Below are 56396 nucleotides of genomic sequence, written 5' to 3'. Positions count from 1 at the left end.
GGCACCAGGGTGTCGCGGACCTGTCCGGCCAGGTGGAAGACGCCCCGGACGGGCGGCGACTCCAGTGAGCGGTACTCGGCGAGCCAGTCCGCGAGGGCCCGTTCGTCGGTGATGTCCAGCGGGGCCGGCACGGGCTGGGCGCCGAGCGCCTCCAGCTCGCGCAGGAAGGCCACGTTGCGGCCGGCCGGGCTCTCCGGGTCGAGGCCGCGCCACTGCTCGCGCGGGGGCAGCGGGCTGCGGCCGACCAGGATCAGCCGGCGGGCGCCCCGGCGGACCAGGGTGCGGCAGAGCAGCCGGCCGAGCGCGCCGAACGCCCCGGTCACCAGGTAGCTGCCGTCCGCCCGCAGGCTGGGCGCCAGCGGCCCGGTCAGGCCCTCGGCGGGGCGCAGCCGGTTGGTCAGCCGGCGCCCGGCGCGCAGCGCGATCTCGTCCTCGTCGGCCAGCGCGAACTCGCGCAGCAGCGCGGCCGCCTCCTCGGCGGCCGGACCGGCCGGACCGAGGTCGACCAGCTTGCCGGGGTGACCGGGCAGCTCCTGGTGACGCAGCACCCGGCCGATCCCCCAGGCGGGCGCGCCGAGCGGCTCCACCGGCTCGCCGGGGGCGGTGGCCTGGGCGGCCCGGGTGACGATGTGCAGCCTGCTGTCGGGCAGTTCGGCGGAGATCAGGGCAGCCAGCGTGATCAGGCTGTACGCGCCGGCACCGGTGTGGCCGGCCACGGTGGCGTGGTCGGCTTTCGCCAGCACGGGCCGGTCGAGGTTCCAGAGGTGGACCACGGCGGCCGGGTCCGGTGCCCCGGCGGCCCGCCGGTCGGCCAGCAGCCGGCCGAGGTCCGCGGCGGAGCCGGGCTCGACGGTGGACTCGCCCCCGTCGCCGGACGTCCGGTAGCCGCTGCCCGGGCGGACGAGGTGGCAGCTGCCGCCGCGCTCGGCGATCCGGGCGGCCAGCTCGTCGGCGACACCTCCGGAGTCCGCGAACAGCAGCCAGTGGTCGGGGTGTTCGGCCAGCTGGTCGGGGGTGTCCGAGGCGTCCGACAGCTCCGACCAGGTGGGCTCGACGAGCCAGCCGTCGATGGTGGCGAGGCCGACGGCGGTGGAGGCCTTCTCCACGTCGGCGGCCCGGAAGCCGGTGATTCCACCGAGCGGGGTGCCGCTCTCGTCGTAGACGGCGATGTCCCCGACGATCTCGTCCCCGTCGTCGCGGGTCACGGTGGCGTGCACCCGGAGCGGCTGCTCGCCGACCGCGTCCAGGCGGACCTCGTCGATGGCGAGCGGCAGCTTGATGCTCGTACCCGCCTCGCCCGCCTGGCCCGGCTGGCCCGCCACCAGGAGCTGGGGCGTCAGCAGGGTCTGGAAGAAGGCGTCCATCAGCACCGGGTGCACCTGGTGACCGGCGCCCTGCCCGGCGATCGCCGCCGTCGGCCGGACGACGGCCAGCGCCTCCCCGGGGCCGATCCAGACCTCGTCGATGCCCTGGAAGGCCGGGCCGTAGTGGTACCCGAGGGCGGCCAGTGCGGTGTAGCAGTCGGCGCCGGCCAGGTGGCGGGTGGCCCGCGCGCGGATCCGCTCGGCATCCAGTCGGTGGCCGGGCCGCCGGCGCTGGCCGGGGCGGACGGTGCCGACGGCGTGGACGGTGCGCTCGGGCCCGTCGCCGGTGGCGCCGTCGGCAGGCCCGGCGGTGCCGGTGCTGATGGTGAAGGAGCCGTTCTCCGCGGAGAGGGTGAGCTGCACGGCGCGGCTCTCCTCGTCGGGCAGGAAGAGCGCCTTGCGCAGCTCGATGCCGGCCAGCGCGGCATCGGCGCCGCCGGTCAGCGCGCGCACCGCCTGGACGGCCATCTCCAGATACCCGGCGGCGGGGAACAGCACCCGCCCCTGGATCCGGTGGTCCTCCAGGTAGGGCAGCGCCTCGGCGTCCAGCCGGGCCTCCCAGGCGGGCTCGGCGCCGGCCAGGCGGCGGCCGAGCAGCGGGTGGTCCAGCCGGCCCCGGCGGATCTGCTCCACCGCCCGGGGCTCGACCCAGTGCCGGTCCCGCTTGAACGGGTAGCGCGGCAGCGGCACCGGGCGCCCGGCCGGCTGCAGCACCGACCAGTCGACCTCGACGCCGAGGTTGTGCAGGGCGGCCAACGAGGCGGTGAAGGTGGTCCGCTCGTCCTCCTGGCGCCGGATCGAGGGCAGCGTGCGGATCTCGGGGCGGTCGGCCCCGCCGGGGCGGGCCTCCAGCGTCTCCTGGATCGAGCGGCCCAGCACCGGGTGCGGTCCGATCTCCAGGAAGAGGCTGTACCCGTCGTCCCCCAGCCGCTCCACGGCCTGCTGGAAGCGGACGCTGTCACGGACGTTGCGCCACCAGTAGGCGGCGTCCAGCTCGGTGCCGTACGCGGTGCCCTCCCGGCCGGTGAGGTGGAGCGGCACCTGTGCGGGGCGGGCCTTGAGGTCGGCGAGCGACTCCAGCAACTCGTCCTTGATCAGCTCCATCCGGGCGCTGTGGTACGGCACTTCGACGGTCAGCGGGCGGGCGAAGACCTGCTCGGCGGTGAGCGCGGCGGCCAGCTCGGCGAGCACCGTCCCGTCCCCCGCGAGGGTCAGCGAGCCCGGGCTGTTGATCGCGGCCACCGAGACCGCGTCACCGTACGGGCGGATCCGGCGGACCGCCTCGGCCTCGGTGAGGGCGACGGCGAGCATGCCGCCGGTGCCGGCCAGCTTCTGCTGGAGCCGGCTCCGGTGCACCACCACCTTGACCGCGTCGGCCAGGTCGTAGACACCGGCCTCGTGGAAGGCGGCGACCTCGCCGGTGCTGTGGCCCACCACCGCGTCCGGACGCACGCCGCGGCTGCGCCAGAGCGCGGCGAGGCCGACCTGGACGGCGAAGTTGGCGGGCTGGGCGAGCCAGGTCTCGGCCATCCGGGAGTGCGCCTCGTCGGCGGCCAGCTCATCGGTCAACGACCAGCCGGTGAGCTCGGCGAGGTGCTCGGAGCAGCGCTCGACGGCCTCGCGGTAGACCGGCTCGGTCGCGAACAGCCGGCGGCCCATCCCCCACCACTGCGGACCCATCCCGGTGAAGACCCAGGCCAGCCGACGGTGCCGGGCCTCGCGCCGCCGGCCGGTCAGTACCCGGGGGTGCGGTTCGCCGCGCAGGTAGGCGGTCAGCGCCTCGTCCAACGACTCGCGCGAGTCGTAGACCACGGAGAGCCGGGCGTCGAGGTGCTGGCGGCGGTGGGCCAGGGTGTGGCCGAGGTCGGCCGGGCGGGCGGGGGTGCCGCCGCGGGCTCCGACCAGCTCGCCCTGGATGCCGGCGGCCAGCTCGGGCAGGGCGGCGGCGTCGCGGGCGGTGAGCGGGAGGATGGTGAGCGGGCGGGCGGTGGGACCGCTCGCCGGCGTGGGCGCCTCCTCGGCCGGCGCCGTCCCGGGGGCCGCCTCCAGCAGGACGTGCGCGTTGGTGCCGCCGAAGCCGAAGGAGTTGACCCCGGCCCGGGCCGGGCCCCGGTGGTCGGGCCAGGGAGTGGGCTCGGTCGGGATCTCGAACGGCAGGGCGGCCGGGTCGATCGCCGGGTTGAGCCGCTCCAGATTGATGTGCGGCGGGATGAGCCGGTGCTTCAGCGCCAGCGCCGTCTTGATCAGCCCGGCCAGGCCGGAGGCGGACTCGGTGTGCCCGATGTTGGTCTTGACCGAGCCGACGTAGCACTTGTCACCGGGGCGACGGCCGACCGCCAGCGCCCGCGCCAGCGCGTTCGCCTCGATCGGGTCGCCGACCGGGGTGGAGGTGCCGTGCGCCTCGACGTACTGGAGGCCGCCCGGCGTGATGCCGGCCTCGGCGCAGACCCGCTCGATCAGGGTGACCTGGGCGTCCGGGTTGGGCACGGTGATCCCGTTGGTGCGGCCGTCCTGGTTGACCCCGCTGCCGATGATGACGGCGTGGACCGGGTCGCCGTCGCGCCGGGCGTCGGAGAGCCGCTTGAGCGCGACCACCGCGACGCCCTCGGCCCGGACGTAGCCGTCGGCCGAGGCGTCGAAGGTGCGCGAGCGGCCCTCCGGGGAGAGGAAGCCGCCCTTGGTCTCGGCGATGGTGTACTGCGGCGCGATGTGCAGCAGGGTGCCGCCGGCCAGCGCGAGGTCGGTCTCGCCGCGCAGCAGGCTCTGGGCCGCGAGGTGGACGGCGACCAGCGAGGAGCTGCAGGCGGTGTCCAGGGAGACGCTGGGCCCCCGGAAGTCGAAGCAGTGCGAGATCCGGTTCGACACCATCGTCATCATGGTGCCGGTGGCGGTGTGCGCGGCCAGCGTCTCGAAGGAGAGGTCCGAGAACTGGACGATCTTGTAGTCCAGGGTGAACGCGCCCACGTAGACCCCGACGTCACGCCCCGCCAGCTCACCCGGCTTCTGCCCGCCGTCCTCCAGCGCCTCCCAGGCCACCTCCAGCAGCTTCCGCTGCTGCGGGTCCATGTGGTCGGCCTCGCGGCCGCTGATCCCGAAGAACGCCGGGTCGAACTCGTCGAGGCCGTCGATGTAGCCGCCCCGGCCGCCGACCAACCGGCCGGGCTTGGCCTTGTCCCGACTGCCGAGGGTGCCCACGTCGTAGCGGCTGCGCGGGGTCGGCGTGATGCAGTCCTTGCCGTCGACCAGGTTCTGCCAGAACGACCGGTGGTCGTTGGCGCCGCCCGGGAGCCGGCAGCCGATTCCGATGATCGCGATCTTCTCCGGGTCACCGGCGGGCCCGGCGGGGGCGCAGACACCGTCGGCCGGGGCGGGGGCGGCGGAGGCAGCGGTCACGACGGGGGCAGCGGAGGCGGCGGGGGCGGCGGTCACGACGGGGGCGGCGGGGGCGGCGAAGCGGGCGTCGGAGGCGGTCGCGGGATCAGAGGGGGCGGGGAGAGCGGCGAGGCGTGGGTCCGTCATGGTCGAGTCCTTGTGTCGCTGCGTTCGCGCGCGCGGCACGGGCGTGGGAGCGCCGCACGGGCATGGGGACGGCGGCTGCGGACCGGATCCGGGCAGGCCGGAGACCGGGCCGGCCGAAGGGGACAGGCCGAAGGCCGGGGAGTGCACGGACGGATGGACGGTGGAGCGGGCGGCGGAGCAGGACGGCGGCGATACCGAACGGCGAGCGGCGGCGGCGCGGGACAGCGCCACCGAAACGTGTTCGGGATCGCCGAGGACGGCGGGGGGCGAGCGGTCGGCGAGACGACGGACGGTGCGGACGACAGGAGGAGCGGACAGCGAGGAGGAACGAACGGCTGGACGTCAGGCCTGCGACGGGTCAGGCGGGGGAGTCGTCGACTCGCACCGGTCTTTGCCAAAGCTGGATATGACTGGCGACCACCTCACGCGTCCGCGGGAACTCGGACGGGTGCTGCAACCCCACCGCGACCGGCCGGCGACCCGGCTGCCAGGTGAAACTGCCGAAGGCGTGGTCCCAGATCGAGAGGTCGGACCCGTAGTGCCCGGCCTCCGCCAGATCGACGCTGTGGTGCAAGCGGTGCTGCTCCGGGCCGGCGAAGACGTGGTTGAGCGCACCGATCCGGACATCGACATTGGCGTGCACGAAGTAGCCCTGGGCGACCACGAACAGACCCACCACGAACACCGATTCGGCCGAGAAGCCCGCCAGCGCGAGCGAGAGCTGCACGGCGCCCTGGGTGAGCACCACATCGGCGACGTGGTTGACGCCGTTGTTGGCGACGTTGACCTTGTCGGGCACGTGGTGCACTCCGTGCAGCCGCCAGAGCCGGCGGTTGGTATGACTCCAGCGGTGCATCAGATAGTTGGCCAGCGAGCCCAACAGCAGCGCCGCCGGGATCTCCACCCAGAGCGGCAGCGTCGGATGCGGCGGTGCCGCCCACCCGACAACGGCCGACACCGGCACCTGCGACAGCGCCCCACCGATCATCGTCAGCACGAAGTAGACGCCGTACCAGCCCCACTCGCCACCACTCGGTCGCCATTCAGGTTCATACGGGATCAACCATTCGACAACCGTCAGATAGCCGATCGTTCCGATCAGGAAGAACTGGCTCACCCGACCGAGATCCCAGCGCCAGCGCAGGGCCGCCGTCGCTATCGACACGAGCGTGACCAGCAGGAACGGGTAGGCGACGTGACGCAGCACCGAGCGCAACTGCTCACCCATGGCCACCTCCTCCGCGATCCACCATCGAACGATCACCGAAAGCATTCGTGCTGATACTAACGGTGCACGGAAGGGGATGCGAGGCATTTTTGAAAGGAATCACAAGCGCCAGAATTGGTCGGATAATAGGTAGGCAAACGATTTCCACCGCCGCCCCCACCGGGTTCCGAACGACGCTTTCTCATAGTCGGATCAAAGGACCGACATATGTCATTTATGCATGACCGGCGACGAACGGCCGTCCACCCGTCCACCCGCCCGCCGTCGAACGGGCGAACGGGCGAACGGGCGCGCAGGCCGGGCTAACCGAGCCGCGCCGGCGGATTCCGACCGGCGACGAACGCACTGATCGCCGAGTTCACCGACAGCGAGTGGTCGGTGAGGAAGAAGTGCCCGCCCGAGAAGGTCCGCACCGAACAGCCGCCGGTGGTGTGCTCGGCCCAGGCCTCCGCCTCCGCCGCGGTGACCTGCGGATCCGCGTCCCCGGTCAGCACCAGGACGGGCTGCCCGACGCGATCCCGGCCGGGCCGGCTGCGATACGTCTCGGCGGCCTTGTAGTCGCTGCGGACCGACGGCAGCACCATCTCCAGGATCTCCGGATCCCGCAGCATCAGCGGATCCGTCCAGCTCAACCGCTCCAGATCCCGGATCAACGCCCGGTCGTCCGACCGGTGCACGTCCTGCGCCGGGTCACGCGGCCGCGACGGCGCCCGCCGCCCGGAGACCACCACCCCCCGCAACGCGATCCCGGCCCGCTCCGCCCGGACCGCCACCTCGAACGCCACCGACGCCCCGAGACCGTGCCCGAACAGCGTGAACGGCCGGTCGGCCCACGGCAGCAGCTCCTGCACCACCTGGTCCGCGAGCTCGTGGACATCCTCGACACACGGCTCGCCGGCCCGGTCCTGCCGACCGGGGTACTGCACCGCGAGCACGTCCACCGACGTGGGCATCGCCCGCGCCACCGGCAGGAAGTACCCGGCCGAACCCCCCGCGTGCGGGAAGCAGACCAGCTGTGCCGGCGCGGCGGGCGCCGGCTGGAACCGCCGGATCCAGAGACTGCTCCGCTCCGGCGCCGCTGCGTACCGTGGCATTCCCATCCCCTCACCCTCCCCCAGGGCCACCCGCGACGGCCCACCTGGCTGCCATTCAAGCCCCGCCGCCGCACCGCGACCAGATGCCCACCCCCCTCATGCGCCCCGCCCGCCACCCCCATGACACCCCGTCACCCCGCGCCCGCCCGCTCCCGGAGAACGCAGAAGGCCCGGTCGGATCGATCCGACCGGGCCTCCCCCCACAGAGCCGCCCATGGGCGTCGAACCCACGACCTGCGCATCACGAGCCCGGAAGTGATCACGCCGGCCACCGCCGGCATCGACCGCTCGGTGATGAACCCACAGGTCAGGGCAGGCCGAGGTGATCCACGATCTCGCCGGAACCGCCACGGGGTGCGCCGTCCGCCCACGCGTCGCCCACGCGCGGAACAGCGGGTCACGACCGCGCGGACGCCCACGATGCGGGGCCGCCCGCGCGCGACGGCGGCACCGGCGGCAGGAAAGGCAAAAGCCCCAGGTCACGGCGAGTGAGTCCTGGGGCTTTCACAGAGCCGCCTATGGGATTCGAACCCATGACCTACGCATTACGAGCACATTGGATCATGGGCCGACTAGTCCCAGTCGGCCGGGTTCCGTCCCACTTTTACCTGGTCAGGACACCTGTGCTCGTGACGGTTGGTCCCAGACGGCCCTCCTGGTCCCAAACGGCTATGGATACTCCCGGGCAAGTTGCGGGCAAGTTGCTCCGGAGGAATCCCGTGCCCTCTAGCTTAGCCGAGGCGCTCTGGCGTCACCACCGAGAGTGAACGTGACCGCAGCTTGCCCGACGCCGGGACGCTCTCGCTGCCCTGTGATGTGTGCAACATTCACTAGACAGCTCACCCTTCGTGCAGTAGGTTGGCCCGCTTGCGGATCATGGGCCGCTGAATGAGGGGGATTTTTGCTGCAGGTGTTCCGGGTAACGGGCGGGGCTGTTCATCGGATCGTGGGCGGGGCGGCGGAGCTGGAACGCCACCTGCAGGTGCTGGTCGAGACCAACATGCCGGAGATGCTGGGGATGCGATTCCTGGCGCACGAATACTCGACCGGGCCGCTGCACCGGGGCCGGATCGACACGCTCGCTCTGGACGAGGACGGGTCTCCGGTCGTCGTGGAGTACAAGCGGACCGGCAGTGCCAGCGTCCTGTCGCAGGGACTGTTCTATCTCGCCTGGCTGGTGGAGCATCGCGCGGAGTTCGAGACGCTGGTGGCGGAGCGCCTGGGCGAGAAGGTGGCGCAGACCGTCGACTGGACCAACCCGCGGGTCGTCTGCGTTGCCACCGAGTTCACTCGGTACGACACCGTGGCGGCCGGCATGTCGCACCACCGGATCGACCTCCTGGCGTACCAGCAGTATGCGCAGGACCTGGTGACTCTGGAGTTGGTGACGTCGGTCGCCGGGGGGTGTGGCCCCCGGGCCGTGCGCACCGGTTCGTCGACCCGTACGGAGGGCGCGGGCCGAAAGGGTGTCCGGCAGTCGCTGGATTCGGCCTCGGCTGACCTGCGCAGCTTGTTCTCCGAGCTGGAGGAGCGGCTGCTGGACCTGGGCGACGGCACGCGCGTCGAGTTGCAGCACTACCTGGCGTTCCGTCGCCGCCGGAACTTCGCGTGCGTCCGCGTGACCCGTGAGGCCCTGGTCGCGGTCCTGAACGTCGACCCGTCCACCGTCAGCCTTGCCCCGGGGTTCACCAGGGACCTGCGCGGCGTCGGGCACCTGGGCACCGGTGACCTGGAGGTGAGGATCGCCTCGGCGGCCGAGCTGGACAGAGCCGAGTCGCTCTTTGCGGCGTCCTTCGCCGCGGCGGCCTGACGTACGAAGGCGGGCCGGACAACACATGTTGTCCGGCCCGCCTTCGCGTAGGCAGGATCTTGTGGTGCTCGGCTCAGGGGTACTGCGCCGGGGGCGCGCACTGGCGGTGGTCGCCGCGGGAGTGCTGGGGAGCGCCGAGGGTGGAGTCCGCCGGCGACTTCCGGATCAGCGGGTGAGGCGGGTCGGTGCGGCCGATGTGGTCTGGCGGGCGGCGGCGATGACGGTGACCGTGCTCGGGCGGGCTGGCGTAGCCCGGGCGGCGCTGGCCCGCGACGCCGTGCCGTTCCCGCTGGCAGCTGCGGCTGATGGGTCGCTTGCTCGCAGTTCTTCGGCGGTGTCGACGAACCGGCGCCAGGCGTAGTCGGTCCGGTCGGCCGCCCAGCCGGATGCCCGGGCGGTCAGCGCGGGGGCAAGCGCCGCGACCTCGCCGGCGGGGGCGGCGCCCCAGGCCAACAGCGACCCGTCGCTGGACCACAGGTCGAGGTACCACTCGCCGCCGAGGGGGAACGCCTTGACGTGGGCCTGGTCGGGCTCCGGTTGGTAGTGCCACAGGGTGCGGTGGAGCGACTGCCATCCGGGGCCGACGAACTCTGGAGCGGCGGCCTCCTCGTGGGGGCGCTCGCCGCGCTCAGCGACGGTGAACAGGTCGCGCAGCGACCCGTCGTTGAGCGCGGCCGTGACCAGGCGGAGTACGTCAGTGGCGTCCAGTCCTTCCCGGCCGTCGAGGACGCCGACGACGTTGCGCAGCTTGCGCAGGGTGTAGCGGGCGTCGCCGGGGTCGATCAGCTTGTCGGGTGGCTCCTCGTCGGCGAGTTGGTGCTTGACCCGGGAGGCGACCGAGCGCAGGCCCTCCATCTGCCGTGGGCCCGGGCGATCGGGCAACTGCGATGCCCGGTAGGCGAGTTCCGCGTACGGGCGCATGTGCTGGCGAACGAGGTGCTGCGCGTAGCGGTCGGCGCCGTCGCGGAAGCTGGTGACCGCGGCCGTGCGGACGGCATCGTCGTGGCCGCGCAGCGAGGTGAGCACGGTCATGTACCGGTCGCGCGTGTCGATCTGCTCGCGCAGGACGCTCTCGTACGCCTCGTTCAGCAGGTCCAGGTCGCTCAGCTCGGCGGTCTGGTGGTCGCCGTAGCGCTCGGCATTGGCGCGCAGGTCGGCGACTCGGTCAGCGGCGGGCCTTCCCCAGGTGCCGGTCATGGCGTTCGCCGGCGGGGCGCGGGCAGCGGTGTGCGGGGCGGGTCGGTGGGCTGAGGTCCGGCGGTCGTGGCCGCCTTGCCGTCGAGGGGTCGTCGGCGGGCGGCGGCTGCCCGGTTTCCCTGTGTAGGGGTGGTCTGCCACTCCAGCGGGACGATGTCCATGTACACCCGGTGCTCGTGCGGGATCTGCCGGGCGAGCCGGGCCACGGGTTCGGTGCTGGCGAGCGCGGCGGCGACGGCAGTCAGCAGCGAACGGGGCGCTCGGTCGGCCATCTCGATGTACCAGCCCTGGCCTCCGGGCTGGAGGTCGCCTCCGCTGACCCGCCAGTGGGGATTCGCGCCGTCGGCGAGTGCCGCGGTGCTGGTGGTCCGGCCGATCGAGGCCATCTCGCCGCCGGGTGCGGTCCAGACGATGTGACCAGGCACGCTGTCCATGAACCAGTCGGCTTCGGCTAGGGGCTCAAGGCCGCCGGACAGTGCGGGATAGCGCAGGTCAGCCGGTGCGGTGGCCTGGGCGGTGGCGAGCGCCGCGTGCACCGCGGTGGTGATCTCAACGGGAGTTCGCTCGTCGGCGGTGAAGTGCCACAGCTGGTCGCCGGTCGACCGGTCCGTGTAGACCGTGCTCCAGCTCGCACTACCCGCCTCGTAGAGTTCGGTGGTGCGGATCTGTCCGCAGGGGCTCGTGTACATGTCGTTGAACGGGGTCTCGGTGTGGGCCCACCCGGCGGCTAGCAGCGGGTGGGCAGGGGTGCTAGCCGCGGTGTGGCCGGGCCCGGCCAGGTACGCGGGAGCAGCGGCGACGAGCGCCGGGGGCCGAGGCATGCCCAGTGCGAAGAAGTCGCCCGCCGAGTCGTAGGCGGCGGCGAACCGGCGGCAGATCTCGTCGTAGGCGGGTTGTGCGACGTGGTCCGGGTGCTGGTCCCAGTGCCGCTGCGGAGTGTCCTCGTCGGCCCGGCTGGCGATCGGCTCCCCGTAGCACCCCTCCAAGATGCCGGACGGGTCGTCGGTAGTGGCGATCATGTGGGCAGCGATCGTGCCGGCCGCGGCGTAGAGGTCTTCGTTGGTGAAGCGCAGGTCCGCGATTGGCACGGTCGGCACCCTTCCGCGGGTCTGGTACTGCCACACCTGTCCGGCGGGGGCGTCGTCGAGGCCCAGCAGCTGGTGGCTGTACCGGGCGGAGTCCATGACGAGGTCGAGGGTGAGCATCGCGGCGAGCCGTTGCTGCTCGGGCGGGAGTTCGCCCCATGTCGTGTGCGGGCCCGTACCGGCTTCGGTGCTGGGCAGCGGCTGGTCCGCAAGTTCGGCCAGGACGTCGTTGATCTCCAGGTGTCCGTCTGCGGCGGCCAGCAGGGTGGACAGCGACTTCGCGGCTGCGCGGGTGAGGTCCTCGTCGGTGTAGGCGGCCTTGACCGGCGCGAGGCCGTGCTCGGTCAGGGTGTAGCCGAGGTGGGCGAGCAGGCGCTCGTCCATCCACTCTCCGTCGCGCTGCACTGGGGCCGGGTCGGCCAGGGCGCGGACGAAGGCGTCGGTCACCAGCGCGGGTGTGTCCGCGGTGAAGAGCGCCTGCCAGTACGGGTCGCCGGCTTCTTCGGGGCCGACGTAGACGGCGAGCGCGCAGTTGCCCATGAGGTCGAGGGGGTCGGCATCGCGGCGGAGTTCGACGCGGGCGAGGAGGTCGGGCGACTGGACGCGGCGGATCCCGTGGGGCTCACCGAGGTTTCGCCAGCCTGCGGCGACGAGGGTGTCCAGGAAGGCGTCGCCGTCGAACTTCCCCTCTTGGAGCGCCGGATGGACCTCGCCCGTCCAGTCGGGTCGTCGCAGCGGGAAGTGGAGCGCCCCGGTGACGGCTGCGACGAGTTCTTCCGGGGTGTCCTTGGAGAACCCGGCCATCCACTGGGGTGGGCCGAGCGGTTCTCGGGCGGCGGAGATCCGCCACCAGGCGCCGGGGTCGAGCTGGTTCATGCCGATGCGGAAGCGGTGGTCGGGGCTGCTGACGAAGGTCTGACCGAGGGCGTCGTTGTAGTCGTGTCGCCAGTTGAGGGCGAGGACTGCTCGGGCGATGGGGTCGGTGCGGCTGCCGGTTCCGGCGAGGTAGCGGGGTGAGACGTCGAGGGGTGTGCTCGGGGTGGGCTCGGTGGTGATCGGAAGGGTTCCCTTCATGGGTCAGCGGTGGCGCGCCGCACCCGGCGTCGGCTGGGTGGGTCCGGCGGCCTGGGCGGGCTGGTCTCCGGGGGCGGCGGGTCCGTGCTGGGTGCGAGGGCGTCGGTCGAGGCGGGCTGCGTCGGTGCGGGCGTCACCGGGTCGGCCGGGCTGAGGTAGGGGGGCGAAGGGGTTCCTGGTCCAGGAGTAGGCGTCTTCGATGTCGGCGAAGTGGCCGATCCGGAGCGTGAACGCCTCGGTGTCGGGCTGTCGGTGTCCCACGAAGACCGCCACGGGCCGTGCTGCGTCGGGGGCCTCCCGGTCGGCGGCGATCACCCATGTCACGAACGGGGTGTCGGCTGGGGATGCTGAGTCGTGGACGTCAAAGCGCGTGCCAGCGTGCCGCAGCAGGTCCTCCGCTGCCGCGGTTTCGGCGTCGGCGGCGTTGAACTCGCTGGGCTGTATTCGCTCTCGCAGCTGTTCGGGGTCGGCTCCGCGGGCGATGAGCCACGCCTCGGCCAGTACCGACATGGGCTCGTCGCGAACGGTGACCCGGAACTGCCCCGCGTTCTGGTCCACTTCCAGGTGGACGCCTGCGAAGGACGGCTTGCCCTGCTCTGCCCTCAGATCGTCGTAGACGAGGTGGAAGTGGTCCGACCTTCCCGGCTGTTGAGGGTCGAGCTTCTCGTACCTCGCTATGGAGGTGCAGGGGTCTTCCCAGTCGGCCAGCCGCGAGATGGCGCGCGCGGTGTTCTCGTCAGCGGGTGTCAGCTCGTCGAGGTCCAGGTCGGAGACGATGTCGGTGAAGGGGGCGTGGTACAGCAGGGGCTCCAGGGTCGAAGGGGTCAGCGCGAGGGGCCGCGGTCGCTGGACGGATCGGGACGGTGCAGCCGGGGAGGCACGTGGCTGGGTTGCGGCGCCCCATGCTGCGGTGTTCGGGAGGGATTCAGGCGGGCGGCCTTCGCCCTGGACGCCGGGGCGGGTGTGAGCCGACCGACCGCTTCGTTGGCCAGGCGTCGCAGGTCGGACATGACCTCGGCGACGAAGCCCAGCGAGTCGGCGACCTCGTCTTGGCGGGAGTTCTGGGCGTCGGTGAAGTAGCTGACCGAACGGAGAGCGTCGACGGTGCGCTCCATCACTCCGCCCTCGCCCACCAGGACGTCCAGGGCCCGGGCGGCTTCGGCGGGATCAGGTGCGTGCGCGACGTGGTCGGCGATGTCGTCGATCTCGCCCGCGAGCCTGTCCTTCGTCGCTGAGGGAAGTCGACCGCCGGTCACCGGGACGAACGGCGGCGGCGAGGGACGGACGCCGAGCGCCGGGTCGAGGGAGACCTCGTATCCGGCTGTGGCCAGCAGCACCGCTGCTTCCGTCGCCTGCTCGGCCTGCTCGAAGTCGCTCAGCCCCTCCGGCAGGGAACGGGGCTCCGTGTCGCTGCCGGGTTCCGGGGTGAACCCGCACATCGACAGGAACCGGGCGGCGTGCGCGTCTCCGCCGGTCGCGGTGACGCGTCCGGCAACACAGACGATGGCGACCGAGTTGGTGTCCGGTGCGGTCACAGGCTCCTCCCGGCCTTGCTGCTGCCGGCCGGGGCGTGGGTGGCCGATGAAGGGGCTGCCGCTGCGGGGTTCGCGTGCCGGCCGCGGGCGGCGGCTGCGGCCCGCCGCGGGTGGAGCGGTTCGACGCGGACCTGGGTCCGGTTGGGTGCGGGCACCTGCCCGAGCAGGCGGGTGGCGGCAAGGGGCTCGACGACCTCGTCGAGCGCGGCCGTGATCAGCTCCGTCGGGGTGCCGCGGGTGAACTCGGCCTTCCACCGGGCGTTGTCGTATCCGCGCGGGCCGCCCCACACGGTGACGGCGGCCACCAGGGCGGGGGGCTCGACGCCGAAGACCGGGGTGCGGATGCCACCTGTCCGGTCAGCGCGGTCGAAGCCGTATTCGAAGGGGTCGGGCTTCAGCCACCGCTGGTCCGCCGCCTCCAGGGAGTAGCGGATCGCTTCGTCGCGAGGATGGCGGCCCCACAGGAGGTCGTCGCGGACGTTCGTGGAGAAGGCACCGAGTCCGGCCGTCAGGCGGTGGGCAACCGCCATGACGATCTCCACCGGGGTCTGGGTGCAGAACCGTGCCTGCCAGTCGAGTTGGGCGACCGGGGACTCGTAGGACGCGATGGTCCAGCGCGGGCCGCGCTTAGTCTCGTGGTCGAGTTCGATCGCCGCGGTGAGGCTCTGGTGGACGGCGACCGAGGTCTCGTCGTTGGGCCGGTACAGGTTCCAGGAGCGGCAGTCGTCGAGGAACGTGGTGAAGGCCGCATCGGCGTCCCCGGGCCCGGCGAGGTGGCCCGGCGTGATGGTGACGGCGGTGTCGGGGGTCAAGTGCTCTCCGCGCGGGGGTTGGCCGGGCCGCCGCTGTCAGCGGCGGCCCGGCACACGGTGGGGGCGGTCAGGGGGCGGGTTCGGTGTCGGCCGTGCCCTCGCGGACCTGCCGGGCGGCTTCCGTCAGGCGCTTCTCGGCCACGCCGGCGTAGTGGTCGGTGACCTCGATGCCGACGAAACCTCGGCCTTCAAGCAGCGCGGCCACCCCGGTGGAGCCGCTGCCCATGCAGAAGTCCAGCACCGTGCCGCCCGGCGTGGCGATCTTGACCAGCTCGCGCATCACCGAGACGGGCTTCTGGGTGATGTGCACCCGGCCGGCGCCCTTGGGCTGCGAGGCGGTGTACAGGCCCGGCAGGTAGACCGGATTGGCGTCGGCGTCCATCGCGCCCTTGCTCCCCCACAGCACGAACTCGCAGTGCTGGGTGAACCTTCCGCGCTGCGGACGGGCGGCGGGCTTGTACCAGGCCAGCGCACCGCGCCAGATCCAGCCGCCGGCCTGCAGGGCGTCGGCGGTGGCGCCGAGCTGACGCCAGTCGGTGAAGACCAGGGCCGTGCCGCCATCGCGGGTGGCGCGGTAGGACTCGGCGAGCAGCTGGCTCAGCCAGTAGGTGTAGGAGCGCTGGTCCTTGTTCTCGCCGGGGAAGGACTCCAGCGTGTGGGCGCTGCCGGCGGTGGTGTACTTCTCGCGGGCGCTACGGCCGGTGCGCTCCTTCGCCGTGCGCCCGCCGCTGTTGTACGGCGGGTCGGTGATAACGCAGTCGACGGACTGCGAGGGGACCTCGGCGAGCCGGAGCAGGGCGTCGCCGCGGTGGATCTTGTAGCTCAGGGGTGCTCCTGCAGAACGGGGACAGGGTGTCGTCGCCCTCGGCCGCCAGGGTGGTCGAGGCGGCAGCGCGAAGCAGGGACCGTACGGGTCTGGGGCTTTCGCGGGGCGGAAATGGCACGTTAGGCGCTCTCCGGCCGGAAACCTAAAAAGGGTCGTGCTTTCCACCGGAGCATGATCTTTTTAGGTTTCCGGCCGACCGCCGCCTAACGTCCTCCATGTCGCACGGCGAACCCGGGGCGAGGCAGCCAGATCCCTTTTTAGGTTTCCGGCCGACCGGCTCCTACTGTGTGACAACCCGGCAGGACCGGGCCCCTCCGCGCCAGGTAACGGCACCCATGGCCAGCGGCCGGAGAGGGTCTGGACCCGCCAGCCCACCTGGTCATCGGGCGGACCGCATCCCTGCTTTTTAGGAAAACGGCCGCGCCGGACCTACGGTCGAAAAACCCCGTCAACCGAATTCCGTCACGCCACGGAAAGGGCACCGCCATGTCTTTTCGCAGATTACAAGGGCGGCTGGCTGCCGCTCCCGATCTGTCCCGGCCGCACTGTCGCGGCCGGGACGGTGCCCCTGCTCTCGCCTGAAATGGAGAAGCCCATCCGTTCCCTGAACCCGTGCCCGCCCCGACCCCCGTCCGACTTCCTGGCTGCCGTCGAAGGCGGTCGGCCGGACGTCCGATGAGCTGGCAGAAGGTGGTGTGCGGCTGCGGTGCGTTCATCCTGGGCGTCCCCCTCATGATCGGCTTCCCCGCGGTTGCGGTGATGGCGAACGACGCCGCCTCCAAGGCCAACTGCAGCACCCGCGCCCAGCAGGTGGACGCCGCAGCCGTCGCCGCTCAGGTCCAGCAGATCCTGGCCGGCAAGGCCGGGCCCACCGTTCCGGTGTCCGGCCTCGACCAGCCGACGACCCAGATCCCGAACGCCAAGGTCATCGTGGCCACGGGCATAGCGATGCAGGTCCCGGCCCGCGGCCAGGTCATCGCCCTGGCAACCGCGTTGCAGGAATCCGGTCTCCGGAACCTCGGGTACGGCGACAGGGACTCGTTGGGCTTGTTCCAGCAGCGCCCGAGCCAGGGCTGGGGCACCCCGGCCCAGTTGCAGGATCCCGTCTACGCCAGCACCGCCTTCTACAAGGCGCTGCTGAAGGTGGACGGGTGGCAGCAGCTGCCGCTCACCGAGGCCGCGCAGGCCGTCCAGAAATCCGGCTACCCGGATGCCTACGCCAAGTGGGAGAGCCTGGCCAGCGCACTGCAGCAGGCCATCTTCCAGGCGCTGGGCGGAAGTTCCCTCACTCCGGCGCCGTCGCCTTCGCCCGGCTCGCCGCCGCCGGCCACGACCTCCTGTGGCACGGACGGCTCGGGTATCGACTGGGGGACGATCCCGCCGGGCACCCTGCCCACCGGGTACGTGATCCCGACCGACGCCCCGCAGGCGGTACAGTCCGCGATCCGTTACGCGCTAGGGCAGTTGGGCACCCCGTACCAGTGGGGCGGCTCCTGCACCGCGCCGCACGGCCCCGACCCCATGGCCCGCTGCGACTGCTCCAGCCTGATGCAGCAGTCGTACCACGCTGGCGGCATCACGCTGACCCGCACCACGTACACGCAGGTCAGCGAGGGTACCGCCGTATCGGTCGACGCCCTCAAGCCCGGCGACCTGCTGTTCACCGAACACGGGCCCGAGGGCCCCGGCCACGTCGGCATGTACATCGGGCAGGGCCTCGTCGTGCAGGCGCCGCACACCGGCGACGTGGTCAAGATCTCGACCCTCGAATCCTGGCGGCCCGACATCGTCGCCGCCCGCCGCATCGTCCCCTGACGCCATGTAGGTTCCGGCTGGACCTGTCAGTTTCCGAGCGATTTGTCATCTGCTTGTCGCTGGTGACAGATCGTCTGGATCTTCGCAGGTCGCGCGCTCGGTGGCTCTCTATCGAGAGTAGCCCGCGCCACGTCCGGAGACAGACCATTCGGACAAAGCCAGGTGACAACTCACCTGGACGAGCGAATAGCCGCAGCTCAGCGGCAGCCGACCTGACAACTCCGGTCGGAACCTACACGCCAACTGCGGCTCCTCTTCGCGCAATTCGCGCTCTCTTCCCTCTCGCCCCGCCGCGGCCCGGCCGCGTCTACCCCGCCCCCTAGCACGTGGAGTGTGATTGACCACCTACCTCGCCAACGCCGCCGCCAAGGTCCAGCAGCTGGCGTTCGACCCCGGCATCAAGCCCTCTGAGGGCGGACTCCCCGGCCTCGACGTGCTCAAGAGCACCGTCGGCTCGATCAACCTGTTCGCGATCATCGCGGTCGTCGGCGCGCTGTGCGTCTCCGGCATCGTGTGGGCGTGGGGCCACCACACCGGCTCTCACGGCAGTGAGCAGAAGGGGAAGCAGGGCGCACTTGTTGCGGCCGGCTGCGCGCTTCTCCTCGGCGCCGCGAACGGCATCGTGAGCTTCTTCTCCAACGTGGGGACGAGCGTCCACTGATGCCCACGCCCCAGCCGTTCAAGCCCGGCGGCCAGTCCCTCATGGTCCGCCGCGTGCTCGTCGGCCTGGTGGCGCTGGTGACCGTCGCCCTGGTGGCCGGGCTCATCGCCCGGTACACCGGCGGCGGCCACCGCAGCCAGGCCGCCCCCACCGCCACCAGCACTGCCACTCCCGGCACGGCCCCCAGCAGCGGGCCCACCGCCGGGCCGAGCACCGCGCCGTCCGACTCGGGCGGCACGGCGGCCACCAACCCGGTGGCCCCGCCGCCGCACACCAGCGATCCGATCGTCTTCGCGAAGGCGTTCGCGCAGGCGCTGTGGACCTACGACACCCGCACCGCGTCCCAGTCGCAGCAGCTCGCCGGGCTGCGCGCTTGGCTGACCAGCGAGAGCACGTACGCCGATCCGGCCGCCCTGGCCAGCCAGGTTCCCGACCCCACCCTGTGGGACCGGATGCGCGACAACGGCCAGTTCGCTACCGGGAAGGTCAACGAGGCGCACCTGCCGACCGCGTTCAACCAGGCCGTGGCTGCCGACCCCACCAAGCTCACGGTGGCCTACATGTACGCCGTCACTGTCACCGGTTCCCAGACGATCACGTGGACCGGCGGCGGTCGGGGCGACGAACAACGGGCGATCACCCTCGCCGTGCAGTGCCGTCCCGGCCGCGACTGCGCGCTCGCGTCCATCGCCCCGACCGTCTACCCCTGACCCGCCCCCTATAAGAAAGGAGGGGGGTGCCCTATCGGGTTCTGCGACCTCCCCCTCGCAGGCGTCTTGTGCGACGCCACCCCCGGTGGCATCGCCGACTCGATCACCGGCTCCATCGGCAACTGGATCGCGCGCAGTTGCGGCGACCTCGCGCAGAGCGCGGCCAACCTCGCCTCCCAGGCGGTGGACTCCACCACCTCCGTCGACCTGGGCGCCAGCTGGTTCCGTGAGAACTACGCGATCATCCTGCCGATCGGCCTGGTCGCGATCGTCGCCACCTTCTGCCTGCAACTCATGCGGGCCGCCTGGAAACGCGACGGGCAGGCCCTGGCCCAGGCCGTAACAGGAACGATCTCCGGCGTCCTGTTCTCGTTCGTCGCCGTCGCCGGCACCAGCATCTGCCTGACGGTTGTGGACGCCTTGTCCAACGGCCTGTTCAAGGTCGCCAACAGCAGCACCTCGGACGCCGTCACCCGGGTCATCAAGATCGGGATGATCGCTAGCACCTCCGGCCTCGGGTGGGGCGTCCCGTCCCTGGTCGCCCTCGGCTGCGTCGTGGGCGCCGTCATGTACTGGGGCACGATGGTGCTGCGCAAGGTCGCCATCCTCGTGCTCGTCACGCTGGCCGTCTTCGCCGGAGCAGGCGGCGGCTGGGAGCCGGCGGCGCGCTGGCGTCGGGCGTGGATCGAGGCCACGGCCGCCCTGGTGTTCAGCAAGTTGGTCATGACCATCGTGTTCTTGATCGGCGTCTCCGCGATCGGCAACTCCAACAGCAAGGACGGCATCGGTGCCCTGTCGGACATCATGTCCGGCATCGTCGTGATGGTCCTGGTCCTGCTGTGCCCGATGATGACCTACAAGTTCATCCACTGGGCCGCCGACGGCCAAGCCTCCGACCTGCACCGGACCACCAGCGCGGGCCTGCAGACCGCAGCCGCCGCGGCTCGCAAGGGCGCCACCATGGCGGCGAGCGCCGGAAGCGGCGGCGCGGCAGCCGCTGCCGGAGCCTCCCCGCAGGGCCCTGCGAGCGTCCCCGGTCAGGGCAGTGCCATCGGCAGCACCCCGTCCCCGTCGAGCACCCCCTCCGACACCCCGGCCCAAACGAACTTCGCCTTCCCCGGCACCGGAACGGGCGGCGGTGCGGGCGCCGTGTCGAAGCCGCTGATCACCCGCGCTGCCTCGGGCACGGGTCAGCCGCTGATCACCCGCGCCGCTGGATCCGCCAGCAGCACTTCGGACGGCGGAGCCGCACCCGCTTCGGCCGGTGAGGGCAGCGGCGGATCGTCACCGGCTGTAGCGGCTGCCGCCGCACCCGGCAGCCCCGGCGCATCGGTCCCGATCGTCCGCGGCGTCCGCCCGGCAGCCCCGCGAGGCTCCTCGCCCGCACCGGCCGGCCCGGCGACCTCCACCGCACCGGTCGCCCCGGCCCCTGCGGTGGGTCCGCCGTCCACTCCGCCCGCCTGATCCCGCCCCGGCCGGGGCGCTGACCCCACCGCCCCGGCCGGCCCCACCAGGAGTCGCCCCTGTCCACCGAGTTCCTCTCCACCGTGCGGTTCCCGACCCGCTCCCGTCGCGGCATCCTGCTCGGCCTGAGCCCCGCCCAGCTGACCGTCGTCGGCCTCGCCGGCGCCCTGCTGCTGGTGACCATGGTCGCCAGCGGCCTGGTCGGCGCGGTTCTCCTCACGCCCGTCTGGGCAGTGGCCGCCGCACTCGTCCTCATCCGCTTCCACAGCCGCTCCGTGGCAGATTGGGCCCCCATCGTCATCCGCTACTACCTGCGCCGCGCCAAGGGACAGCTGATCTGGCTGGCCCGCCCCAGCTCCCGGCCCCGCCGCGACGGTCTGCTCCACCTGCCCGGAACCGCGGCGAGCCTGCGCGCGGTCACCGCCCCTGGCGGGACCATGGGCGCCGTCCACGACCCCGAGCGCGGCACCCTGATCGCCGCCGTCCGCGTCACCTCCCGCGCCTTCGCCCTCCTGGACGCTCCCGCCCAGTCCGCCAACGTATCCGGGTGGGCCCGCGCCCTGGCCGCGCTCGCCCGCACCGGCTACATCGGCGCGGTGCAGGTCATCGAGCGCACCGTGCCCGACAGCGGCGACGCTCTGCAGCGCTACTGGGCCGAGCACGGCGACCCCGCCACCCCGGTCGCCGGGCAGGTCTACCAGGAACTCCTGGCAGCGGCAGGCCCGACCGCCGCCCCGCACGAGGCGTACATCGCCATCGCCCTCGACCTCAAGGCCGCCCGCCGCCTGATCGGCGAGGCCGGCGGAGGGTTGACCGGCGCCTTCACCGTCCTGTCGCAGCTCACCCCGGGCTTCGAGCAGTCCCTGCGCAACGCGGGCCTCACCCCGTCCGGCTGGCTGAACGGCTGCGAGTTCGCCGCCGTGATCCGCAGCGCCTACGACCCCAAGTCGCTTGCCGCGATGGACCAGTGGTCCGACACCGGCCGCGCCGAGGCCGACCCCGCCGCAGCAGGACCGGTGGTCCTGGTCGAGGAGAGCGAGCGCATCACCAGCGACACGGCCTGCCACGCCGTCTACTGGATTGAGCAGTGGCCGCGCAGTGAGGTGAGCCACGGCTTCCTCCACAGCCTGGTCTTCTCCGCCGGCGTGCGCCGCACCCTGTCCCTGCACTACGGGCCCGAAGACCTCGACGCTGCCCTGAAGGCGGTTCAACGCCGCAAGGCCAGCATCGTCGCCGACGCGGCCGAGCGCGTCCGCAAGGGCCAGGTCGACTCGGAGGCGGACTCCATGGAGTACGCCGACGCCAAGGAGCACGAACGCGAACTGATCTCCGGGCACGCCGACGTCGACTTCACCGGCCTCGTGGTCGTCAGCGCCGACACCCCCGAAGATCTGCGCCGCCAGTGCGCCACGATCGAGACCGCCGCCGCCAGCACCAGCCTGGACCTGCGCCTCCTGAAGTTCGAGCAGGCCGAGGCGTTCTCCCGCGCCGCCCTGCCGCTCGCCCGGATGTGACAGGAGACCTCGTGCCACACTCTCCCTCCGATGGCCCGCGGCTGCTGCGGTTCGCCACCGCCGCCGTGGACGTCCACCACCACACGAGCCTTCCGGACCAACTCCCTGCTTCCCGAGTCGAGTTGGATGCTCTCCACGCGCACTGCATTGCCCTGTTCCGGCTCGTCGACACCCACACCGCGACCACCAGGCCGCACCAGCCCGCCGAAGCCGACCAGCTCCACGCCGCCCGGATCCGCCTGTGGCAGACCGCGGACGCCCTCCACGCCGCCTACCACCGCGCCCCCCGCGCCGACGGCCGCGCGCCCACCCGCGAAGCCTGCGCACTGCGACTGCCAGAGGGCGCGCCCGACCTGGCCATCTGCCAGCGGCACACCCTCGCCTCCGCCCGGATGCGGCGCATCTCCACCCCCGCCGAGCTGCGCGGTACCCCGACCTCCTCCTCCCGCACCTGATTAGGAGAAACGTTCCTGCGCTCCTCCGCCTCACCCCTGTTCACCCCCAGCCGCTCCGACCGGGCCTCCCGCCGCCAGGCCCGCCGCGACCTCGCCGCCGCCCGGCGCACCGCCCACGACAACTCCCGCCCGACGCGCACCCGCACCCGACGCGAAGAGAACGAGGAGCTGCGCCCGTTCTACCCGGCCGGCGGGCGCCCCGGACCCGCCTCCCTGCGCGGCGGCAAGCTCAAGCTCCCCGCACACAGGATGACCACCGCGACCGCCTCCGGGGCCTACCCGTTCCTGGCCGAGGGCGGCCTCGGCAGCTCCGGCGTCCTCATCGGCCGCGACGTCCACGCCGAGGCGTCGTTCGTTTTCGACCCGTTCGCCCTGTACGGCAAGGTCGAGAACTTTACGAACCCGAACTGCTTGATCGCCGGGGTCATCGGCCAGGGCAAGTCCGCGCTGGCGAAGTCAATTGCCTTGCGCTCCACGGCCTTCGGCTACCGCGTCTACGTGGCGTCCGATCCGAAGGGCGAGTGGACGAGCGTCGCGCAGGCCGTAGGCGGCACCACCATCGCCCTGGGCCCCGGACTGCCCGGTCGGCTCAATCCGCTGGACGCGGCTGCCGCGCCGGAGGGCATCGACGAGGTGTCCTGGGCCAGCGAGGTCCGCAAGCGCCGCCTCTTGCTGCTCGGCAGCCTGGCCCGGACCGTCCTGCGGCGCGACCTGCGGCCCATGGAGTACACCGGCCTCGATGTCGCGCTGGACACCGCCGTCCAGCAGGCCGCCGCTGCCGGCCGGGTGCCGCTGCTCGGCGACGTCGCCGCCATCCTCGGCCAGCCCGCCCTGCTGGATGAGGCGCTCGGCGACCCATCCCGCCGCGTCGGCGAAGCCTCGCAGGACCTCTCCCACGCGTTCCGGCGGCTGATCACCGGCGACCTCGCCGGAATGTTCGACGCGCCGTCCACCGCCGTCTTCGACCCGCGCAGCCCGATGCTGACGATCGACCTGTCCCGGCTCGGCTCCACCGGCGACGACACCGCACTCACCCTCGCGATGACCTGCGCGTCCGCGTGGATGGAGGCCGCCCTCAGCGACCCCAACGGCGGGCGCCGTTGGGTGATCTACGACGAGGCATGGCGCATCATGCGCCACGCGGCGCTGCTGGAGCGGATGCAGGCCCAGTGGAAGCTGAGCCGCGGGCTGGGCATCGCGAACATGTTGATCATCCACCGCCTCTCCGACCTGCTGTCGGCCGGCGACCAGGGCTCGCGCGCCCGCGCGCTCGCCGAGGGCCTGATGACCGACTGCGCCACTCGCGTCATCTACCGCCAGGAGGCCGACCAGTTGGCGGCCACCGCCGGACTGCTCGGCCTGACCGGTGTGGAGACCGCCGCAATCTCCCAGCTCGGCCGTGGACGCGGCCTGTGGAAGGTGGCAGGCCGGTCGTTCATTGTTCAACATCTGCTCCACAAGGCCGAGTTGGAGCTGTTCGATACGGACGCCCGTATGCATGATCCGGGGCATCCGGCGTGAGCCCGCTCGTCGTCACCGTCGGCCGCCGCCCGGACCTGGATCTGCTCGTCGCGGCGGCAGCGGACCGCCGCAGCGCGCAGTTGCTGGAGCAGGCCGGGTTCGTCCGCGACGACGCGCTCGACCTGCACCGCCCGCGCCGCGACACCGCCGCCTCCATCGCCGAGCGGCAGCTTCAGGACGCGAGCCGACTGCTTACCGCCGCCGGCTACGGCGTCACCAGGGTATACAGCGAGACTGAGCAGCGCGCACGTATCCAGAACCGGCCCTCGTGGGTCGAGGACAGTCCGTTGCAGACCACGGGCAGGACGGCGCGGTCGGACCGGGTCACCGCCGACGTCTGCAACGGGCACCTGGTCCTGCTGGCCTCCCACGATTCCCCGTACGAGAGCCGCGAGTTGCTCGGCCGCTACGCCGCCAGCGGCGAGGGTGCCATCTTCTACACGGAGGCTGCAGGCGGGGAGCCCTTCTACGGCATCGGCCGGTACGCGGACCTGGACGCAGCCCTCGCGGCGTGGACGGCCTCCGGCTACTCCGCCGAGGTCCCAGCCGTCGGCCCGCGCCGGGCCGCGGCTCTCAGCTCGTCGCCTTCCCGGCCGACACGCACCGCCTCCGCGGCGCCGGCCTCTGCCGCTCCGGTGCCGCCACCCGCCGCCCGGGTGCTCCCGCCGTGGCCGACCACCGGCCGCGCATCGCCCCCGTTCTAACCGGTCCGGCGCTCAACTTCCCATCTCTGCTTGGAGATCCATGCCTAACACCCTGACCCGACTGGACGAGCGCCTGGAGGCCGCCACCGGCGACTCGCTCTCCTCCCTGGCCGCCAACGAGGCCCGCGCCGACGCGGCCACCGCCCGCCTCGTCCAGGCTCACCGCACCCTGGTCGCTGCCGAGACCCGCGTCTCGTTCCTGCGCGTCAAGCTGATCAACATCGCTGCGGCGCGCCGCCGGGTGGACGACACCGTCCTCGACCAGCTCGACGCCCAGCTGGAGGCCCTGGAGACCGCTGCCGACCAGCGCGACCAGCTGGAGACGGAGCTGCTGCTCCTGATCCAGGCCCGCGAGGAGGAGGCCGAGCAGGCGGCCGAACGCGAGCGGGCTGCGGCAAGCGCCCCGGCCCGGTCGGTCCTGGTGATCCAGGGCGCTCCCCGGCGCCGATGACCGGGCCGCACGTGGCCTTCGGCTGGGACTTCGACGCGGGCGAGTTCGCCGTCATCCGGGGGCAGCCCCCGCCGATCGCCGGGGAGATCCTCTACCAGGCCGGCTTCTGGTACCGCGCGCCCGAGGTCGAGCAGAACGGGTGGCGCCAGCGCCCCAGCGTCGAGGCGCACGACCAGATCCAGCGTGCTGTCGACGCCCTGCGGGCCCTGTCGCAGTCCGGCGTGCCAGTGGCGAACTGGCACCGGCCCGAGCAGTCCCCGCCGCAGGTCCTGGCCTACTACGAGTGGCTCCAGTCGGCCGAGCCGTTCCCGGACGCCGACCTGGCCACCGTGACCGCCCGCAGCACCGCGGAACTCGAGCTGCGCGAGGGGCTGGCGGATCCGCTCAGCCGGGAGATCGCGGCCGACGTCCGGGACGGTCGGATCGTCGTCGAGGCGATCCAGAGGTTCGACGACGACCACTGGTGGCTCGCCCGGCTTGCCGAACAGCTCGACCAGGAACGGCAGTTCGTGATGATCCGCTACAACTCGAACGACCGGTACCTGTCCGGAACCGACTGGTGGAACCCCTCCTACGGGGATATGCCGCGCCGCGACTTCCGCGCCCTCTACCAGCGCGACACCGCGCGTCCCGACCCGGCCAGCCTTCGCGCAGCCGCCGCGGTCCGCGCGCCACTGACCCGGATGGCCGCTGCCCCGTCCAGCCCACCGCCGCGAGCACCGACGGAGCCGCCGCCCGGGGCGTCCCGGAGCCGCTGAACACCGATCCCACGGAGCCAACTCGTGCACAACGATGCCGAATCCACCCACCCCTCCCGTGTCACGTTCCGGCGGTTCCGGGAAGCCGGTATCACCGCCACCACGGCCAGCCGGGACCAGGCGGTGCACCAGGCGCTGAAGGACGCCGGATTCGCACTCGGCCTGCCCGCCGCCCCCGAGCGCTACTCGCTCGCGAGCCGGGACACGGACCAGCAGAACCACGCCACAGACCGGGCCATCGCCGCCCTGGGCCAGCTCGGCGTCGAGATCGCCGTCCGCAACACCCCGCCCGGCCGCGCGGGTGCCGCCCGCGCCGGGACCAGTCCCACCCGGGTCATCGCCGCGCCCGCAGCTACGGCCGCCGCCGGCCAGGAGCCGGTCCGGTCGACAGCCCGCCGCTGAACCTCCCCTTCCCCGCCTCCACCAGGAGTAGCGCATCACCCCCCATCACGTCGCCATCACCCGAGATCCGCAGTACGGGATCGCCGCCTCCCTGGACGCCGATGCCGACCCGGCAGCCCGCGAGGTCCTGATCCGCGCCGGGTTCCGGCCGCTCGCCGACGGCCGTCTGACCATCGACGCCGCCCCCGACCAGCAGAACCTCTTCCTCCACGTCCGCCAGACCGTCGCCTTCCTGCGCCACAGCGGGGTCCAGGTCGAGGCCGCCTCGGAGTTCGACTACACCCCCGCCAGCCAGCCCTCGCTGCCGAGCCCGGCCCAAGCCGCCGCCGGTGCGGACGCCGTCGTCCACCTCGCGCCGCCTGCGCCGAGCCTGGCGCACGAGGTGGCCATCGGCCGGCACCCGCAACTGGGCATCATCGCTCGCGTCCCCTTCGTCCAGCCGCACATCAGGCCGGTGCTCGCCGAGGCAGGGTTCGTGCGCCTTCCTCCTCCCAGGTCCGACCTCTTCGCCCTCGACGAGCCGGAGCACGAAGGCGACCGCCGTGCCACCCGCGCGGTCGCCCAGCTGCGTAACCAGGGTGTGCGTGTGGCGACCGACCTCGCCTTCGAACCCCTGGGCGGCCCGTACGTGCCGACCGATCCGTTCGCCACCCGGCTCATCGCCGCCGTGGACCGCACCCCAGCTTCCCCGGAGCCGAGCCCAGCCGCCGAGCAGACCGACCCCTTCGCCACCCGGCTCATCGCCCCCGAGGACCGGACTCAGCCCTCACCCGCGCCATACGCCGCCGGCCAGTCCGACCCGTTCGGAACGGTCGTACACACCGGGCCGAGCGCCCAGGACCGCGGGGCTGACGCGCTGCTGCACGACCGCGTGGCGATGAACAACGAGGTCGCCGCGAGCCTGCGCGCCATCAACGCCCAGTTGCGCTCCGATCCCGCTGGCGTGGACTTCTCCCGCGTGGAATCCGTGATCGCCCAGGCGGACACCGTCCTGGCCGGCAACAGCCGGGACCTCGCAGGCGTCGCCGCCCGTCCCGCCACCGCAGTGGCCGCGCGTCCGAGTTCGGCGAACCCTCGCGCCCGCGCCGCGCTCGCCACCGGCGGCCGGGTCCGCTCCAGCGCCGCTCTCCACGCGCAGAGCGCCGCTTCCGCCGCAGCCGCCGTCCCCGCCGTCGACCCCCGCATCCAGTGGGCCGCCGGCCACCAGAACTCCCGCTAAGGAGAGCCAACTTGGCCGTAAAGAAGATTTGGGCCGTGGAGCATTCCTGCGGCCACAGCGTTGACCACGACCTGTCGGACCGCGCCGCCGACAAGCGCGCGGGCTTCGCCCGCTGGCTGGCGGAACGTTCCTGCAAGGAGTGCTGGCTGGCCGAGCGCCAGACGGACACCGCCTCCCGCGAAGCCTGGGTGGCCGAGCGCCGCGCCGCCGAACAGCAAGCCGCCACCGAGTGGGCCGAGCAGTTCCGCATGCCCGCCCTGGATGGGCCGCCCAAGGCCGTGCCGTGGGGCGAGCGCAGCCGCCACCAGCTGGTTACCGGCGCCTACCGGGTCCTCGTCGAAGAGGGCGACCTGGACGAGGGCGACTGGCAGGAGATCGAGGACCAGGTGCGCCTGCTCGACAAGGCGACCTGGTGGATCGACCAGCGCGACGCTGCCCCCGGCGACCTGCCCGAGCTGGTGGCCGCCGCGCACGACGCCCGCACCACCGAGAACCCGTACTGAGCCCCGTGACCGAGCGCCTCTTCCACTTCTACGTCGACGGCTCGGAGCACGGCCCCTACCCCGGTCTGGTCGATCCCCGCGACACCACCGGGCTCATCGGCCCCTACTGCTCTCCGGCCTTCTCCCGGCGCGCCGCGGAGCAGATCGTCGCGGACCTACACAAGGACAACTGCGGGCTGACCGCTCGGTGGGACGGCGAGGTCCTCACCTTCGACTGGACGCGCGACTACGACGGTGACGGCGGCACCGAGTTCGTGGCCCCGGACGAGCGCGGTCTGTACCGGATCGGAGGTCGTTGGCCGTGGGACTACGACGGCCCCCTCGACGCCGCCGAGCGTCACCAGGCGGCACTCGCCCGCTCGGCCACCCGGTCAGCTGCCGGTCTGCCACCGAACGCGGAACCGGTCACGGTGGCCGTGGTCTCAGCCGCCGCGTCCGCGCTGGGAAGGTGACCATGCACCCGGTGATCTCCCGCTACTCCTCGGCGCAGGACCTGATCGCCGGCCTGGCCACGGCGGCATCCCACCGGGAGCAGCCGCTGCGGCTGGTGGACGCCTGGCGGTCGGTTCCCGAACTCGCCGCGCTCAACCAGCAGGCATTCGTCGCCGAGCTGACCGCCCATCTTCCCCGGGCAACAAGCCCGTCCCAGGCGGTGAGGTCCCGGATGGTGTGGCAGTGCACGCTGCGTACCGACCCTGACAGGGCCCCCGCCCCCGACCACCGGTTCGCCGAGGTCGCCCGGCGGATTCTGGCCGCCACCGGCATCGCCGTACCGGGCGACCCTGCCGCCTGCCGCTGGGTCCTCATCCGCACGGACCCGCACGAAGCCCGCGTCCTGGCCCCGCTGGCGCGCGCCGACCAGAGCCTCGCCGAGACCTCGCGCGACCGCTCCCTCGCCCTGGCCGTGTGCCAGCTGGCCGAGTACGAGGACCGCAACCCCCGCTTCACGGCAGCCCGTTCGGCCTCGGGGCCGCGCGGCACCGTCGTGGCCGCGCCCCCGGCCGTCATCCCGCAGACCGCGGCCCGCCCCCTCCACCGTCCCCTGTAGGAGCCCCGTGCCCACCGACCCCACCCTCGCCCTCGTCGAGGCCGCGGTCGCCCGTGCCAGCGACGCGCTGCGGCAGATCGAGCGACTGGCGCCCGAGCTGACCGCGGAGCACGCCGCCGACGTCGTCCAGTGGCTGGGCCTGCGCCCCGGACCGGCACACCGACTCGCCGCGGCGTTCACCGCCCTGGGCAACCAGCTCGGCACCGAGCTGGGCGACCAGCCAGAGGTCTGGGAGCCCGTTCTCGACGCAGGCTCCCGGATCGCCTCCGCCGGATTCCGCGCGGCGGCCCCGGCCAGCGACCTCCTCATCGGCGGTACCCGCCACCGCGCCGCCAACGCCACCTCCCCGGCCATCCGGACCGCTGGCCCCACCCCGCAGATCCATGCCGCGCCCGCCGCCGTCACCCCGCACTCCCGGATCGTCGAGCCGCCCCACCGTTGACCCCGGAGAACCCGATGCCCCCCACAGCCGAGGACGAGTTCCTCGTCCGCCCCCGATACCTCGCAGGAGCCGGCGAGACCAGCCGCGTGCTTCAACCGCTGGTCCACGTGCACAGCTGGCCGCACCAGAACACCCCAGCCAGCGGCCGGATCGCCGCCACCAGCCCCTGCGGCCGGATCGAGGTGGCCGCCGAGATCGCCGTGTTCCACCTGTGGCGGATCACCATCCGGACCCGCCCGCACGACGCGGAACCGCGCTGGTGGGCGACGTTCAGCAAGGAGACCCCGGCCGAGATCGTCGGCGCACTCGTCCAGGCCCTGGCCGCAGACCGGCACGTGGCTCCCGAGGCGATCGTCACGGAGTGGCCCGGCCATCCGACCGCCGGGTGGCGCCCGCTCCTCAAGGCAGGCTGGGCCGCCTCCGACCTGACGGCCGTGTGCTTCCAGGACCCGGACGGCACGGTCTCGATCATCGACGCTCCCACCGGGCCGGCCGCCAGGGTCGTGGACGGCATCCGGTTCACCTCCCCCGATGGCACCGCCTCCCTGACTCACAGGCCCAAGCCGGACAGCCAGTTCGGCGAAGCCATGGGGCCCTGGATGGTCAAGGTCGCCTTCGGTCCGAACTGGAAGGACCAGTGGAGCGCGGTCCTGTCCGCCGCGACCCCGATGCGCTACCTGAACATGCTCACCTCGGCTGTCGTCGACCCGGCCCCAGTCGTCCGGACGTCGTCGCAGATCAGCAGCGCCACCCGTGCAGCCGCCGCGACTCGCCCGGCGCCGCCTCGGTCCCGCAACCCCTTCGCCTATGTCGAGGCCGAGTTCGCCAGGTCCGACCCCCGCCATCCGACTCAGGGCCACCCTCGCCGCTGACCAGAAAGGCCCCCGTCCTGACCGCCCCGATCGCAGCCGGGCGGCCAACTCCCCTCCCCCGTAAGGATCCACCCCCTGCCCGCCACCCCGAAAAGCCCCTCGCAGAGTCCGGGCACCGACGCCCTGCTCTACGCGCTGATAGGTGCAGGCGCCGCCCTCGCCGTCTTCGGCTCCCTCGCCTGGATCGGCGGCAACACCGCCAACTCCCTGACCGGAAGCGGCCCCTGGCACGCCCCCTACGAGCCGGTCACCGCCGCGCTGCACCCCGGCCAGCTCTACCCGCACCTGTCGTCGCCGGCGCTTCTGATCGCCACCCGCGTCGTCCCCGGCATCGCCGCGCTCGCCCTCGCTGCCACCGGCCTGTGGCTGTGGTCCCGGCACCGGAGCAAGCCCAGCGGCCTCGCCACCTCCCGCGACCTCGCACCGCTGCTGCCCGCCGAGATCACCGCCAAGGCACGCGACCTGCGTCCGAGTCTCGCGGACTGTAAAAGACCGGGCAATCCGCCCCGACGAGAGCGGGTTGCTGCTCGGCAACCTCGCGCCGTCCGGCCCGGAGGTCCGCGCCTCCTGGGAGGACGTGTGCGTCGCCATCATGGCGCCGCGAAGCGGCAAGACCACCAGTTTGGCCGTCCCGGCGATCCTGCGGGCCCCCGGCCCCGTCCTACTGACCAGTAACAAAGCCGCGAGGGATGCCTACACCGCGACCTTGGAGGCGCGGTCCGAGGCAGGCCGGGTCTGGACCATGGACCCGCAGGGCATCGCTCACACCCCGCAGGGCATGTGGTGGGACATCCTGGCGGACGCCAAGGACCTCCCCGGTGCCCGCCGCCTCGCCGGGCACTTCGTCGCCGCGGCGGTCAACGAAAGCTCCCAGGGGGATTTCTGGAGCACTGCCGCCCAGAACACCTTGTGCGCGCTTTTCCTGGCCGCCGGATGTGACCGGCGTCCGATCACGGATGTTCTCAAGTGGCTTGCGGTGCCGTCCAACCGGACGCCTATCGACATTCTCCGCGACCACAAGCTGCTCGCTATCGCGGACCAGCTGCAGGGCACTGTTTCCGGTGCCGTCGAAACTCGCGACGGAATCTATGAAACCGCCCGCCAGTACGCGGCTTGCCTACTCGACCCGAAGATCTCCCGGTGGGTCACCCCGAATCCTGACCTACCTCAGTTCAAGCCCGAGGAATTCGTGACCGACCGGGACACTCTCTATCTGCTGTCCAAGGACGGCGGTGGATCTGCGGGCGCCCTTATCGCTGCGGCAGCGGACTCCGTGATGCGTACCGCGGTCATCGAGGCCGAGCGCGCCGGCGGACGGCTCGATCCTCCGCTGCTCGCGATCCTCGACGAGGCCGCGAATGTCTGCAAAATCTCGGACCTCCCCGACCTGTATTCCCACCTGGGGTCACGCGGGGTCATCCCGATCACCATTCTGCAGTCGTACCGCCAGGGCCAGAAGGTTTGGGGCGAAGCGGGAATGGACGCGATGTGGTCCGCCGCCACGGTCAAGGTCGTGGGCTCCGGAATCGACGACGCCGATTTCGCGGACAAGCTCTCCCGACTGGTCGGCGACCACGATGTCGAAACCGTGTCGCACTCCACATCGGAATCCGGGCGGTCCACCTCGACCAGCATGCGCCAGGAACGCATTCTGCCGCCGGACCAGATCCGCGCGCTGCGCAAGGGCACCGCGCTGCTGTTCGCCACCGGCATGCGCCCCGCCATGCTTGACCTGCGGCCTTGGTACAAGGAGCCGGGCGCTGGAGCGATCGGCAAGGCGTCCTCCCGCCAGACCGACCTCATCACCGAGCGGGCCCTCGCCGCGGCGGGTGAGGCCGCGTGACTGTCACTCCCGGACCCGCCAGCCGAATTTTGTCTCTCGGCGCCGGCGTGCAATCCACTACGCTTCTCCTGCTGTCCGCGCTCGGCGAGCTGCCGAAACTCGACTACGCCATTTTCGCCGATACCGGCTGGGAGCCCGCGGCCGTTTACCGGCATTTGGACGACGTGGAGCACCGGGTCGCCCGCCCCGCCAACATCCCGATCCTGCGAGTAGCCTCGGGCAATATTCGAGAGGACGCCCTCGACCCGGGCCACCGATTCGCCTCCATGCCCCTTTACATCCTGAACCAGGACGGCAGTCCTGGAATGACCCGGCGCCAATGCACCGGCGAATATAAGATAAAGCCGATTAAGCGGGAAGTGCGCCGAATTCTCGGCTACCCCTACCCGGCCCGAGTGCCGCGCGGAGTGTACGTCGAGCAGTGGATCGGGATCTCGACGGATGAATTCCATCGCGCCAAGGACTCGGATGTCAAGTATACCCGCCACAGCTTTCCCCTTATCGACCTGGGGCTGTCGCGCGAGGACTGCCTGAAGCTCCTTGCCGACCACGGCTGGGCGTCCACCCCGAAGTCCGCGTGCCTTGGGTGCCCATTCCATGGGAATGCCCAGTGGAGGCAGATCCGTGACGGATCGCCTGCAGAATGGGCTGACGTCGTGGAGTTCGATGCCGCGATCCGCGCGGGCAATGCGCGGGCGAATTCCGAGGGGCGTCCTCTACTGGGGCAGGCTTATCTGCACCGTTCGCGCCAGCCGCTGTCCGTTGCCCCGATCGACCGACTCAGCCGCGCCGAGCTCCGTGCCTTGGAGCAGCTCACGCCGGCGGAGGACGAGCTGGAGAACGGTCCCGAGGACGGATGCTCCCCGTTCAGCTGTCGCTCGGGAGAGGCGGTCGCGTGACTGCCCCTGCCACCAACGCCTCTCATCTGGACCGCCTGCATCGCGCCGGCCAGGACTCCGAACTCGCGGCCGTCCTCGACTCGGCGGAGGAGGGACTCCTCGCTCCGCTCCACCAGTTCCTGGAGCACGCCGCAGAGGTCTTCCGCCAGCGGGGCGACCTCCGGTCGGCCGACGCCCTCGACGCCCACAAGGCAACGATCGAGGAGGTCGGCAACGAACTCCACTACCTCGCCGAGGACTTGGCCGCCCCTCCTCGCACGGGCCGCGCCGCCGCCGCGACCTCCACCACGGTCCGCGCCGCCGCCGCTGCCGCCTCGGAGCCTGCGCCTACCTCGACGCCGCCCCCGCGTCCGGTCCGTACGCGCTGACCGTCTCCCCCATTCCCACCAGGAGGTACCGCATGTCTCCCTGGATCGAGTCCGTCGACCAGGCGGAGGCCCTGCGCCTGATCTGCCCCCTACCGGACGGCACCGTCGTCGGGCTGCGGCAGGTGGCCCGCCGCGGCGACATGGTCGTTGCCGCCGAACTGGCCCAGACCATTCGAGAGGACACCTGGAGCGGTGTCCGCATCCGTGTCGTCTCCCCGTCCGCCGGACCGGTCGACGCCAACTGGTTCGGCTTCGCGAAGCACGGTGTCTTCAACGAGATTCACCGCGCACCCTCCGCGCGCGACGGCGGTGGCGAACTCACCCGCTACAACGCCGACGTGATGCTGATCCCCGAGGGCATCGACGCCTTCCGCCTTCGCGACGCCGTTGCCGAGTACACCGCTGTCTTCGCAGCGCCGCCTCCAGCGGAGTTCACCGCATCCGCCCACCTGGGCGCCGTCTTCAGCATGGCCCGCCGGCTGGACCACCTCGGCTCGATCAAGCCGGAGACCCTGGCCGGCCGGGCCTTCGGGTACGCGGAAGTCCTGCGGGACGTCGCGGGAGAGATCCACCGCGACCTGCTGCCGCTCACAGGAGAGCGGCGTGCTGCCGACAACGCGCCGGTCGAGGTAGCCGAGGGGCTGGCCGCGCTGCGCAAGCTCCGCGCCGCGATGACGACCCTCGCCCACAGTGCCGACGAGGCCGCCCACCCCGGCTTCGCGGACGTGTTCAGGGAGCATGCGGAGGACCTGGACGCGATCGACAACGAGATCACCGCCGACCTCGCGGCGGACCGCGCCGCTTCGGGCGGAGCCCGCGTCGGCGCTGCGCTTCGCGCCTCCGCCGCGCCGGCACCCTCCTGGTCGGCTGCCAGCACCCCGTTGTCCATCTCGGAGCCCGACCGGCCGCAGGATCGGGGGCGACGCTGAGCTACCGGTACCCGGAGATCCCGCCGCGCGACTTCCAGCCGCGGCTGTCCACGGCCGGCGACCTGCGTTGGCCCACCGAGGGTCCACAGATGGGCCCGTGGACGCACGAGCAGCTCGTCTCCCTCGCCCATCCCTGGCCCGTGGCCTGGTTGTTCCCGCCCCGCGTCGGCGCCCCCCAGCGAGTTGTCAATTTGTTCGCCGGGCCTGGTGGTTGGGAGCAGGGCCTGCGGGTCCTGGACCCTTCGGGGTTCGACGTGGTCGGCGTCGAGATCGGCTGGGACGCCTCGGCGACCGCCGTCGCGGCCGGGCACCGGCGCATCGTCGCCGACGTGCGGACCCTCGACCCGGTTCACCCCGCGCTGCGGTACGTCGAGGGCCTCACGGTCAGCGCCCCGTGCCAGGTCTGGTCACCTGCCGGCAAGCGCGAGGGCCACCAGGAACGCAACATCGAGCTGCTACTCGACACCCTCACCATGGCGTGCGAGGCGACCTTCGGGCACTACCACGACACCGGGGAGTGCGAGGCTGCCGACATCTGCGGCATCTGCTCCGACCCCGACTGGGACGGCTACAACGGGTTCACCGGGCCGCTGTTGACCTTCGATGAGGCCCGCTCCCTGGTCCCGCAGATGAGCGACGAGCGCATCGGGCTGATCGCCGAGTCGCTGATCTGGGCGCTGGGGCTCACCGCCCGTTACGACAACCTCCGTTGGATGGCGATGGAGCAGAGCAGCGCTCTGCCGGAGGTGGTGCTGGAGGCCATCTCGGAGGAGTTGCAGATCGCCGACTGGTGTTCGGCCGACTACCAGGTCCTTGATGCAGCCGATGTGGGCGTCGCCGCCCACCGGCGGCGCGTCTACCTCGTGGCCGGGCGTCACCACTACGTGAACCTGCAGGTCATGCAGCCCGCCGCGCCGGTCCCCGGTCGCACGCTCGCCGAGGCCCTCGGCTGGCCGGAGGGCGTACGCGTCAACACCCGTGGCAACAGGCGGACTTCCGGCGGCAACGAGTTCTCGGCCGACCGCACCGCACCGGGCACCACCAGCAAGATCCGCGGCTGGTACTGGTCGGACAACAAGGACCGGAAGTACACGGTCCCGGAGGCGGCCCTCACCGTCGCAATGCCGGCCGACTACCCGTGGACCGGCTCCCGATCGTCCGCGTGCCAGCAGCTCGCCGACATTGTGATCCCCACCGAGGCCGCGCGGGTGGTCGGCGGCGCGATCCTGCGCAAGGAGTGGGAACGGCCTGTCTCCCAGTACCTGGAGACGATCTACAGCCCGGAGAGCCTGGCTCTGGCTGCCCCGGCCGCCGCCCAACCCGCATCGCCCCGGGTGACCGCGGCCACCTCCAGCGGCACCGCGCAGGTGCAGATGCTGCCCGGCTTCGACGACCTCTTCGTCGCAGCCGCACCCACCGCTCGCAGCCGGGCGGCCCGCCCCCGGTGACCCTTCCCCGGCTCCGGCACAGGCCCCAAGCGGGAGCCGGGGAAGGCCGCTACCCCCTCCACTACTTACGGAGACCCACCATCGACCGCACTCCTGACCGCCCGCCCGTCGTACCGGACCGGTCGTCCGGGCCCGGCGCCTGGGCCGCCTACCAGTCCGCGCTCTCCCGCTACGCCGCGCGGCAGGCCGCTGTCCGCCAGGCGCTCTGCGTCGGCAGGCGGGCCCCGATCGAACCTCCGCGGCCCCTCCCCGCGCCCCGCCGCCGCAGCTCAGGCCGCTGAGTTCTTCCTCGCTCGACCATCCCACCAACCTCCGCGACTCGTAACGGACTTGTTCACAGTGCACCCTCCTCTGCTACCTCCCGCCGTGCCGCCGCGCCCCCGCTCCGGCGCATACACCGACGCACCGCCCTCCCTTCCGATCTCGCGAATCGACGGGCGCTGGCACCTGACCGTCGGCCTGGGCCACGTCCCGATCGAGGACGACGCCCTCACACGCGACCTGGAGGCCCTCGCTGCGCTCCTCGCTCCCCCCGCCTCACCCGGGCGGCGCCCGTGAGCGTCGACAGCCCTGGCCTCAGCCCGCAGCTGGAGGCCGAGCAGGCGGTACTCGGTGCCTGCCTCCTCGTTCCCGGCCAACTGGACTCGCTGCGGAGCTGGTTGGAACCCCGGCACTTCCTGCGCCCGGCGCACGGTCAGTTCTTCGCGGTCCTGCTCGCCCAGCGCGACGAGACACCGCTGCCGACCACCAGCGACCAGCACCGCGACTGGGCGCTGCGGGCGATGGCGTCAGGCTCGCGCACCATCCCGGGCTTCAGCGCCAGCTACGGGCAGTCGCTGATCTCGGCGTGCCCGGAGGCGGACCACGCCGCCGCGTACGGGCGGATGGTGCTGGAGACCGCGGTGCGCCGGGCCTTGGAGCAGCACGCCCACCGGCTACTGGCCGCCGCCGAGAGCGGCTCCGTCCGCTCCACCATCGACCTGACGGCCGCGCTGCACACGGTGATCGACCAGCTCACGACGGCCTGGGGAACCATCGACGTCCGATCGACGAAGCCGCTGCCCGCGCCGGACGCCCAGGCCGGCCTCCGATCCGGACGCGCCGCATCGGCAGCCCGCGACAACGAGCGCATGCTGCTGGCCGCGCTGATCGAATCGCCTGCCCGGATCAGCGAGACCGCCACCTGGCTGACCGACAGCGACTTCATAGCCCCGGAGCACGGCGCGGTCTACCAGGCCCTGACCGCCCTGGCGCACCGCGGCGAGCCCGTGGACGAGCTCACCGCCCTGTGGGAGGTGCAGCGGCGCGGAGCCCTGGCCTCCGGGACAACCACGGTCGAACAGGTCCGGAGCCTGCTGGCACCGGGCATGCCGGGAGATCCGGACTACTGGGCCGAACGCGTCCTGCGAGCCTCGCTCCTGCGCGCCTCGGCCACCTCCGCGGGGATCGTCCGGGTCCTGGCGCTGGACGCCTCCGTCTCCGCCGGCACCCTCCTCGGCGACTCGCTGCGCGCCCTGGAGCCCGCCGACCGGCTGCAGCAGCGCCACCGAGCCGCCCTCGGGTCCACCGGTCCGGAGAGGCGCGGGCCCATTGTCCTGGGCGCCCGCCGCCAAGCAGCCACCCGCACTACCGCCGTCGGGCCGGACCGATCCGCCCGGCCCGCCGCCGAACCCTCCCCTCCACGCCGCTGACTCCCGAGCAGAGACCTCATGCCCCTACCTGTCCCCAACTCCAGCGCCGCCCAGCGGCTGCGCGCTGCGGCCGACCACGCCGAGGCGCTGGAGACCGCGCTTCCCCGCGCCTACCGCGAGGAGGGCGTGCCGGACCTGCCCGAACTGGCCGGTCACGCCGACGCGATCGACGAGCACCGCCGCTCCGTCCTGGACACCGCCGTCGTCCTGGCCGCGCGCCCACACCCGGCCACGGCCGAGCGGGTCGAGGCCCGAGCGCTCGCCGCGGCAGCCGAACGGCTGGCTCGGGCGGGCGCTGCGATCAGCCGCGGCGCCGCCATGGCCGCCCGACTGCACGAAGTCGAAGGCGTCGGCGGCCCAGCCGCCGAGGAGACCCGCGAGCGCGCCACCCGGCACGTCAACCACTCCCTCTCCCACACCCGCATCGCCATCCGCGAGACCGTGGAGCAACTACGCGCCGAGGCGACCCGGTTGTCGCTCACCACACCGTCCGGGCGCGGCCCGGCGGCCGTCGCGCGCTCTGCCGACCGCGGGGCCCGCATCATCGCCGCCCCTCCCACGCGCCCCGCCGACCAGCAGCACGCGGCCGGCCGACGCCGCTGACCCCGGAGTCACCCTGACCAGCACAACCCACACCTCCATCCGCGACCTGCCCACCGTCGCCGGGATGCTGCGACTGCTCGGCCGCGTCACAGGCGCGCCACCTGGGCCCGGCCAACTGGCACCCGACCCCGCCGCCGTCTCGGAACGGATGGCCCAGGCCCTCGTCTTCGAGCGCCAGTGCCGGCAGCTTTCCGCCGACAAAGCCGCTGAACCGCAGTTGGCCAGCGCCTACGCGGCAGCGGCCGTCCGCTCTGCCACGATCACCCGGCATCTCGGCGTTGCCCTCGACCTGTCCGTCAAGTGCGCCCTGACCGAGCGCGGTGCCCCGCGCAGTGCGGCCGAGTCGCTGCAGCAGCGCCGCCACAAGGCCGCGGTGGCGGCCCTGACCGAAGCCGAGAAGGAGGCCGATCTCGGCCACCATGAAGTCCTCGGCTTCGCCTCCCGGATCGCCGCCTCCACCGCCGACCCCCCGCCTGCCCAGCCGGTCGCTCAGCCCACGTCCCGGAGCCGCCGATGACCGGCGACCAGCACGAGGTGGGGCGGCTCCTGCGGAGCATGGCATCCGGCGCCCAGGAGGCGGCGGCGGGGCGACCCGGGCCTTCCGAACCCGTCGATGTCGCCGAGCAGCTCCAGGACGTGCTCGCGCTGCAACGGCACGCTGCCGCCAGCGCTGCCCGCTTCAACCAGGCGTCACCCGAGCAGGGCGCCGCCCGCACCGGCGCGCTCGTGTTCGCCTGGGCGGCTGCCCGCCTGGGACTGGTCGGCGCAGTCCTCGGGGAGACCCTGGAGGCCGCGGCCCACCTCTGGGACTCCGATATCGCCCCTCTCAACGCCCGGCAGTTCGACGTCCTGGAGGGCATCGTCGCCCAGGGGCTGGAGAGCACACAGCTTGGCCTGCGGGCCCTGTCGGCCGATCTCCTCGCCGCCAGCGCGGCCATCACCGCAGGGCCGCCCTGGCCGAACGTGCCGCTGCCTCCGGCCGCCGTCGCCTTCGCCGACCCGTCCGCACCGGAATCTGCGCCGATGCCGCCCGCCGCCGGCGAGCACGAGCCGCGCCCCGGCGCAGCCCGGCAGCGGACACGGCATCTCCTGATCGTGGCCTCGCCGCCTGCCGCCTCCCCCAGCACACCTCCAACTGCGGCCGTCCTGCCGTTCCGCCGTCCCTGACACGGCGCAAACCGCCCGACCGCCCCTTCACCGTACGGAGCCCGCCATGCCTACCCCCGACCCCGCACCGACCCCCGTCGACTACCAGAAGCGCCTTCGCCTGGTAGCCGACCAGGCCGAGGCACTGGCCAACGGACTGCCCGGCCCCCTCGCCGCCGACCCCGGCGTCCCGGACGCCCGCGTCGTCGCCCAGCAGCTCGGCGCCCTCCAGTTCGTGCAGAGCAGCGCGCTCGGCGCCGCCGACTACGCCAACAGCATCCCGCTCGACCCCTCCGCCACGAGCGCCGCCCGGCGGACCGCCATCGCCCTCGCCGGAGCGCACACCCGGGTCACGGAGGCGACGCGGCATCTCGCGCAACTCTTCCAGCACTCCGTCACCGCGGATGTGTGGGCGATGCCCGACGCGCAGCCGGTAGACCCGCGCCAGGTCTACGCCGCCGCTCGGCACCAACTCGGCGCCGCAGCACGAGAGCTGCGGAACGAGGCTGACCGCCTCCCGTCCGCCGGGATCTCCCATCTGCCCGCCGCGGCCCGCCAGCGTGCTGCGCTGACCCTGCCGCAGCGGCTGCGCCGCGCCTTCACCGGCCGCTCGGCCGAGCCCACTCCCGCCGCCGCCCTACCCCGCAGCTCCGCCAAGCCGCGCCGCTGAAACCCAGGACCCCCACCATGACCTCCAGCACCATCGAGACCCAGTCCCAGTGGCTGCTCGGCACCGCCGGCAACCTGCACGCCTTCCGCGAGGAACTGTGGCGCCTGTACACCTACCGCGATCCCCAGACCGTCCGCCTCGACGCGGTACTGACGGGGATGACCCAGGTGCAGCAGACGCTGCTGGCCAACTCCACCGACGAGTACGACACCGTCGCTCTCGACTCCACCAAGCCCGAGGACATCGCCTGGCGGCGGTGCACGGTGGCCTACGCCTACGCCGGGCTGCTGAACGCCAAGGCGATCCTGCGCCTGCAGCCCGCGGTCGTCTCCGCCACGCTCATCCGTCTCACCCCCGGGCCCGCCTACGCCTCGCCGCACCGCCTGGCCTACTTCAAGTCGCTCTCCGCCGGACAGGAGGTCCTCGACGAGGCCGTCTGGAAGCTGCGGGAGGCCGCGGAGCACCTGACCGGCCCGGAGCCCGAGCTGCTCAAGGCGTTCACCGGCGACGCAGCCTTCCGCATGGTCCGCTCGGCCGCCGTGACCGCCAAGCCCGCCCAGCCCAGCACCGCCCAGAAGGCGGCCGGGGCCGACGCCGTGGTCGTCGTCGCGCCGCCCAGCCGCGCCGCCAGCGCCCGCGCCGGGGCGCGCCGATGAAGGCACCCAACCGCGAGGGGCCGCAGATCGGGTCGATGTGCTCCGGCTTCGGCGGCCTGGACATGGGGGTGCAGGCCGTGCTCGGCGGCGAGGTCGTCTGGCACGCCGAGATGAACCCCTCCGCCGCGCAGATCCTCGCCCACCACTGGCCTAGAGACGCCAAACCTTGGCGATATCACTGCAGTTGACTGGTCGAGCGTCCCCCCGATCGACGTCCTGACAGCAGGCTTCCCCTGCCAGGACCTGTCGGTCGCCGGAAAGCGCGCCGGCCTGATGGAGGGCACCCGCTCCGGACTGTGGCTGACCATCGCCGACGCGATCGACGCCCTCAAGCCGAAGTTGGTGATCATTGAAAACGTACGCGGAATCCTCAGCGCAGCCGCTGCCGCGCCAGCCGATGGCGACCTGGAGTGCGGCTGGTGCGATCTGGGAGACAGCGGAGGTGAGCCTCCTCTGCGGGCACTTGGCGCGGTACTCGGAAGTCTGGCCAACCTCGGGATGGATGCGCGGTGGACGCTGCTATCCGCGGCAGCCGTCGGTGCCCCTCACCGCAGGGAGCGCCTCTTCCTCGTGGCCTGGCCCGGCAGCTCCGGGCCTGCCGACCCCGCGGGCGCGCGATGCGAAGGGCCCGGATGCCTGGAGGGCCGACCTGGGGCACACGGTGGCTCTGCTCAAGACTCCGACGAGCAACCTCGGGCAGATCGGCGGCAGCCAGCACCCGGACAAGCGCCGGTCGGGCGGCCACGGCCCGAACCTCTCGGACGAGGTGGAGCACCTGCTACTACCCACCCCGAAGGCCAGCGACGGGACGCACGGGGGCCCGAACTCCCGTGGGAGCAAAGGGGATCTGACGCTCCCATCGGCGGCGGCGCAGCTGCTGCCCACGCCGCGGGCCTCGGACACCGGGACGCCGGGGCGCCGGGCGGGGCAGGGGTTCCGGCCGCCGCTGTCGGCGGTCCTGCTGCCGCTGTGGGACCGGGTTCCGGAGGAGTGAGCCGGTGGGGCCCCTACGCCTCGGCTGTCGCCCGATGGGAGGCGGCCACCCGGCCTGCTCCTGAGCCTGTCGACGGCAACGGTCGCCTCGCCCCCGAGTTCGTCGAATGGATCATGGGCCTCGATGTCGGCCACGTCACCGGCGTTCCCGGGCTGTCGCGCTCGGCCCAGCTGACCGCTCTCGGCAACGGGGTGGTCCGCCAGCAGGCGGCTGCCGCGATGCAGCTGCTCGACGCCCCCGGTCTCCTCGCCGCCGCCTGCTGCGGCGGGCGGCGGTGAGCCGGGCGCGCTTATACCGCACGATCGGCCGGATGCGTCCGGCCGATCGCGGCGGAATCTTGTCTCACGACCCCGCGACCGCACCGAAAGGTCTCTTCCTCCCTTGACCGCATCCGAGCCCGACGAGGGCGCCGAGCCGAACTCCGGCTACAGCGGCGCCCAGATCGAGGCCCTGTCCGCGAAGCTCACCGCCCTGGCGGCCGGCTTCGACGCGCAGGCCGAGCAGCTGGCCACCATGTCGACCGCGCTGGAGCCCGAGGACGACGCCCCCGTCGCCGAGCCCATGTTCATCGTCGCCTTCGAGGACCCGGCCTACTGCAAAAGAGGTCGAACTCATGGTCCCGTGGGTCGACGAGATCTTCTCGAAGATCTACGGACCCGAAACCACGGCGAGTCGGCCGTGGTGCGTGCGCTGGCCTGAGCACCCCGAGGCCGTGGCGCGGCTGCACGCCCTCTGGCTCGCCTGGCAGGCCGCGATCGACCCCGAGTCGGGGGCCAACGGACCCAGCGCGTGGCAGCGCGACCACCTGGAACCGGCGCTGACGAAGCTGCGCGGCGCCGACGGTCCCTTCGGGGCGTGCACCAGCTCCGCCGGGCACGTTAGCCACCGCCTGCTGGAGCACCCGGCGCTGACCGACCCTGACTCCCTCACCCTCCCCACCTCGACCTGATCGGAGGCCGACATGCCCGACCTCAGCCTGCCCGAGTGGCAGCCCGCGGACCCCGCCTCCGCCCGTGCCCAGCAGCACTTCCTGGATGCCGAAGGGGTCTACGACCTCCTCATCGAGACCGACCCCGACGATCCCGAGCCCGGCAGCGACAACTTCCTGCTGTTCGAGGACCTCACCGCCTACCAGGGGAGCGACCAGCCCGCGCTCGCCGCGCACCTGCGCTACGGCGCCGACGGCACCTTCACCCTGAGCACCCGCCAGGCCCCCACCTTCACCATCGCTGCGGCGTGGCTGGTCGCCCGGGGCGCTGATGTCGGTGCCTTCCTCCACCGCGCCGGGCACTCCGGCTCCCCGGTCGACGAGCGCAGCGCCACGGTCGCCGCCCGGTTCATCTCCGACCACGCCCGCTACGAGCAGGTCGAGCACGCTGTCGAGCCCGGCGAGACGTGGGTGATGCTGCGCGACACCACCTCGGCCGGTGCCGCTGCCCCGTTCCTGCTCCAGCTGGAGGCCGGCGACCCGGAGCGCGGCTACACCCTGCGCGAGGGAAGCTTCTCCAGCCCGCAGGAAGTCCAGCAGTGGCTGGAGCACCGCCGTGCCGCGCTACCGCCCGTCGCCCAGGGCGCGGCCACCGTGGTCTACAGCCCGCAGGCGCAGGCGGCACGCGCCCGCACCACCGCCGTGCCCGCCAAGGGCACCGGCGCCGAGGCCGCCCCCGCAGCCGTCCCGGTACCCGCCGGGCGGCGGGCAGTGCGGTGAGCGAGCAGCGGCCGAGCAGTCCTCCGGTGGGCTTCTCCGCCCACCCGGAGGCGCTCGCCGACCTACTGGACGCACCGGCGGACGTACGGGACCTGGCGCTGGAATACCTGGACCGGCTGCTTCGCGCCGAGGTCCGCGGGCCGCTGCTCGACCAGCAGGGCGACCGCGACCTGCGCGATGCCCGCAAGCTCTACCTCGACGACCGAAACGCCTACAGGCTCGTCTACACCGAGCACCGCGCACCGAACAACCCCCGCCGCCTGCTCGGCATCCACCTGGTCGCGGTCGGGCGGCGCTTCAACATCGCCGTCTACAAGACGGCGGCCGAGCGGCTGCAGGCCGAACGGCTGAAGCAGGCCGCCGCGCAGGAGGCCCCGCGGTCCGGCATGCCGGCAAGGTTCCAGGCTGCCCTCGCCGCCTCTACCGGCCGGCCCTCACCGGCCCAGGCTGTCGCCGCCTCCCCCAGCGGCGCCCCGCCCACCGTGGTCGCCGCACCCGCCGCCCTCCCGCCAGCTGCCGTCCGGCGCTGACACCCGACACGCCCACTGCCACATCGGAGTTCGCCATGCCCGCATCCGCCACCGCCACCGTCCTGGACCGCGCCCAGCTGACCGCCGAGGGGATCTCCACCCGCTGGTCGACCCGCGTGCTGCGCACGTTGGGCTCCTCCGGCCCGCTGCGTCCGGCCGAGATCGTGGACGCCACGCCGATCCCGGCGGGGAGCCTGCACAAGGTGACCGGTCTGCTGGAACGGGCGGGCACCATCACCCGTCTGCCCCTCCCCGGCAGCCACCGGTACGAGCTGGCGCTCACCGACGCCGGTCGGGCCCTGGGGCCGGTCCACGCCGCCGCCCTGGCCTGGGCGGACCGGCACCTGGTCGGACGCGGGGACCTGGCGGCACCCGAGGCCACCGACGACGCCATGAGCCTGTTCGCCAGCCCCCACACCGGGTCCGTGCTGTTCGAGCTGGTGGCGAGCGAACCGTTGACGGTCCCGCAGCTCGCGGAGCGGCTCCCCGTCGGTGGCTCGGGCGTGCTGCACCACCGCCTGTCGGTGTTGGCCGAGCAGGGCCTGATCTCGCGCAGCGGCACACCGAGGTCCTACCGGTGGGCGATCAGCGAGGCTGGCATGCACACCGGCGCGATGGTTCGCGAGCTGTCGGGCTGGGCGGATCGGCACCTGCCCGCTACCGCCCGCCCGGCATCCGGCCAGCGCGCGGCCTCCTCCTCCGTCGCCGCGGCCTCGAGCCGCAACGTCACGGTGGTCGCGGCCCCCCGCCCTGCCAGCACGCGGACCGCTGCCGCCAACCTGCACCGCGACACCCTGCGGATCCACTTCTCCCACGCCCCCAGCCCGCAGCCCCCGGCCCTCCTGCACAGCGCCGCCGCCGGCCCCCGCCGCTGACCGCCATCCCGCCCTCGACCGGAAGCCCCGCCCTGACCACTACACCCACCGCCACCACCCGGCGGCCCGGCCCCGACCGCCCGATCCGCAGCGTCCTTCGCACCCCGCACGTCACCGTGCTGCTCACCGCCACCCTGGTGGGACGGCTACCCACCGCGATGGCCCCGCTCGCCCTGCTGCTCGCCGCCCGCGCCGACCACGCGGGGACGGCGATGGGAGCGATGCTGGCCGCGCTCTACGCCCTGAGCTCCGCCGTCGGCCAACCCCTGCTCGGCCGGGCCGTCGACCGCCGCCGTCTGGCGGGCGTCGCCCTTGCCGCAGCGGCCGTCGCGGGCAGCGCGTTCGCTGCACTCGCCGTCCTCGGCACCGGCCGCAACCCCGCGCTCTCGTGCGCCCTGGTCGCGGTCGCCGGTCTGGCCACACCGCCGCTGGAGGCCGGGCTGCGGGCGATGTGGCCGCGCCTGGTCGCCCCGCAGGACCAGCAGGCGGCCTTCGCCCTGGACGCCACCGCCCAGGAGCTGGTGTACGTCGCCGGGCCCGCCCTGGTCACGGTCCTGTGCCAACTCTTCTCACCCGCTGCGGCGTTGCACGTCTGCGCCGTCCTCGGCCTGGCCGGCACGGCTCTGGTCGCCTCCCGCCGCCCGGCCCGGTCCCGCAGCTCCGCGCGTCGGTCGGCCCACTGGCTGGGGCCGCTGCGCTCGCCCGGCCTGCTCGTCCTACTGGGAGCCGCCGCGCTCCTGGGCGCGAGCCTGGGGTCGTTCAACGTCTACGCCCTGACCGCGGCCGACCGCCACGGCACCGATTGGCTCGCCGGGGCACTGCCGGCCGCCCTCTCCCTGGGCAGCCTTCTCGGCGGCATCGTCTGGGCCCGGATCGCGCACAGCGCCCCCACCGACCAGCTGCTGCGAACGGTCAGCGTGCGCTTCGCCGTGCCGTTCGCGCTGTTCCTGCTCACGCCCGAGCCGGCGCTCGCGGTGGCCGCCGCCGCTCTGCCCGGTCTCTTCCTCGCCCCGTGGTTGGCCGAGGCATTCCGTCTGGGAGACCGGCTCGCGCCCCTGGGCACCGCCACCGAGGCCGCGGCCTGGCTGGTCGCCGTCATCGGCCTCGGCGGCGCCACCGGAACCGCCCTGGCAGGGCAACTCTCGGCCAACGGCCCCGTCCCCGTCGCCGCGCTCACCCTGACGAGCGCCGCCGCAGCCGCACTGACCCTCTCCCTGCGCCGCTGACCCGCCCGGCACCCACAGCTCTCAACTGCCAGCGGATCGGCGCACGCCAGCCCCACCTTCAACTTGTCTCCGGAGAAGCCTTCTTGCACCACTCGACCGCCCCCGTCACCATCATCTGGGACTGGAACGGGACCTTGCGCGACGATGTCCAGGACCACCTCGACGCGCTCAACACGACACTGCCCGACCTGGGCAGCGACCCGATCACCCTGGAGCGCTACCGCGCCGAACACCGCACCCCGATCCGGGACTTCTACGACGCCCTGCTCGACCGCACCCTCACCGACCAGCAGTGGCACGACGCCGACGCGGCCTTCCAGCGCGAACTCGCCCAGCACCCCGTGCGGCTGCAGCCCGGCACCCGTGACCTGCTGCTGCGGCTGCGCGCCCGCGGAATCCGGCAGAGCCTGCTGTCCCTGTCCCTCCACGACCGGCTGCTGACCGAAGTCGGCAAGACCGGCATCACCGGACTCCTTGACCGGATCGACGGCCGCCACGAACCGGTCGTCGGCAGCAAGGCCCCCGCCATGGCCCTGCACATCGCCGCCCTCGGTGCTGCCACCGACCCGGCCCGCACCCTGGTGATCGGCGACACGGTCGACGACGCGCTCGCCGCCCTGTCCGTCGGCGCGGTCCCAGTCCTGCACACCAGCGGCCTCCACTCGCCCCAGCGCCTGGCCACTGCCGGCGTTCCCGTCGCCGACGGCCTGGAGGCCGCCGTCGAAGCCGGCCTGTCCATCATCAACTCCGCTGACCTGGAGCACCGGTGACCCCCGAGCCGCGCGCCGGGCGGCCCGTCCAGGAGTGGAGGCCGCGCAAGGCCGGAAACGTCGACCTCGGCACCCGCCTGGTGTGCACCCGCCTGCAGGTCGAGCACCCGCGCCGTCTTCCCGGCGCCGGAACCGTCACGGTCCACGGCGCCGTCGCCGACCAACTCGCGTCCGAGGCGCGGCGCCTGGACGACGTGCAGGCCCGCATCGTGTGCCTGGCGACGGCCCTGCGCGGTGACCTGCAGCGCATCGTCGAGGGCCACGAGGCCGACCTGCCCGCCATCAACGGCGTTCTCCACAACACCGCGCCGGCTATCGACCTGCTCGCCGCCCGCCGAACCGAGCTGCACCGATCGGTGACGTCCCTCATCGAGGTCTACGAGACCTTGCCCCCCTTCGTCCCCGCACCCGCACCGGTGCCCGCCGCGGCGGCGAAGACGACCCGGCAGCGCGCCGCCTCCCCCCGCGCCCGCCGCCCGCCCGGCGAGGCGACTTCGGCGACCGCTGTCCCGGCGAATGCCGCGCGGCCACGGAGCCGATGAACATCTGCCTGCCCGACGAAGGGACCACGACCTGACCAGCCCCTGGGACACCGGGCCGTACTACGACGCCGAGGGCAACCCACTCCTCGCCGGCCAGCGCCTGGTGCGGCACCACCTGGACGTGTCCTCCTCGGACCTGCGGCGCCGCCACCGCGACGAGGAAGGTGCACACCGCGAACTGGCCGACCACGTCGACCTCCTGGCCCGCCAGGTCGACCTCCTGGACGACCAGATTCGCGCGAAAGCCGCCTCCATCCGCGACCGCCTGCTCCCGCTGTCTTGCGGCAACCACCGCGGCGTGGACACCAACGGCGTGCTGCGGCTGGGCGCCATGGACCTAGAGGTCCTCGGCATCCGGTACGCCCAGAGCCTCGACACGCTGGAGCACACCGTCCTGGCCTACCAGCGCGCCGCCCCCGCCGCGCCGCCGCCCGATCGCGCCACCGCAGCCAACGCCCGCGGCGCTGTCCACTCCAGCCCCACCCCCGCACCCGCCCTCGCATCCGCCCCCAGCACCGGAGAACCCCATCACCGACGTGACCGAGCCGCTCCTCGCCATTGACGAGGCCCTCAAGGTCGAAGAGCTCGAAGCCCACACCGAGGAGGACAAGCGCAGGTGGTGGGAGTTCGCCTACGAGCGGAACATCGGCGTCCTGGCCGCGCAGCACACCGCCAACCCGCACACGCCGCTGCTGACCGACTCCTACCTCGTCGTGCACGACGGCACGATGACCTGGGATATCCCCGGCTCGGACCAGCTCGCCGGAATCCACGTCCAGCGCGACCTCGGCGCAGGAACGTTCCGGCTGGAGTACGAGCGGGCACCGATCGTGGCGCTCGCGCAGAACTGGCTCGTCTCCCGCGGCGCCGACCTCGACCAGGTGACGCCGCGCGACGAGGGACTGCCGACCACCGACCAGCCCAGCCGCGACCTGGAGCGGCGGCTCGCCCTGACCGGAGACCGGTACTGGTTCGCGAACTCGTACACCTCCGATGTCGTCCTGGACCCCGCCCACGCCGCAGGCGGACCACCGAGCGCTAACGAAGACCTCATCTACGACTTCAGCACCTGGATCATCGCCGAGGACCAGCGGCCGGAGCCCGGACTGCACCCCGTCCGGGTGTTCTTCGAGGACGTCGACTACCTCGCCCGCACGTACACCCTGCGGGAGGGAGGCTTCCCCGACCGGGACGCCGCCTACGAGTGGACCCGGCGTGCCGGCGATCCGGACAACCCGCTCCCACCCGTCGAGGTCGCGCCCGCATCCAGCCCGCGCAGCGCCGCCGCCCGCGCCACCAGCCCCTCCGCCGCAGCAGGCCCCGCCGCGTCCGCAGTCGCGGTCTCGCCCCACTCTCCCGATACGACCGCCACCCGCCCCCGCACCCGGTGACGGCCCTGCCCCTAGGAACGCCCATTTCCACCGAAGTTCAGCAGGCGCGCCGCCGCCCGCGCACCAGCGAGCCCCGCACCGCGCAGAAGTCCGTGCGCCTGACCCCGACCGCGCTCGCGGCCATCCGCGAGCGCGCGGCACGCGAACATCTGACGGACTCCGGCTTCATCGCCAACGCCGCGCTGGCCGCCGCCCTGGCCGACGGGCCCGTCGGCCGACCCGACACGGACCCCCGCCGACCGCTGGCCGAAGCGCTCGACCGCCTGGCCGGCGAGCTGCGCACCCTCACCGATACCGTCCCCGACCCCGAACGGGGGCAAGAGGCGCTGACACTGCTCTCCGGTCTCGCCGAGCGGACCTATGCCGCCCTCGACGCCGTGCTGGAGGCGGCGTGATCCCCGACATCTCCACCGGCAACACGCCTCGCCCGCTGCTCAGTTACCTCTACGGCCCCGGTCGGCGCGAGGAGCACGAGGACCCGCACCTGGTCGCTGCCTGGGACCGGCACGGGGCCCCCGACCCCGGCCGTGACCCGGGCGCCACCGTCGGCCGACTGGCTGCCCGGCTGGATCAGCACGCCCAGCTTCGTGCCGCCGAGCTCGGCAAGATGCCGCCCAGCAGGGTGTGGCACTGCTCGGTGCGTACCGCCCCCGAGGATCCGCTGCTCACCGACGACCAGTGGGCCCAGGTGGCTCGACGGATCGTCGCCGCCACCGGGCTCGCCCCCGCCCAGGGTCCAGGGTGTCGGTGGGTGGCGGTGCGCCACGCCGTCCACCACATCCACATCGCCGGGATCAGCGTGCTGCCGGACGGCTCGCGTCCGGCGATGCACCGCGACTCGACCCGGGCCCAGGCCGAGTGCCGGGCGATCGAGGCCGAGTGGGGCCTGCGCCTCATCGGCCAGGGCGACCGCGCCACGACCAGCTTCCCCACCACCGCCGAGATCATCAAGGCCGAGCAGCAGGGCTGGGACCAGCCGTCCCGCGTCTGGCTCCAGCAGCGCATGCGCCATGCCCTGGCCGGCGCCCGCACCGTCGAGGAGTACGCCGCCGCCCTGGACGCCGACGGTGTCCTGCTGCGCTGGCGCACCGACGAGATGGGCGCCCGGGTCGGGTACAGCCTCGCCCGCCCCGGCGACACCGGGACCAGCGGCATGCCGGTGTACTTCGCCGCCGGCCGCCTGGACTCCGCTCTCACGCTGCCGCGGCTGTCCCAGCTGCTGGCCAGCGGCCTGGCCTCGCAGCCGTCCTGACTACCTCCCGGCGCTCCCGACCCGATCTCGCCGAGGAGGCGAACCCGCTGACCCCCACAGCGATCGACGACTTCACCCGAGCGCTGGCCCTGCGCCTGCCCGGCCCGTGGAGCCCCTCCCTGCGCAGCAACACCACCGCTGCTCAGCGCAACGCCCTGATGGACCGGCTGTGGGACCTGGGGACCGCCCACTGGGCGCTGCTCGACTTCGTCAACGACCGCGTCGGCCAGGTCAACCACCAGGCGGGCCTGGACCTGGTGGTCGTCCGACGGCCCCTTCGCTCCCACCAGTACCTTGTGGCGGCCCTCGTCCCCGTCGGCCACGGACTCGCCCACCAAGTCCAGGACTACGCCGTTCCGTTCGGCGTCGCGGTCACCGACGACCCCGTCCGCGCCGCCGCCTCCGTCGCCCGGCGATTGCTGCCCTCCTACCAGCAGGCGCTGCGCGCCGTCGGCCACAGCGCGGGCTGGAGCACCCTCACTGCGATCCCCGCCAGCCGGGCGGTGGCTGCCACCGGCCGCAGCGCCCATGACGTCACCGTTCTCGCTTCCCCGCCAGCCACCGTTTCCGCCCCGTCCGGCGCCAGCACGCGCCGAGTCCGAACCTGATGGAGCTGCCCGCTTCTTGTCCACCGCCGCACCGCCCCGTCCCGACCTCCTCGTCCGCCCCGCCCACCTCGCCGGGCCAGGGGAAACCGACATCGTCTTCCTCCTCGCCTCCGAGCACAGCTGGTTCCGCCCGTTCAACGCCCCTGCCGACCTAGTCCTCATCAGCCCTCAAGAAGGGCTCGCCCTCACCCGGCAGGCCCGGCAGTGGACAGTGGCCGGACCCGGCGGCTGGACAGTCCGCTTCTGCGACCGCGCTCCTGCCGAAGTCCCCTATGCCCTCATCACAGCAGCTCAGGAAGCCGAGACCGGGCACACCGCTGGCGCCGGACCGGCCACCGGCCACACGGCCACCGTGCTGCTGATGGCTTCCGGCTGGTCCGGGTTCAACCGCGATGGGTACCGGCTGGTCGCCGCACCCGACCGTCGAGCCGCCCTCTCCTGGCCCGACACGGCCCCTGACCCTGGCCCGGTACTCACTGCCGCCGCGCGTACCGGCGTGTGGACCGTCGAGTTCAGCCGAAGCGCACCCGACTACCTGCTCACCGCAGCCACCGCAGCACTGCTGCGTCCCGTGCCACGGCAGGCGGAGCAGATCCCGGAGCAGTTCCGGCACCTCGTCCGCGCCACCCCCCTCCACCCCGACCGCAGCGGTGACGGCCCCGTGGGGCGAACGGCCGCGGCCCGGGCACACGGCATCGCCTCGCACCCGGCCCTGCGATACCTTCCCCCGCCCTCCCCCCCGCCTGCCACGCCCACCGTGCACTACAGCCCAGCGGGACCGGCCCGTCCGCGCCCGGATCCGCGCTGACGGGCACCGGCGGATCAGTGGCGCCCCCAAGCCCCCGAACCGACCACCACATCACGGAGCAGTCCTGACCTCGCATCCCCTCGACTCCGTCGGCAACGTCAAGGCCGGCGCCCCGGCGCTGGACGAACTCGCCGACCAACTCACCACGGCCGACACCGAGGCGGCAGCTCCAACAGGGCTCACCGCCCAGCCCTTCGCCGCGATCCGGCACCCCCGCACGGGCGAGATCACCACCACCAGGTACAACGCCCACGCCCGGCGGATCCTGCTCCAGGCCGGCTTCGAGGAGGCCCCTGGCTGCGCCTGCCCAGCGACGGAGGCCGGCACGGACCCGACGCACGGGACCGCTCGGCAGTCAGCGAGCTGCTCGCCGACGGCATACCCCGGCCGGGCACGCCCGTACCCGCCAGCAGCCCGCCTTCCCAGCACATCGCCAACCCCGCCCGCACGCGCACCCGTTGAAGGATCATCGCCTTGACCACACCCGGACCGCCCGCCAAGCCAGCCCACGCCAGGCCCGGCGAACTACGGGCCAAGGTCGCCCAACTGCTGGCCAACCGGCCGTCGGACAAACTCACCATCGGGGAAATAGCCAAGACGCTGGGCCACTCCCACGGCGCTGTCCAGCAAGCGGTCACGACCCTGGTGCGACGCGGCGAGGCCGACCAACCCGGTGCCGGGCCGCAGTTCCGCGCGAACGCAAAGACGGCAGCAGCCGCGCAAGCCGCGGTGATCAGCCCACCGGGCACCCACTCTCCCCGTGCCGCCGCTGCCACGGCCCGCACGACCGTTCCTGCTCCGAGCACACCAAAGCAGAGCGTCGGCCCGATCCGCCGCGCGGGGGGACAGCTCTACCACCCGCGGCAGCTGGCCGACCTTCCCGACGTCGAGGCGCTGGCGCGCCTGCGGGACGCCGACATCCCGGTGCTGCTGTACGGCCCCCCGGGCACCGGCAAGACGAGCTTGGTCGAGGCCGCGTTCCCGGACCTGATCACCGTCGCCGGCGACGGTGACACCACCGTGGGCGACTTGCTCGGGGAGTACACGCTCGATGACGGCGGAGGCTATGTCTGGCAGTACGGTCCGTTGGTCACCGCGATGACCGAGGGCCGCGCACTGCTGATCGACGACGCGACGCTGATTTCACCGAAGGTGCTGGCGGCGTTGTATCCCGCGATGGACGGACGCAGGCAGGTCCAGATCAAGGCGCACAAGGGCGAGACCATCGAGGCGAAGGCCGGCTTCTTCGTGGTCGCGGGGCACAACCCCAACGTGCACGGTGCCGTGCTGACCGATGCGCTCGCGAGCCGGTTCTCCGTGCAGATCCAGGTCGGCACGGACTATGACCTGGCCGAGGCGCTGCGAATCGATCGCCGGGTGGTCCGGGTCGCCCGACACCTCGCCAACCAGGTCGAACTCGGCGAACTCGGCTGGGCGCCGCAGCTACGGGAACTGATTGCTTTCCAGAAGACTGAGTCCGTCCTCGGCTTCAAGGCAGCGCTCGGAAACCTGATCGGCATCGCACCCCTTGAGGACCGCGACGTCGTCGCCGCAGCCGTCAAGAAGATCGCCGGCATCAAGGACGTCGCGCCCCTCACGCTCGGTCGGCAGCTCTCCGCCGCGCCCGCTCCGGCTGCCCAGAAGCCCCCGGGCAGTACCGGCTCCGCGTCCCGGGGCCGCCGGCGATGAGTGCCCACCACCACGTCCAGTCCTCCCCCACCGCGCCCGACGACGACGCCGACCTCGCGCGCTGGGACGATGACGGCGCCCCGCCCGCACAGCCCCGGTCGTCCCCGGCCGCGTGGCTGCGCGTGGGTGCCGAGCTCGGCGACCGGCTGGTCGCTCTGTCCGGCCGCCAGGACCTGCTCGTCACCTGCCGCCCCGGTACCCGCTCGGGGGCGCCGGCCGCGTACTTCCCCGGCCTGGGGGAGGTCGAGTTCGACGCCACGCTGTTCGACCCTCTTCAGGCCCACGAGGTCCATCCGCGGATCGTGGGCGACGAAGAGAGGTATCCCGCCGCCTGGGGAGTTTTCGTCCACGAGGCCGCCCATGCCGCCCACTCCGTATGGACGGAGCCGGCCGGCGCGCACCCCCGGATCGTGGAGGCCGCGCTCCTGCTGGAGGAGAGCCGTGTCGAAGGCGCCCACCTGACCAGGCGTCCGATGGACCGCACGTACCTGCGCACCAGCGCCCGTACGCTGGTCATGCCCGACATCGCCAACCCGAGTTTCCAGGGCATCGAGCACGCCGCCAGCGTGGCTGCCCTGATCCTCGGTCGCCGTGACGTCGGCATCCTGGACGGGGGCGAGACCCGGGCGGTCGCCGAGCTGTGCGAGCAGGTCCTGGGTGCGGACCTGCTGGCCACCCTTACCGGCATCTGGACTGCGGCCCATCGGTGCGCCGACCACGACGCCACGACCATGCTCGCGCACGCCCAGGACTGGTGCGAGGCTCTGGACGCTGCTGCACCGTCCCTGCCCGCCCCGCCAGAGGACCTCACCGATCTGCTGTCCGGCGCCGTGGTGGTCGTCATGGACAGCATGGCCGCCAACGACCGTGCGGACCTCGCGGCACAACTCGCCGCCGACGACGCCATGGCCGCACACGCCAAGGCACAAGCCCAGGACCGCGCCCAGCGGGCCGACGGGCAACGCAAGGCCGCCGCCACCGCCCGCTCCGTCTTCAACCCCCGCGGCATCACCGTCAGCCCCGACGGCACACCCAGTCGCACCAGCCCGATCACCGGCACCCGCAAGCCGACCGCCGCCGAACAGACCGCCGCCGCGCACCTGAGCCGCGCGCTCCGTGCCGCTGCCTACCGCGAACGGACCGAGGAGCGGACCACCAGCCCCACCCCACCCGGCCGCCTCAACATGAGGGCCGCCCTCGCCCGCGACGCCCAGCGCGCGTCCGGGTCGGTGCCCACCGCGGAGCCGTTTACCCACACCCGGCGCCGCTCCACCGCCACCCCGCCGTTGCGGGTGGGGATCGCGGTGGACGTCTCCGGCTCTATGAGCGCCGCCTGCGGGCCCGTCGCGTCCGCTGCCTGGATCGTGGCCCGCGCAGCGGCCCTGACAGGCCCCGACTCCCGCACCGCCACCGTCGCCTACGACAGGCATCTGACCGCCCTGACCCGGCCCACCCATCGGGCGCCGGAGCGTGTGACGACGTTCAACGCCCGCGGCGGCAGTCACAACCTGGGCGATGCTATCGACGCACTCGACCACGGCCTCGACCTCGGCCGCCCCGGTGCCGGCCGCCTTCTCGTGATCGTCACCGACGCTCGGTACGGCAGCGACGAAACCGCCCAAGCCGTCACCCGCGTCAAGCGGCTCACCGCCGCCGGCTGCGCCGTACTCCAGCTCACCCTCACCGCGGAGTCCCTCCACTTGCCGGGGACCACCCTGCTTCACCTGCCCCGGCCCTCCAGCGCTCCCGTTGCCATCGCCAAGGCTGCTACCGACGCCATCCGCAGGACACGCTGACACGCCGCCACACGACCACGGTGATCAGACGTAGAGGCCCCGGTGCGGCGACTTATCCACCACCACCGGCCAGGCTCACCAAGACTCCGCAGGGGTCATCGAGACAGGACATTCGCGCGCCTGTGCCCGGACCAATTCGGTTCGGGCGCAGGCGCGTTCGCCTGCGGCAGACAACCTGCACGGAGCCCTTCACGGGACTATGTGATCCGGCCCTTCCCAAGCAAACATGGACCTCAGTCCGTGCCCCGCCTAGGAAGGTGACCCCGCTGACCGTCGTCCTGTCTGCACCCTCCGCCCCCAGCCTCCGCCCCGGTGACACCGTGCCGAGCCGCAAGTGGCTCCTCGGTGAGGGAAACCCGAACGACCTGAACTCCTTCCTGTACGAGAACCGCTGGACGTACGTGATCGACGCCGACGGCGGTCTGCACGCCGCGTCCCCCTGCACCCGCGTGTACCTGGGCTACCAGCCGGACAACCCCCACGCCGACACCTGGACCATCTCCCTGGACGGCACCGCCCGCCAGCCCGGCTGGCGCGCCCGGTTCGACCGCCACACCCCCGTCGAGCTGGTCCTCTCCGTCCTGCGCACCCTCGTCGAGCACCCGGGCCGCTGAGCACCCGCCCGCCACACCGCCCCTGCCCCCGCCCGAAGGGAACGCCCATCTCCACCCTGCGCTCTGTCCGCGCCAAGGCCCGCCTGCTCCACCGCATCTCGGCGGCTGAATGGCTGACCGGCTGCGCTATGTACACCAGCTTCCGGCACGCGATGCTGCTGTGGCCCGGCCGACCGCTGCTGGCCGCCAGCGCCCTGCTGGCCGCTCTGCAACTGGCGTCCATCTTCCTGATGCTGTGGTCGATGCCCCCGCTCGTCGCTGACGCCCTCGGCGACCGACCGCCTCGCCTCCGCCGACCGAACCGCTGAACCGGCAGCGCCGGGCCCAACGGCCCGGCGTGCAGTCACGGCACGCCTGTGCCGCGTCCAACCCACCGCCTTCGGAGGCGCTTTGCCCCATCCGATCGAGCTGTCCGGAGACGTCCTCGATCCCGCTGCCGTCCGCCGTGCCTTCGGTACCGCCTACGGACCGCCCGGCGCTGACGGCCACCGCGCGGTCTTCGCTGTGCTGGCCTTCCTCGCCCCCGTCGACCGATACCTGATCGCTCCACTCGGAACCCGTCCCGGCGGCTCTGCACCCGCGGCGGACCGCTGTGGTTGGGTGGAGCCCGACGCGCTGGACGAGCTGGTGGTCGCCCACCCGGTCCGCGCCCATGGCGGCGGCCGGACCGTGTGCCACCACCACATCCGGCCAGCGGCACCCGGAGCGTGCCGCACGTGCCGCATCCGGCCACCGCGCCCGGACTGCAACTTCTTCCGCACCTCCCGCTACGCCCCCATCCCCGAGGAGGAATCCTGATCACCATGCCCCGTACACGCCACGAGCTGCACTGCGCCGCCCTCGCCACCTCCGTGAGCACCACCGCCCTCGCTGCGGCAGCCGTCGTCTTCGCGCTCAGCGGCCCCGGCCGTTCGACCGCCGTCGCGCTGGTCGCCCTCGCGACCAGCGTGCTGACCTTGTACTGGATCTCCCGGGGCCTGGACACCGATGCGGACCATGCCGTGCGGGGCTGGCTCGACCAGCACGGTCATGGCCGACTCGACCAGATCGCCTCGGGGACCGGACTGCGCGAGGCGACGGCGAGACTGTCCCTGGTCCGCCTCGGCCGCTCCGCCGCGGTCACCTCCTCCGGCGACCCGCAGAGTCCGGTGTACCGGCTCGCGGACTGACGCTCCCGCGACATGCCGAAGGGCGGTGGGGCACAAGGAACGTCCTTGTGCCCCACCCCCCTTCGGCGGATGAAGAAAGGGGTGGTGT

Annotated in this window: 62 protein-coding genes and 2 pseudogenes (1 of these 64 running past the window's edge); 54 read left to right on the top strand and 10 right to left on the bottom strand. The window is 72.7% G+C overall.

What is annotated here, in order from left to right; all coding sequences use genetic code 11:
* From ACWDRR_RS27500 to ACWDRR_RS27490, 3 genes are all read right to left on the bottom strand, one after another.
* Positions 1 to 4883, bottom strand: partial view of a non-ribosomal peptide synthetase/type I polyketide synthase gene (locus tag ACWDRR_RS27500; RefSeq protein ID WP_449774911.1) — the 5' portion only. 4717 nt of this gene lie to the left of the window's left edge; the window shows 4883 of its 9600 coding nt (coding positions 1-4883); the start codon lies at positions 4881 to 4883; its stop codon lies beyond the left edge, outside the window.
* A gap of 358 nt (positions 4884 to 5241) precedes the next feature.
* A complete protein-coding gene (locus ACWDRR_RS27495; protein WP_449774910.1) occupies positions 5242 to 6111 on the bottom strand; it encodes a sterol desaturase family protein in 870 nt (289 codons plus the stop codon).
* 302 nt (positions 6112 to 6413) lie between these two features.
* The gene (locus tag ACWDRR_RS27490) at positions 6414 to 7205 is read right to left on the bottom strand and encodes a thioesterase II family protein (RefSeq protein ID WP_449774909.1); all 792 of its coding nucleotides are present in this window, start codon (positions 7203 to 7205) and stop codon (positions 6414 to 6416) included.
* A 910-nt stretch (positions 7206 to 8115) separates the two neighbouring features.
* On the opposite strand from ACWDRR_RS27490, the gene ACWDRR_RS27485 reads away from it, so the two are divergent.
* The gene (locus ACWDRR_RS27485; RefSeq protein WP_449774958.1) at positions 8116 to 9015 is read left to right on the top strand and encodes a DUF5655 domain-containing protein; all 900 of its coding nucleotides are present in this window, start codon (positions 8116 to 8118) and stop codon (positions 9013 to 9015) included.
* 165 nt (positions 9016 to 9180) lie between these two features.
* Here ACWDRR_RS27485 and ACWDRR_RS27480 read toward each other — a convergent pair whose 3' ends face one another.
* The 6 genes from ACWDRR_RS27480 to ACWDRR_RS27455 all read right to left on the bottom strand — a co-directional run bounded on the left by ACWDRR_RS27480 (position 9181) and on the right by ACWDRR_RS27455 (position 15544).
* The gene (locus tag ACWDRR_RS27480; RefSeq protein ID WP_449774908.1) at positions 9181 to 10212 is read right to left on the bottom strand and encodes a hypothetical protein; all 1032 of its coding nucleotides are present in this window, start codon (positions 10210 to 10212) and stop codon (positions 9181 to 9183) included.
* Positions 10209 to 12371, bottom strand: a complete 2163-nt coding sequence (locus ACWDRR_RS27475; RefSeq protein ID WP_449774907.1) for a DUF317 domain-containing protein — start codon at positions 12369 to 12371, stop codon at positions 10209 to 10211. The genes ACWDRR_RS27480 and ACWDRR_RS27475 overlap by 4 nt, the downstream gene beginning before the upstream one ends.
* 3 nt (positions 12372 to 12374) lie before the next feature.
* A complete protein-coding gene (locus tag ACWDRR_RS27470) occupies positions 12375 to 12929 on the bottom strand; it encodes a hypothetical protein (RefSeq protein WP_449774906.1) in 555 nt (184 codons plus the stop codon).
* Between the two features lie 266 nt (positions 12930 to 13195).
* Positions 13196 to 13906, bottom strand: coding sequence for a hypothetical protein (locus ACWDRR_RS27465; protein ID WP_449774905.1), 711 nt, complete (start codon positions 13904 to 13906; stop codon positions 13196 to 13198).
* Positions 13903 to 14718, bottom strand: coding sequence for a DUF317 domain-containing protein (locus tag ACWDRR_RS27460; RefSeq protein ID WP_449774904.1), 816 nt, complete (start codon positions 14716 to 14718; stop codon positions 13903 to 13905). The genes ACWDRR_RS27465 and ACWDRR_RS27460 overlap by 4 nt, the downstream gene beginning before the upstream one ends.
* A 67-nt stretch (positions 14719 to 14785) precedes the next feature.
* Positions 14786 to 15544, bottom strand: a complete 759-nt coding sequence (locus tag ACWDRR_RS27455; RefSeq protein ID WP_449774957.1) for a DNA-methyltransferase — start codon at positions 15542 to 15544, stop codon at positions 14786 to 14788.
* 675 nt (positions 15545 to 16219) lie between these two features.
* Between ACWDRR_RS27455 and ACWDRR_RS27450 the strand changes: the two genes are divergently transcribed.
* The 11 genes from ACWDRR_RS27450 (at position 16220) to ACWDRR_RS27400 (ending at position 25999) form a co-directional block, all read left to right on the top strand.
* The gene (locus tag ACWDRR_RS27450; protein ID WP_449774903.1) at positions 16220 to 17359 is read left to right on the top strand and encodes a C40 family peptidase; all 1140 of its coding nucleotides are present in this window, start codon (positions 16220 to 16222) and stop codon (positions 17357 to 17359) included.
* Between the two features lie 337 nt (positions 17360 to 17696).
* Positions 17697 to 18020 (top strand): DUF6112 family protein, encoded by a 324-nt coding sequence (locus tag ACWDRR_RS27445; RefSeq protein WP_380384066.1) that lies wholly within the window; start codon positions 17697 to 17699, stop codon positions 18018 to 18020.
* Positions 18020 to 18730, top strand: a complete 711-nt coding sequence (locus ACWDRR_RS27440) for a hypothetical protein (protein ID WP_449774902.1) — start codon at positions 18020 to 18022, stop codon at positions 18728 to 18730. The genes ACWDRR_RS27445 and ACWDRR_RS27440 overlap by 1 nt, the downstream gene beginning before the upstream one ends.
* Before the next feature lie 33 nt (positions 18731 to 18763).
* Entirely contained in the window at positions 18764 to 20194 is a 1431-nt protein-coding gene (locus ACWDRR_RS27435; RefSeq protein WP_449774956.1) for an SCO6881 family protein, read from the top strand.
* An 83-nt stretch (positions 20195 to 20277) separates the two neighbouring features.
* Positions 20278 to 21708, top strand: a complete 1431-nt coding sequence (locus tag ACWDRR_RS27430) for an SCO6880 family protein (protein ID WP_449774901.1) — start codon at positions 20278 to 20280, stop codon at positions 21706 to 21708.
* Positions 21709 to 21719: 11 nt separating this feature from the next.
* Positions 21720 to 22163, top strand: coding sequence for a DUF6238 family protein (locus ACWDRR_RS27425; RefSeq protein WP_449774900.1), 444 nt, complete (start codon positions 21720 to 21722; stop codon positions 22161 to 22163).
* Positions 22164 to 22178: 15 nt separating this feature from the next.
* A complete protein-coding gene (locus ACWDRR_RS27420; RefSeq protein WP_449774955.1) occupies positions 22179 to 23684 on the top strand; it encodes an ATP-binding protein in 1506 nt (501 codons plus the stop codon).
* The gene (locus ACWDRR_RS27415; protein WP_449774899.1) at positions 23681 to 24388 is read left to right on the top strand and encodes a hypothetical protein; all 708 of its coding nucleotides are present in this window, start codon (positions 23681 to 23683) and stop codon (positions 24386 to 24388) included. The genes ACWDRR_RS27420 and ACWDRR_RS27415 overlap by 4 nt, the downstream gene beginning before the upstream one ends.
* Before the next feature lie 40 nt (positions 24389 to 24428).
* Positions 24429 to 24839 carry a hypothetical protein gene (locus ACWDRR_RS27410; RefSeq protein ID WP_380384049.1) on the top strand — a complete coding sequence of 137 codons (411 nt, stop codon included), beginning with the start codon at positions 24429 to 24431 and terminating at the stop codon, positions 24837 to 24839.
* Positions 24836 to 25597, top strand: a complete 762-nt coding sequence (locus tag ACWDRR_RS27405; protein ID WP_449774898.1) for a hypothetical protein — start codon at positions 24836 to 24838, stop codon at positions 25595 to 25597. Before ACWDRR_RS27410 ends, ACWDRR_RS27405 begins: the two co-directional genes overlap by 4 nt.
* A 24-nt stretch (positions 25598 to 25621) precedes the next feature.
* A complete protein-coding gene (locus ACWDRR_RS27400) occupies positions 25622 to 25999 on the top strand; it encodes a hypothetical protein (RefSeq protein WP_449774897.1) in 378 nt (125 codons plus the stop codon).
* On the opposite strand, the gene ACWDRR_RS27395 is transcribed toward ACWDRR_RS27400, so the two are convergent.
* Complete coding sequence (locus ACWDRR_RS27395) at positions 25950 to 26348, bottom strand: hypothetical protein (protein WP_449774896.1); 399 nt, start codon at positions 26346 to 26348, stop codon at positions 25950 to 25952. The genes ACWDRR_RS27400 and ACWDRR_RS27395 overlap by 50 nt on opposite strands.
* Before the next feature lie 33 nt (positions 26349 to 26381).
* Between ACWDRR_RS27395 and ACWDRR_RS27390 the strand changes: the two genes are divergently transcribed.
* From ACWDRR_RS27390 to ACWDRR_RS27185, 42 genes and pseudogenes are all read left to right on the top strand, one after another.
* Positions 26382 to 27218 (top strand): hypothetical protein, encoded by an 837-nt coding sequence (locus tag ACWDRR_RS27390; protein ID WP_449774895.1) that lies wholly within the window; start codon positions 26382 to 26384, stop codon positions 27216 to 27218.
* 35 nt (positions 27219 to 27253) lie between these two features.
* Entirely contained in the window at positions 27254 to 27721 is a 468-nt protein-coding gene (locus ACWDRR_RS27385; protein ID WP_449774894.1) for a hypothetical protein, read from the top strand.
* A gap of 5 nt (positions 27722 to 27726) precedes the next feature.
* Positions 27727 to 28173 carry a hypothetical protein gene (locus ACWDRR_RS27380; RefSeq protein ID WP_449774893.1) on the top strand — a complete coding sequence of 149 codons (447 nt, stop codon included), beginning with the start codon at positions 27727 to 27729 and terminating at the stop codon, positions 28171 to 28173.
* Positions 28170 to 28769 carry a hypothetical protein gene (locus ACWDRR_RS27375; RefSeq protein WP_449774892.1) on the top strand — a complete coding sequence of 200 codons (600 nt, stop codon included), beginning with the start codon at positions 28170 to 28172 and terminating at the stop codon, positions 28767 to 28769. The genes ACWDRR_RS27380 and ACWDRR_RS27375 overlap by 4 nt, the downstream gene beginning before the upstream one ends.
* A 7-nt stretch (positions 28770 to 28776) precedes the next feature.
* Positions 28777 to 29211 (top strand): hypothetical protein, encoded by a 435-nt coding sequence (locus tag ACWDRR_RS27370; RefSeq protein ID WP_449774891.1) that lies wholly within the window; start codon positions 28777 to 28779, stop codon positions 29209 to 29211.
* Positions 29212 to 29225: 14 nt separating this feature from the next.
* Positions 29226 to 30083: a DUF317 domain-containing protein gene (locus tag ACWDRR_RS27365; protein WP_449774890.1), complete on the top strand. Its 858-nt coding sequence runs from the start codon at positions 29226 to 29228 to the stop codon at positions 30081 to 30083.
* A gap of 75 nt (positions 30084 to 30158) precedes the next feature.
* Positions 30159 to 31926: pseudogene (locus ACWDRR_RS27360) on the top strand (type IV secretory system conjugative DNA transfer family protein).
* 47 nt (positions 31927 to 31973) lie between these two features.
* Positions 31974 to 32825, top strand: a complete 852-nt coding sequence (locus ACWDRR_RS27355) for a hypothetical protein (protein ID WP_449774954.1) — start codon at positions 31974 to 31976, stop codon at positions 32823 to 32825.
* Positions 32822 to 33193, top strand: a complete 372-nt coding sequence (locus ACWDRR_RS27350) for a hypothetical protein (protein WP_449774889.1) — start codon at positions 32822 to 32824, stop codon at positions 33191 to 33193. Before ACWDRR_RS27355 ends, ACWDRR_RS27350 begins: the two co-directional genes overlap by 4 nt.
* Before the next feature lie 32 nt (positions 33194 to 33225).
* Entirely contained in the window at positions 33226 to 34122 is an 897-nt protein-coding gene (locus ACWDRR_RS27345) for a hypothetical protein (RefSeq protein ID WP_449774888.1), read from the top strand.
* An 89-nt stretch (positions 34123 to 34211) separates the two neighbouring features.
* Positions 34212 to 35570: a DNA cytosine methyltransferase gene (locus ACWDRR_RS27340; RefSeq protein WP_449774887.1), complete on the top strand. Its 1359-nt coding sequence runs from the start codon at positions 34212 to 34214 to the stop codon at positions 35568 to 35570.
* 554 nt (positions 35571 to 36124) lie between these two features.
* The gene (locus ACWDRR_RS27335) at positions 36125 to 37261 is read left to right on the top strand and encodes a DnaB-like helicase N-terminal domain-containing protein (RefSeq protein ID WP_449774886.1); all 1137 of its coding nucleotides are present in this window, start codon (positions 36125 to 36127) and stop codon (positions 37259 to 37261) included.
* 18 nt (positions 37262 to 37279) lie between these two features.
* Positions 37280 to 37864: a hypothetical protein gene (locus ACWDRR_RS27330; protein ID WP_449774885.1), complete on the top strand. Its 585-nt coding sequence runs from the start codon at positions 37280 to 37282 to the stop codon at positions 37862 to 37864.
* 64 nt (positions 37865 to 37928) lie between these two features.
* The gene (locus ACWDRR_RS27325) at positions 37929 to 38381 is read left to right on the top strand and encodes a hypothetical protein (RefSeq protein ID WP_449774884.1); all 453 of its coding nucleotides are present in this window, start codon (positions 37929 to 37931) and stop codon (positions 38379 to 38381) included.
* Positions 38378 to 39031, top strand: a complete 654-nt coding sequence (locus ACWDRR_RS27320; protein ID WP_449774883.1) for a hypothetical protein — start codon at positions 38378 to 38380, stop codon at positions 39029 to 39031. The genes ACWDRR_RS27325 and ACWDRR_RS27320 overlap by 4 nt, the downstream gene beginning before the upstream one ends.
* A 46-nt stretch (positions 39032 to 39077) precedes the next feature.
* Entirely contained in the window at positions 39078 to 39680 is a 603-nt protein-coding gene (locus ACWDRR_RS27315; RefSeq protein WP_380384005.1) for a hypothetical protein, read from the top strand.
* Between the two features lie 17 nt (positions 39681 to 39697).
* Positions 39698 to 40336: a hypothetical protein gene (locus ACWDRR_RS27310; protein WP_449774882.1), complete on the top strand. Its 639-nt coding sequence runs from the start codon at positions 39698 to 39700 to the stop codon at positions 40334 to 40336.
* A complete protein-coding gene (locus ACWDRR_RS27305; protein WP_449774881.1) occupies positions 40333 to 40524 on the top strand; it encodes a hypothetical protein in 192 nt (63 codons plus the stop codon). The genes ACWDRR_RS27310 and ACWDRR_RS27305 overlap by 4 nt, the downstream gene beginning before the upstream one ends.
* Positions 40511 to 40852 (top strand): annotated as a pseudogene (locus ACWDRR_RS27300) (DNA cytosine methyltransferase); the annotation flags it as partial. The gene ACWDRR_RS27305 and the pseudogene ACWDRR_RS27300, both read left to right, overlap by 14 nt.
* Positions 40853 to 40997: 145 nt before the next feature.
* On the top strand, positions 40998 to 41330 hold the full coding sequence (locus ACWDRR_RS27295; RefSeq protein WP_380383999.1) for a hypothetical protein: 333 nt from the start codon (positions 40998 to 41000) through the stop codon (positions 41328 to 41330).
* A 113-nt stretch (positions 41331 to 41443) separates the two neighbouring features.
* Positions 41444 to 41608, top strand: a complete 165-nt coding sequence (locus ACWDRR_RS27290; RefSeq protein WP_380383996.1) for a hypothetical protein — start codon at positions 41444 to 41446, stop codon at positions 41606 to 41608.
* 103 nt (positions 41609 to 41711) lie between these two features.
* A complete protein-coding gene (locus ACWDRR_RS27285; protein ID WP_380383993.1) occupies positions 41712 to 42029 on the top strand; it encodes a hypothetical protein in 318 nt (105 codons plus the stop codon).
* Positions 41944 to 42279: a DUF4913 domain-containing protein gene (locus ACWDRR_RS27280; RefSeq protein ID WP_380383990.1), complete on the top strand. Its 336-nt coding sequence runs from the start codon at positions 41944 to 41946 to the stop codon at positions 42277 to 42279. The genes ACWDRR_RS27285 and ACWDRR_RS27280 overlap by 86 nt, the downstream gene beginning before the upstream one ends.
* Before the next feature lie 12 nt (positions 42280 to 42291).
* Positions 42292 to 43038 (top strand): hypothetical protein, encoded by a 747-nt coding sequence (locus ACWDRR_RS27275; RefSeq protein WP_449774880.1) that lies wholly within the window; start codon positions 42292 to 42294, stop codon positions 43036 to 43038.
* The gene (locus ACWDRR_RS27270) at positions 43035 to 43568 is read left to right on the top strand and encodes a hypothetical protein (protein ID WP_449774879.1); all 534 of its coding nucleotides are present in this window, start codon (positions 43035 to 43037) and stop codon (positions 43566 to 43568) included. Before ACWDRR_RS27275 ends, ACWDRR_RS27270 begins: the two co-directional genes overlap by 4 nt.
* A 35-nt stretch (positions 43569 to 43603) precedes the next feature.
* Positions 43604 to 44443, top strand: coding sequence for a winged helix-turn-helix transcriptional regulator (locus ACWDRR_RS27265; RefSeq protein WP_380383981.1), 840 nt, complete (start codon positions 43604 to 43606; stop codon positions 44441 to 44443).
* 116 nt (positions 44444 to 44559) lie between these two features.
* Entirely contained in the window at positions 44560 to 45669 is a 1110-nt protein-coding gene (locus ACWDRR_RS27260; protein WP_449774878.1) for an MFS transporter, read from the top strand.
* An 83-nt stretch (positions 45670 to 45752) separates the two neighbouring features.
* Positions 45753 to 46439 (top strand): HAD family hydrolase, encoded by a 687-nt coding sequence (locus tag ACWDRR_RS27255; protein ID WP_380383976.1) that lies wholly within the window; start codon positions 45753 to 45755, stop codon positions 46437 to 46439.
* Entirely contained in the window at positions 46436 to 46981 is a 546-nt protein-coding gene (locus ACWDRR_RS27250) for a hypothetical protein (RefSeq protein ID WP_449774877.1), read from the top strand. Before ACWDRR_RS27255 ends, ACWDRR_RS27250 begins: the two co-directional genes overlap by 4 nt.
* On the top strand, positions 46956 to 47543 hold the full coding sequence (locus ACWDRR_RS27245) for a hypothetical protein (RefSeq protein WP_449774876.1): 588 nt from the start codon (positions 46956 to 46958) through the stop codon (positions 47541 to 47543). The genes ACWDRR_RS27250 and ACWDRR_RS27245 overlap by 26 nt, the downstream gene beginning before the upstream one ends.
* Positions 47518 to 48372 carry a hypothetical protein gene (locus tag ACWDRR_RS27240; protein ID WP_449774875.1) on the top strand — a complete coding sequence of 285 codons (855 nt, stop codon included), beginning with the start codon at positions 47518 to 47520 and terminating at the stop codon, positions 48370 to 48372. Before ACWDRR_RS27245 ends, ACWDRR_RS27240 begins: the two co-directional genes overlap by 26 nt.
* Positions 48369 to 48767 (top strand): plasmid mobilization protein, encoded by a 399-nt coding sequence (locus ACWDRR_RS27235; protein ID WP_380383967.1) that lies wholly within the window; start codon positions 48369 to 48371, stop codon positions 48765 to 48767. The genes ACWDRR_RS27240 and ACWDRR_RS27235 overlap by 4 nt, the downstream gene beginning before the upstream one ends.
* On the top strand, positions 48764 to 49624 hold the full coding sequence (locus ACWDRR_RS27230) for a relaxase/mobilization nuclease domain-containing protein (protein WP_449774874.1): 861 nt from the start codon (positions 48764 to 48766) through the stop codon (positions 49622 to 49624). Before ACWDRR_RS27235 ends, ACWDRR_RS27230 begins: the two co-directional genes overlap by 4 nt.
* Positions 49625 to 49782: 158 nt before the next feature.
* Positions 49783 to 50232, top strand: coding sequence for a hypothetical protein (locus tag ACWDRR_RS27225; RefSeq protein ID WP_380383962.1), 450 nt, complete (start codon positions 49783 to 49785; stop codon positions 50230 to 50232).
* 16 nt (positions 50233 to 50248) lie between these two features.
* Positions 50249 to 51040 (top strand): hypothetical protein, encoded by a 792-nt coding sequence (locus ACWDRR_RS27220; RefSeq protein ID WP_449774960.1) that lies wholly within the window; start codon positions 50249 to 50251, stop codon positions 51038 to 51040.
* A 202-nt stretch (positions 51041 to 51242) separates the two neighbouring features.
* Positions 51243 to 51518 (top strand): hypothetical protein, encoded by a 276-nt coding sequence (locus ACWDRR_RS27215; RefSeq protein WP_380384109.1) that lies wholly within the window; start codon positions 51243 to 51245, stop codon positions 51516 to 51518.
* On the top strand, positions 51515 to 52729 hold the full coding sequence (locus tag ACWDRR_RS27210) for an AAA family ATPase (protein ID WP_449774873.1): 1215 nt from the start codon (positions 51515 to 51517) through the stop codon (positions 52727 to 52729). The genes ACWDRR_RS27215 and ACWDRR_RS27210 overlap by 4 nt, the downstream gene beginning before the upstream one ends.
* Positions 52726 to 54525: a hypothetical protein gene (locus ACWDRR_RS27205; RefSeq protein WP_449774872.1), complete on the top strand. Its 1800-nt coding sequence runs from the start codon at positions 52726 to 52728 to the stop codon at positions 54523 to 54525. Before ACWDRR_RS27210 ends, ACWDRR_RS27205 begins: the two co-directional genes overlap by 4 nt.
* A gap of 320 nt (positions 54526 to 54845) precedes the next feature.
* The gene (locus ACWDRR_RS27200; RefSeq protein WP_449774871.1) at positions 54846 to 55139 is read left to right on the top strand and encodes a DUF317 domain-containing protein; all 294 of its coding nucleotides are present in this window, start codon (positions 54846 to 54848) and stop codon (positions 55137 to 55139) included.
* A gap of 128 nt (positions 55140 to 55267) precedes the next feature.
* Positions 55268 to 55447 (top strand): hypothetical protein, encoded by a 180-nt coding sequence (locus ACWDRR_RS27195; protein ID WP_449774870.1) that lies wholly within the window; start codon positions 55268 to 55270, stop codon positions 55445 to 55447.
* 82 nt (positions 55448 to 55529) lie between these two features.
* Positions 55530 to 55937, top strand: coding sequence for a hypothetical protein (locus tag ACWDRR_RS27190; protein ID WP_449774869.1), 408 nt, complete (start codon positions 55530 to 55532; stop codon positions 55935 to 55937).
* A gap of 5 nt (positions 55938 to 55942) precedes the next feature.
* Positions 55943 to 56308: a hypothetical protein gene (locus ACWDRR_RS27185; protein ID WP_449774868.1), complete on the top strand. Its 366-nt coding sequence runs from the start codon at positions 55943 to 55945 to the stop codon at positions 56306 to 56308.
* Positions 56309 to 56396 lie beyond the last annotated feature (88 nt).

This window comes from Kitasatospora sp. NPDC003701, from assembly GCF_053587085.1.
Note: the sequence above shows the minus strand (reverse complement) of the source record. Positions and strands in the feature narration are given on the sequence as shown.

Excerpts from the sequence above, each read along its gene's own strand:
- ACWDRR_RS27440 (WP_449774902.1), top strand. The coding sequence starts at position 18,020 with ATGCCCACGCCCCAGCCGTTCAAGCCCGGCGGCCAGTCCCTCATGGTC.
- ACWDRR_RS27475 (WP_449774907.1), bottom strand. The coding sequence starts at position 12,371 with ATGAAGGGAACCCTTCCGATCACCACCGAGCCCACCCCGAGCACACCC.
- ACWDRR_RS27320 (WP_449774883.1), top strand. The coding sequence starts at position 38,378 with ATGACCGGCGACCAGCACGAGGTGGGGCGGCTCCTGCGGAGCATGGCA.
- ACWDRR_RS27490 (WP_449774909.1), bottom strand. The coding sequence starts at position 7,205 with ATGCCACGGTACGCAGCGGCGCCGGAGCGGAGCAGTCTCTGGATCCGG.
- ACWDRR_RS27290 (WP_380383996.1), top strand. The coding sequence starts at position 41,444 with ATGGGCCTCGATGTCGGCCACGTCACCGGCGTTCCCGGGCTGTCGCGC.
- ACWDRR_RS27265 (WP_380383981.1), top strand. The coding sequence starts at position 43,604 with ATGCCCGCATCCGCCACCGCCACCGTCCTGGACCGCGCCCAGCTGACC.
- ACWDRR_RS27405 (WP_449774898.1), top strand. The coding sequence starts at position 24,836 with ATGACCGGGCCGCACGTGGCCTTCGGCTGGGACTTCGACGCGGGCGAG.
- ACWDRR_RS27365 (WP_449774890.1), top strand. The coding sequence starts at position 29,226 with ATGCCCCCCACAGCCGAGGACGAGTTCCTCGTCCGCCCCCGATACCTC.
- ACWDRR_RS27225 (WP_380383962.1), top strand. The coding sequence starts at position 49,783 with ATGGACCGGCTGTGGGACCTGGGGACCGCCCACTGGGCGCTGCTCGAC.
- ACWDRR_RS27310 (WP_449774882.1), top strand. The coding sequence starts at position 39,698 with ATGACCTCCAGCACCATCGAGACCCAGTCCCAGTGGCTGCTCGGCACC.
- ACWDRR_RS27305 (WP_449774881.1), top strand. The coding sequence starts at position 40,333 with ATGAAGGCACCCAACCGCGAGGGGCCGCAGATCGGGTCGATGTGCTCC.
- ACWDRR_RS27205 (WP_449774872.1), top strand. The coding sequence starts at position 52,726 with ATGAGTGCCCACCACCACGTCCAGTCCTCCCCCACCGCGCCCGACGAC.
- ACWDRR_RS27325 (WP_449774884.1), top strand. The coding sequence starts at position 37,929 with ATGCTGCGACTGCTCGGCCGCGTCACAGGCGCGCCACCTGGGCCCGGC.
- ACWDRR_RS27195 (WP_449774870.1), top strand. The coding sequence starts at position 55,268 with ATGTACACCAGCTTCCGGCACGCGATGCTGCTGTGGCCCGGCCGACCG.
- ACWDRR_RS27495 (WP_449774910.1), bottom strand. The coding sequence starts at position 6,111 with ATGGGTGAGCAGTTGCGCTCGGTGCTGCGTCACGTCGCCTACCCGTTC.
- ACWDRR_RS27480 (WP_449774908.1), bottom strand. The coding sequence starts at position 10,212 with ATGACCGGCACCTGGGGAAGGCCCGCCGCTGACCGAGTCGCCGACCTG.
- ACWDRR_RS27280 (WP_380383990.1), top strand. The coding sequence starts at position 41,944 with ATGGTCCCGTGGGTCGACGAGATCTTCTCGAAGATCTACGGACCCGAA.
- ACWDRR_RS27185 (WP_449774868.1), top strand. The coding sequence starts at position 55,943 with ATGCCCCGTACACGCCACGAGCTGCACTGCGCCGCCCTCGCCACCTCC.
- ACWDRR_RS27245 (WP_449774876.1), top strand. The coding sequence starts at position 46,956 with ATGCCGCGCGGCCACGGAGCCGATGAACATCTGCCTGCCCGACGAAGG.
- ACWDRR_RS27450 (WP_449774903.1), top strand. The coding sequence starts at position 16,220 with ATGAGCTGGCAGAAGGTGGTGTGCGGCTGCGGTGCGTTCATCCTGGGC.
- ACWDRR_RS27330 (WP_449774885.1), top strand. The coding sequence starts at position 37,280 with ATGCCCCTACCTGTCCCCAACTCCAGCGCCGCCCAGCGGCTGCGCGCT.
- ACWDRR_RS27340 (WP_449774887.1), top strand. The coding sequence starts at position 34,212 with ATGGGCCCGTGGACGCACGAGCAGCTCGTCTCCCTCGCCCATCCCTGG.
- ACWDRR_RS27275 (WP_449774880.1), top strand. The coding sequence starts at position 42,292 with ATGCCCGACCTCAGCCTGCCCGAGTGGCAGCCCGCGGACCCCGCCTCC.
- ACWDRR_RS27345 (WP_449774888.1), top strand. The coding sequence starts at position 33,226 with ATGTCTCCCTGGATCGAGTCCGTCGACCAGGCGGAGGCCCTGCGCCTG.
- ACWDRR_RS27315 (WP_380384005.1), top strand. The coding sequence starts at position 39,078 with ATGCCTACCCCCGACCCCGCACCGACCCCCGTCGACTACCAGAAGCGC.
- ACWDRR_RS27410 (WP_380384049.1), top strand. The coding sequence starts at position 24,429 with ATGCCTAACACCCTGACCCGACTGGACGAGCGCCTGGAGGCCGCCACC.